Raw genomic sequence first — 55339 nt, 5'->3', positions numbered from 1 at the left:
GCGTCGACCGCGACCTCGGGCACCGGGAAGATCGCCGTGATCAGCTTGGCGACCCACTCGATGAGCTCGCCGTCGCCGAGCGGCTCGCCGTCTCGCACCGGGAACGGCACGAGGATGACGTCGTTCTGCGCGAAGTGCCGGGCACCCGGGTAGAGCCGCTCGAGGCGAACGCGTCGCGAGTCGGGGATCGCCGCGGGCGCGATGCGGAGCTTCGAACCCGTTGCGATGACCTCGGAGAGACCCGCGAGCTGCGCCCGCCGGCGAAGCCGCGAGATCGCGATGAGGTGCTTGACGGCGTCGGGCGGCGATCCGTAGCGGTCGACGAGCTCGTCGAGCACCGCGTCGATCTGGCCCTCCTTCGCCGCTGGACCGCTCGCGGCCGAGAGCTTCTGGTACGCCTCGAGCCGGAGCCGCTCACTGTCGACGTATTCCTCGGGGATGTGCGCGTCGACGGGAAGCTCGAGCCGCAGCTCGGTCTGCCCTTCGGCGACGTCGCCGCGGAACGCGGACACGGCTTCGCCGATCATGCGCAGGTAGAGGTCGAACCCGACGCCCGCGATGTGCCCGGCCTGCTCGGCTCCGAGGAGGTTGCCCGCGCCGCGGATCTCGAGGTCTTTCAGCGCCACCTGGATGCCGCTGCCGAGCTCGTTGTTCGCAGCGATGGTCGAGAGCCGGTCGTGCGCGGTCTCGGAGAGGGGCTTCTGCGGGTCCCACAGGAAGTACGCGTACGCGCGCTCGCGGCCACGACCGACGCGGCCGCGCAACTGGTGCAGCTGCGAGAGCCCGTACTTGTCGGCGCGGTCGATGATGATCGTGTTCGCGTTGGTGATGTCGAGGCCGGTCTCGATGATGGTCGTCGAGACGAGCACGTCGAACTTGCGCTCCCAGAAGTCGACGACGATCTGCTCGAGCACGTGCTCGTTGAGCTGGCCGTGGGCCACGGCGATGCGCGCCTCGGGCACGAGCTCGGCGAGCTGCGCCGCGACCCGGTTGATCGACGACACACGGTTGTGCACGAAGAAGATCTGGCCCTCGCGCAGCATCTCGCGGCGGATCGCCGCGGCGACCTGCTGCTCGGAATACGGCCCGACGAACGTGAGGATCGGATGCCGGTCTTCGGGCGGGGTCGCGAGGGTCGACATCTCACGGATGCCGGTGACGGCCATCTCGAGCGTGCGCGGGATCGGCGTCGCGCTCATGGCCAGGATGTCGACGTTGGTCTTCAGCTTCTTCAGCGCGTCTTTGTGTTCGACGCCGAAGCGCTGCTCTTCGTCGACGATGAGCAGGCCCACGTCTTTGAACTTGATCTGCTCGGTGAGGAGCCGATGCGTGCCGATCACGAGGTCGATCGTGCCGTCGGCGAGCCCGGCGATCGTCTCGCGTGCCTCCTTGTCGGTCTGGAAGCGCGAGAGTGCCCGCACGTGCACGGGGAATCCGGCGAAGCGCTCGGTGAACGTCTCGAAGTGCTGCTTCACGAGCAGCGTCGTCGGCACGAGCATCGCCACTTGCTTGCCGTCTTGGATGGCCTTGAAGGCGGCCCGCACGGCGACCTCGGTCTTGCCGAATCCGACGTCGCCCGCGAGGAGGCGGTCCATGGGGATGGGCCGCTCCATGTCGGCCTTCACCTCGTCGATCGTCTGCACCTGGTCGGGCGTCTCGGTGTAGGGGAACGCCTCTTCCAGCTCGTGCTGCCAGGGAGTGTCGGGGCCGAACGCGTGGCCCTTCGCGGCCATGCGCGCCGAATAGAGCTTCACGAGCTCGACGGCGATCTCGCGCACGGCCTTGCGGGCTCGGCCCTTCGCCTGCGACCAGTCACTGCCGCCCATCTTCGAGAGCGACGGCGCCTCGCCGCCGACGTAGCGGCTGAGCAGGTCGAGCTGGTCGGTGGGCACGTAGAGCTTGTCGCCGGCCTGTCCGCGCTTGGACGGCGCGTACTCGATCACGAGGTACTCGCGCACCGCGGTGGGTGCCTGCTGGATCCCGGCGGTGCGGCTGGGGCCGGTGGGCCGACTGCCGGTTGCGACTTCGCGCTGCACCATCACGACGAACCGGCCGATGCCGTGGGTCTGGTGCACGACGTAGTCGCCGGCCTTCAGCTGCAGGGGGTCGACGACGTTGCGCCTCCGGCTCGCGAGCTTCTTGCCCTGCCGCGCGTCGTACCCTGCTGCGCGACCGTAGAACTCGGCCTCGGCGATCAAGCCGAGCTTGGCCTCGGGCACCTCGAAGCCGCGCGCCGCGTCGGCCTGCACGAGGAACGCGACGCCGGGTTCGAGCACGGCCGGCACCTCGTCGACGATGCGTGCCGCGAGACCCTGTTCGGCGAGCACGTCGCGTGCACGCTCCACCAGTCCGTGACCGGCGGATGCCACGACGAGGCTCCACCCTTCGCGGAGACGCTCTGCGGCGTGATCGACGGCCCCGGCGACGTTGCCCTGGAAGCTCGGCACGGCGTTCGCGGCGAGGCGGATGTAGGAGGCATCCGCGATGGCACCGCCGCCCGACGCGCCTGACGCGCTCGACCCGCTCGAGCCGCTCACGACCTCGGCCGCGTCGCCCAGGTCGAACCCGCTGAACGTCCACCACACGCGTCGCGGATCGGGCTCGCCCGGCGCGCTGAAGAGCGCCGCCTCGCGCAAGGCGCGCATCGTGAGGAAATCGCCCGCGGCGAGATCGATCGGCGCCTCGGCACCCGCGGTCGCGGCGCTCCACGCGGCGGCCAGGAACTCACGGTTCGTCTCGCCGAGGCTCACTGCGCGGCCGGCCACCCGCTCGGGGGCGAGCACGGCGACCGCAGCCCCCTCGGGCAGGTAGCGCGTGAGCGGCACGAGCCGGTCGAGGAGTGCCGGCGCAAGGGACTCCATGCCCTCGACGGGGATGCCCTCGGCGACCTTCTCGAGCAACCCGGAGAGGCTCGGGAACTCGTGCACCATCTCTCGCGCGCGCTGGCGCACCGCTGGCGTGAGCAGGAGCTCGCGACTCGGTGAGAGCTCGACCCGCTCGATCGGCTCGGGCAGCGAACGCTGGTCGGCGACCGAGAACGAGCGGAGCTCCTCGACCTCGTCGCCGAAGAACTCGACGCGCACCGGGTGGTCGGCCGTGGGCGGGAACACGTCGAGGATGCCGCCGCGCACCGCGAACTCGCCGCGCCTGGCCACCATGTCGACTCGGGAATATGCGAGGTCGACGAGCTTCGACGAGATCTCGGCGAGGTCGTAGCCGCGCCCGCCCGCGACGAGTTCGACGGGAGCGAGTTCGGCCAGGTTGTCGGCGAGGGGCTGCAATGCGGACCGGACCGAGGCGACGATGACGAGCGGATGCCGCGACGCGGCCTGCTGCCACTCGTGCATGCGCCGCAGCGCATGGAGTCGCCGGCCCACCGTCTCGGCGCTCGGGCTCAGCCGCTCGTGCGGCAGCGTCTCCCACGCGGGGAACTCGAGGATCTCGGCGTCGCCGAGGTAGGGCGCGATCGAGGCGCGCACCGACTCGCCCTCTCGGCTCGTCGCCGTGACCACGAGCAGCGACGGCGGCAGCCCCGCCTCGGCACGCCGGCGGAGCAGGCCTGCCAGCAGCGGCGCGTCGAGTCCGTCGGGAGCTGAGAAGTCGGCGTTCCTCGTGGCCTGCGCGAGCGCGCCGTCGATCGTGGAGGCGCGGGAGAGCGCCGTGAGCAAGCCATCGAGTGTCACCGCACGAGTCTACGCGCGGCATCCGACGCTCCGGCCGGGCCGTTGCACAGATGACCGTGCACAGATGACCGTCGGCGCGTGCCGATACGATGGGCGCCGCACGTAACACCAGGAGGCCCACCGACATGATCATCGCCGCCGCCGATGGATCGGCCCTCGGCAACCCGGGCCCGGCCGGTTGGGCCTGGTTCGTCGACGAGTCGCGCTGGGCGGCCGGTGGCTGGAAGCACGCCACGAACAACCAGGGCGAGCTGAAGGCCGTGCTCGAGCTCTTCCGCGCGACCGCGCACCTCGACGACGAGCTCCTCGTGCAGTGCGACAGCCAGTACGTGATCAACTCGGTGACCAAGTGGATGCCCGGCTGGAAGCGCAAGGGATGGCGCAAGGCCGACGGCAAGCCCGTCATGAACGTCGACCTCCTGCGCGAGCTCGACGAGGCGATCGCCGGTCGCCGGTACCGCTTCGAGTGGGTGAAGGGGCACATCGGCCATGAGCTGAACGAAGCGGCCGACCTCCGTGCTCGCGCGGTCGCCGAGGCCTACCAGCGCGGCCTCGAGATCCCGACCGGTCCGGGGTGGGGCGGTACTGCTCCGACGGATGCCGCTGCGCCCGAGCCGCAGGTCGAGCCCCTTCTTCCCGACACCGACCTCGTGCCGCCGCCCGACGTCGTACCGCCGCTCGACGACGACCGCTCCCCCGGCGACGCGGCGCTCTTCGAGTTCGACGACCCGTCGGCCGACTGGCTGACGATGACCCTCGAGCTCACGACCGAGGAGCACACCCGCCTCGTCGAACGTGCCCGAGCTGCCGGCGTGCCGCCGGAGGAGTTCCTACGCGGCCTCATCTGAGCGGATGCCGCCCCGGCAACGCCGGGGCCAGGCTCAGGCCGGAGAGTGGAAGCGCTGCTGTGCCGCGACGAGGCCGTCGCTCACGACCGCCTCGACGGCGTCGGCGGCATCCGAGAGCAGGTTCGGCAACATGCCCCGCTCGGTGCCGGAGAAGTCCTTCAGCACGAAGTCGGCGGCGTCCTGCCGGCCGGGAGGCCGGCCGATGCCGACCCGCACCCGCGTGAAGTCGCCGGAGTCGAGGGCCTTCGCGATGTCGCGCAGGCCGTTGTGGCCGCCATGCCCGCCGCCGTGCTTCAGGCGCACGGTGTCGAAGGGGATGTCGAGCTCGTCGTGTACGACGATGAGCCGGCTCGGGGCGAGCGAATAGAACTTGAGGAGCGCCGAGACCGGCCCTCCCGAGGTGTTCATGTAGCCGTTGGGCTTCGCGATGACGAGCTTCGGGCCGCCGGGGCGCACGAATCCCTCGGCGACGCGCGCGGGCGTCTTGTGGGTCTTGAAGGCGGCGCCGAGGCGAGCGGCGAGCGCATCGGCGACCATCTCGCCCACATTGTGCCGATTGCCGGCGTACTGCGCGCCGGGATTGCCCAAGCCGACGACGAGCCACGTGTTCTCAGCCACGGCGTCGTCCTTCCGGCGGGGTCGCAGCAGGTCGAGAAAGCCCATGTCGCCTCCCTGCTGGTGGAAATGAGGTGGGGCCCGCGGCCCGCAGTCCGAGCGTACCCGGATGCGGCGCCGCAGGCCCCGTTCGTTCGGTGACTACTCGGACTCGGCCGGAGCCGCCTCGGCGGGCGCCTCTTCGGCTGCTGCCTCGGCGGCGGCCTCAGCGGCCTCCTCGCCGAGGTCGACCTTCTGCGGCTCGTGCACGAGCACGACGAGCGTCTCGGGGTCGCTGAGCAGCGTCGAGCCGCTGGGGAGCTCGACGTCCTTCGCGTGGATCTGCGCGCCGTCTTCGAGGCCCTCGATGCTCACGACGACGTTCTCGGGGATGTGCGTGGCCTCGGCCTCGATCAGGAGGGTCTTCGCGTCGAGGTCGGCGATCGTGCCGGGGTACGACTCGCCCGAGAGGTGCACAGGAACCTCGACCTGGACCTTCTCACCCTTGCGCACGACGATGAGGTCGAGGTGCTCGATGATCTGGCGCACCGGGTCCTTCTGCACGTCCTTCACGAGGGCGAGCTGGCTCTTGCCCTCGATCTGCAGGTCGAGCAGGGCGTTCGCCTTGCGGATGATGAGGCCGATCTGGTGCGCCGGAAGGGCGAGGTGGCGGGGGTCGGTGCCGTGCCCGTAGAGCACGGCCGGGATCTTGCCGGAGGCGCGGAGCTTGCGGGCCGCGCCCTTGCCGAAGGACTCGCGCGCGTCGGCGACGACCTTGTTGTCTTCATCCATGGTGATTCTCCTTGCGGGCTCTCGGCCCAGATCATGTGTCTGTTGTTTCGACTCGAACGCGCGCACTCGAGGTGCGCTGTAGCGTGAGGAAAGCCCTGAAGCCCGCTTCACCGCGTCGATCACGGATGCCGCGATCAGGACGAACCCGATCGCACGGCATCCCTCGCCGAAGTTCAACGGCCGAGTCTACCAGCTGTCGCGCTTGGGGCTCACGGGCCGGCTCTCCCCACCCCCACGGTCACCAAAGGTCATCCGGACGCCGGGATCTGCGCAGTGTCGTTACGCTTGATCCGAATCCCGACAAAAACTATGGAAGCGTCGCGCCCACGGGGCGATGCGAGGAGGAAAGATGGCGGACAGCCGGGCAGCAGCGAACATCGGCGTCGTCGGAATGGCGGTCATGGGGTCCAACCTCGCCCGCAATCTGGCGAGTCGCGAGGGCAACACGGTCGCCGTGTTCAACCGCTCTCCCGAGCGCACGCGCACCCTCGTGGGCGAGCACCCCGAGGCCGGGTTCGTCGCCACCGAGAGCTACGACGAGTTCGTCGCCTCGCTCGCCAAGCCGCGCACCGCGGTCATCATGGTGCAGGCCGGCAAGGGCACCGACGCCGTGATCTCCGAGCTCGTCTCCCGTTTCGAGCCGGGCGACATCATCGTCGACGGCGGCAACGCGAACTTCCTCGACACGATCCGCCGCGAGAAAGAGATCAGCCCGAGCGGCATCCACTTCGTCGGCGCCGGCATCTCGGGCGGCGAAGAGGGCGCACTGAAGGGCCCGAGCATCATGCCCGGCGGCAGCGCCGAGTCCTACGAGACCCTCGGCCCGATCCTCTCCTCGATCGCGGCGATCGCCGAGGGCGAGCCGTGCGTCACGCACGTCGGCACCGACGGTGCCGGCCACTTCGTGAAGATGGTGCACAACGGCATCGAGTACGCCGACATGCAGCTCATCGCCGAGGCCTACGACCTCATCCGCCAGGGCACCGGCAAGTCCCCCGCCGAGATCGCCGACATCTTCGCCGAGTGGAACACCGGCGAGCTCGAGAGCTACCTCATCGAGATCACGGCCGAAGTGCTCCGGCAGACGGATGCCGCGACCGGCCAGCCCCTCGTCGACGTCATCCTCGACCAGGCCGGCGCCAAGGGCACCGGCGCGTGGACCGTGCAGAACGCCCTCGACCTCGGCGTGCCGGTATCGGGCATCGCCGAAGCGGTCTTCGCCCGCAGCCTCTCGTCGCGACCCGCCCAGCGTGCGGCCGCACGCGACCTCCCGGGCCCCTCGGGCGACTGGCGTCCCGACGACGAAGACGCATTCGTCGAAGATGTGCGCCGGGCGCTCTACGCGTCGAAGATCATCGCCTACTCGCAGGGCTTCGACGAGATCGTCGCCGGCGCCGAGCAGTTCGGCTGGGAGATCAAGAAGGGCGACATCGCGAAGATCTGGCGCGCCGGCTGCATCATCCGCGCCCGGTTCCTCAACCGCATCGCCGACGCCTACAGCGACGACCCCGAGCTCGTGGTCCTCGTGTCGGCCCCCTACTTCCGCGACGCCGTCGCCGGCACGCAAGACAGCTGGCGGCGTGTCGTCGCCGCGGCAGCCTACGCCGGCATCCCGACGCCCGCGTTCTCGTCGTCGCTCGCGTACTACGACGGCCTGCGTGCACCGCGACTTCCCGCGGCACTCGTGCAGGGCCAGCGCGACTTCTTCGGCGCCCACACCTACAAGCGCGTCGACAAGCCCGGCGTGTTCCACACGCTCTGGTCGGGCGACCGCACCGAGATCGAGACGTCGCCCTCCTCGCACTGACGAGGGCGCGCTGACGCAGGTGCTCATGACCACCCCGCCACGTGGCACGCCGGTCGGCGTCGCCGCCGCGCTCCTCGCGAGCGTCGGCGGCGGCGGCACGGCGTTTCTCGGAGGCGCGTCATGAGCGACCGCCACCACGAGCTCGACGGCGATCCGTTCGACGACGACCGGCCGGTGTTCGGCGAGCGTCGGCGGCGTGCGCTCCGCGTGGTCGTGCTCATCGCCGTCGGGGCGCTCGTGCTGCCCATCGTGCTCTCCATCTACGGCGTCGCGCGCGCGGCGGCCGACCGGGCCTGTGCCCAGTACGTCGCCGCGTACGACGCCGATGCCCTCGGATCCCGCGTCTCCTTCGAGCTGTTCGCCCGCGGCGGTCCCGGCTGGCAGTGCTTCGCCACCGCGGGCCACGGCAACGACGCGCACATCGCGAACCTCGGCCTGCTGCCGAGCGCGCCGCGCTTCCAGATCATCGACGAGCGCGAGAGCTGAGGCCAGTCCAGCCCCCAGTCAGTCGGCGGATGCCGCCGGCTCGTCGGGCAGGAAGACCCGCTTGTACTTGCGCCCGTCGGGAAGCTCCACCGTCTCGGCGTGCAGCAGCCCGCGGTTGACCCGCTGGTAGATCGCCTGCGGCGTCACGCCGAGTCGTTTCGCGGCTTCAGCGACGCCGAGCCCGGGCAACTCGGTCGGCGCGCTCGACGGACGATCGCGCTTGCGGCGACGGCTGGCCTCCTGGCGTGCCGCGATCGCGTCGTCGTCGCCGGCCCAGCGGTACTTCGCGGCCGAGGGGCTGAGCCCCGCGGCATCCGCGATCTCCTCCCAGGCCTCGCCCGCGTCGAGCGCCTCACGCACGGCGTTGAGCGATGCCGGGTCGGCCTCGAGAGCGGTGATGAGCGAGCGGATGCCGCGGAGCCGCTCGAGCGGCGTGACCCGCGTCGCCTCGTCGCCACCGCCGTCGCCCAGCGCGTCGAGCGCGACCAACTCGGCGAGGGCCCGGGCCGACTCGGCTGACAGGAATGGCATCGCGGCCCCGTTCATGCGTTGAGCAGGGCGTTGCGCACCTGGCGGCGCAGCACCTTGCCGATGAGCGAGCGCGGCAGGTCGTCGACCTGCACGACGCGCTTGGGCACCTTGTAGGCGGTGAGCTCGTCGCGCGCGAGAGCGCGGATGGACGCCTCGTCGAGCGTCGCGCCGTCGCGCAGCACGACGACGGCCACGACCTGCTCGCCGGAGTGGTCGTCGGGGAGCCCGACCACCGCAACGTCTTCGACGTCGGGATGGCGGCGGATCGCCTCTTCGACCTCGCTCGGAGCCACGTTGAAGCCGCCCGTGATGATGAGCTCCTTGATGCGATCGACGACGCGCACGAAGCCCGCCTCGTCGACCGTGACGATATCGCCAGTGCGGAACCATCTGGCGCCGCCGTCGGTCGCCGGCACGAACACCGCCTCGGTCTCCTCGGGCTTCAGCCAGTACCCCGAGAACACCTGCGGGCCGCGCACGATGAGCTCGCCCTCGGCGCCGGGCTCGCGATCGACCGTGGGGTCGTCAGGATCGACGACACGGATCTCGGTGCTCGGGAGCGGCACCCCCACGCTCCCGATCTTGCGGTTGGCGGCGATCGGGTTGGCCATGAGCACCGGGGAGGTCTCGGAGAGCCCGTAGCCCTCGACGAGGACTCCTCCGGTCGCGGCCTCCCACGGCTCGACGACCTCGGTCGAGAGCGGCATCGCGCCCGAGATCGCGATCCGGATGCCGGCGAGCGACACGCCCTTGGCCGCTGCGGCCTTGGTGAGCCGGTCGTAGATCGGCGGCACCGCGGGAAAGAAGGTCGGCGGTCGCCGCTTCACGACCTTCAGCACGAGGTCGGGATCGAACCTCGGGAAGAGCACGAGCCGCGAGCCCATGCTCGTCGCGAACGCGAGGCAGAGGGTGAGCCCGTAGGCGTGGAACATCGGCAGCACCCCGTAGACGACCGAGGTGCCGCGCTCGATCGCCGGCACCCACGCCCGAGCCTGCGCGGCGTTCGCGCACAGGTTCGCGTGGGTGAGGATGGCGCCCTTCGGGCGCCCGGTGGTGCCGCTCGTGTACTGGATGAGCGCGACGTCGTCGACGCCCGGCGTGGGCACCTCGGCGCCGACGCGGGCTGAGGCGACGAGCTCGTGCCACGGTGTCGTGCCGCGCACCTTCGTGGTGAGGGCGGCACGCGACTCCCGCGCCTTCGCCACGGGCAGCCGCAGTGCCACACGCGTGAGGAGGGGCATCGCCCGGGTCACGTCGACCGACACGATCGAGCTGACCGCGACATCCGCTGGGAAGTCCTGGATCGTCTCGACGACCTTGTTCCACGCGATCACGACGCGCGCACCGTGGTCTTCGAACTGGTGGCGCAACTCGCGCGGCGTGTAGAGCGGGTTGTGCTCCACGACGATCGCGCCGAGGCGCAGCACTGCGTAGAACGCCACCACGTGCTGCGGGCAGTTCGGCAGCACGATCGCGACCGGGTCGCCGTGCTTCACGCCGAGGCGACGGAGGCCCTCGGCGGCCCGCTCGACCTGCTCGCCGAGCTCGGCGTACGTCGTGGTGCGGCCGAAGAACTCGAGCGCGACGTGGTCGCCATACTGCTCGACCGAAGCGTGAAGCAAGTCGTAGAGCGACCCCTCCTGCGGCTCGATATCGGTGGGCACTCCCTCGGCGTAGCTCGAGACCCAGGGGCGCGGCGTCGTGACGGGCATCAGGCCGCGCCGTCGAACATGCTCGTCACCGACCCGTCTTCGAACACCTCGTGGATCGCGCGGGCGAGCAGCGGCGCGATCGGCAGGACCGTGAGCCGATCCCAGCGCTTCTCCATGGGAACCGGCAGGGTGTCGGTCACGACGACGTGGTCGATGGCAGCGCTCTGCAGGATCTCTGCCGCCGGGCTGGAGAACACCGCATGCGTCGCGGCGACGACGACGCCGATGGCACCGTTCGCCTTCAGCGCCTCGGCGGCCTTGACGATCGTGCGCCCCGTGTCGATGAGGTCGTCGACGAGCAGACACACGCGGCCCTCGACGTCGCCGACGATCTCGTGCACCGAGACCTGGTTCGGCACGAGCGGGTCGCGGCGCTTGTGGATGATGGCGAGCGGCGCGCCGAGCTTGTCGCTCCAGATGTCGGCGACGCGAACGCGGCCCATGTCGGGCGAGACGACCGCGAGGGTCGAGGTGTCGAGCTTCTCCTTGAAGTACTCGAGCAGCACCGGCATCGCGAAGAGGTGGTCGACCGGGCCGTCGAAGAAGCCCTGGATCTGGGCGGCGTGCAGGTCGATCGACATGATGCGGTCGGCGCCGGCCGCCTTGAAGAGGTCGGCGACGAGTCGTGCCGAGATCGGCTCGCGGCCGCGGCCCTTCTTGTCTTGCCGGGCGTACGGATAGAACGGGGCGACGACCGTGATGCGCTTCGCGGACGCACGCTTCAGGGCATCGATCATGATGAGCTGCTCCATGAGCCACTCGTTGATCGGTGCCGTGTGGGACTGGATCACGAATGCGTCGGAGCCGCGCACGCTCTCGTCGTAGCGGGCGTAGATCTCACCGTTGGCGAAGGTGCGCGCATCGGTCGGGACCAGGTCTGCACCGAGCTCTTCCGCGATCTGCTCGGCGAGTTCGGGGTGCGCCCGCCCCGAGACGAGCACGAGCCGTTTCGATCCGGTGGTCTCGATTGCAGCCATATGGTCTGTCCTCTCCACCCGCCTCGGCCGGTGCGTTCAGTCGGCGGCGGGGCCGGAGGCCTCTCCGGCTGCCGTGGCCGCCTGGGCGGACGCGGTGCCGGGTCGGTGCTTCTCGACCCATCCCTCGATGTTGCGCTGCGGAGCCACGTTCACGGCGAGCGCGCCGGCGGGGATGTCTTTTCGGACGACGGTGCCGGCGCCTGTGTAGGCTCCGTCGCCAATCCTAACGGGCGCGACGAAGACGCCGTGCGACCCGGTGCGCACCTGTGAGCCGATCTCGGAGCTGTGCTTGTTCACGCCGTCGTAGTTCGCGAAGATCGAGCCGGCGCCGATGTTCGAACCCTCGCCGATGGTCGCGTCGCCGACGTACGAGAGGTGCGGCACCTTGCTGCCCTCGCCGATCTTGGCGTTCTTCGTCTCGACGAACGTGCCGATCTTGCCGTCGGCGCCGAGCACCGTGCCCGCACGAAGATACGCGAAGGGGCCGACGGATGCCCCGGCGCCGATCACCGAGAGCGTGGCGTCGGTGCGCTTCACCGTGGCGTTCTCGCCGATCTCGCAATCGACGAGCGTCGTGTCGGGACCGATGACGGCGCCGGAGGCGATGACCGTGGCGCCCTTCAGCTGGGTGCCCGGGCGGATCGTGACGTCGGGTTCGATGCGCACCGCGAGATCGATCCACGTGGTGGCCGGGTCGTCGATCGTGACGCCGTTCAACTGCCAGCCGCGCACGATGAGGGCGTTCAGCCGGGCGGCCGTCTCGGACAGCTGGGCGCGGTCGTTGATGCCCGCGACGAGCCACGGCTCGGAGACGGGCACGGCTTCCACCTCGGACCCGGCCGAGCGCAAGAGGCCGATGACGTCGGTGAGGTACTTCTCGCCTTGCGAGTTCTCGGTCGTGAGGTTCGCGAGCTGGTCGCGCAGCGCGCTCGCGCCGAAGGCGTAGATGCCGGCGTTGATCTCATCGATCGCTCGCTCGTCGTCGGAGGCGTCCTTCTGCTCGACGATGCGGTCGAACGCCCCCGCCGTGTCGCGCACGACTCGCCCGTAGCCCGACGGGTCGTCGTAGACGGCCGAGAGCACGGATGCCGCAGCGGCTCGCGAGCGGTGGCGCTCGAGGAATCGCGTGAGCGTCTCTGCGTCGAGGAGCGGCACGTCGCCGTTCAGCACGAGCACCTCGCCCGCGAAGTCAGCGGGCAGCGCCGCCATCGCCTGCTCGACCGCCCGCCCGGTGCCGGGAATCTCGTCTTGATCGACGATCGCGGCGCCGGGGAACTCGGCCTCGACGGCCTCGGCGACCCGGTCGCGTTCGTGACGCACCACGGCCACCACGTGCGCGGCGTCGAGCGCCCGCGCCGTCGCGAGCACGTGCGCGACGATCGGCGCGCCGGCGAGCGGATGCAGCAACTTCGGTGTCGCGGACTTCATGCGCGTGCCCTGGCCGGCCGCCAGGATGATGATGGCGAGATTGTGATCCATGCTCCGCCACCAGGATTCGAACCTGGACCGAACAGCTCCAAAGGCTGCCGTGCTGCCGTTACACTATGGCGGATCGCGCGGGGCCTGTGGCGATCGCGCGACAACCAGTCTGCCATGAGCAAGTGAGTGCTCAGGGGCATCCGTCCCCCTGACCGCGTGAGTTGCGGCTCGGGAGATGCGCCTCGCGGGATAATGGGCGGATGACGGATGCAGACGAAGTCGACCGAATCGTCGGCGACTGGGAACGGGAGCGGCCCGATCTCGACTTCGCTCCGCTGCAGGTGCTCTCGCGAGTCGCGAGGCTCGCGAAGCACCTCGACCGGGCACGCCGCCAGGCATTCACGCGATCCGAACTCGAGTCGTCGGAGTTCGACGTGCTCTCCGCGCTTCGCCGCGCCGGCACGCCTTACCGGCTCTCCCCCAAGCAATTGCTGCAGCAGACCCTCGTCTCGAGCGGCACCATGACGAACCGCATCGATCGGCTCGTCGAGCGCGGACTCGTCACCCGGCAGACGGACCCGAACGACGGCCGCGGCATCCTCGTCGAGATGAGCCCCGCAGGCCTTACGAGAGTGGACGCCGCGATCACGCGCCTCGTCGATGCCGAGGCTGAACTGCTCGAGAGCCTGCCCGCGTCCGAGCAGAAGCGCCTCGCGGGGTTGCTCCGGAAGTTGAGCCTCGGGTTCGACTGAGCACCGGCACGCATCGGCGTCAGGATGCATCGCGTATTCGGATTTCTCTTCGATTCTTGTCCACCATTTTCTGGACAGATATCGAATCCCCGTTCGATCTCCGATAGACTAGCCACATGCGCTACGGCTCGAATGGCTGGTCAACCGGCCATTCCGAGCGCCCCGACGAATCGCCGATACGCGATGATCGGTCGCCCTATGCGATCGCTCAGGATGGCCTCTTCGAGCTGATCGAGGCGTCGGTGCAGGCGCAGCGTGTCGAGGCGATGAACGCGGCCATGCGCGTCGACCTGATCTTCCTCACCGTGATGTTCGCGCTGCGCAGCGAAGAGGCGTTCGTCGCGGCGAGCGTCACGCCCGAGCGTCGCCGCGAGATGGCGTATCGCAGTGTCACAGCTGAACTGGCGACGGCGTTGCACGTGCCCCAGAGCACGATGGAGCGCCAGGTCTCAGAGGCGTGGGCGCTCGCGACCGAGCTCCCGGCCACACTCGGGGCGATGCGCAACGGGCAGATCAGTCCTCGGCATGCTGCAGTCATCGTCGAGGAGACGGCCGACCTCGGCGGCGACCCCGCTCTGCGCGCCAAGCTCGACGAACAACTCGCCGTGACCGCCGCCACGGTCACGGCCGCGACCCTGCGCCGCAAGGCCCGCTCGCTGCGCGAAGACCTCCGCGTGGCATCCATCGCCGAACGGCATCGGGCTGCCCGTGCGAAGCGACGCATCGAACTCGAGCCGGCTCGTGACGGCATGGCGTGGCTGCATGCACTCCTGCCTGCGCCCGACGCGTTGCTCATCAAAGACCGGCTCGACCGGGTGGCGCTCGCCGCGCGAGGCGACGGCGGTGGCATCACCGATCAATTGCGAGACGACCAGCTCAGTGCCGATCACCTGCGGGCCGATGCGGCGCGCGACCTGCTGCTCCACGGCACCCTGCCAGAGAGCTCCGGTTTCGCGGCGACCATGGCCGGCGTCCGCCCGACCGTGCATGTCACGGTGCCGGTGTTCACGCTCATGGGCGCTGGCGAGGCACCCGGCCTGCTCGACGGGTATGGTCCGATCGACGCCGACACCACTCGTCGACTCGCCGCGGCAGCGCCGTCGTTCACCCGCATCCTCACCGACCCGGTGTCGGGCACCGTGCTCGATGTCGACCGCACGAGATACCGGCCCCCGGCCGACCTGAAGCGCTGGCTCGAGGTACGCGATGGAACCTGCCGATTCCCCGGCTGCAACCGACGCGCCGCCCGCTGCGAGGTCGACCACACCATCGACTGGCAGCACGACGGACACACTGCATTCGACAACCTTGCACACCTCTGCAGTCTTCATCATCACCTCAAGCACGAGACATCCTGGTCCGTTCAGCACCTCGCCGATGGCGTGATGGAGTGGCGGTCGCCGACCGGTCGCGTCCACGTCTCGCACCCCCGTCGTCGCATCCCGCGCGACGCCGACTCGCTCGGACCTCCCGCGCGCGAGACTGGCGGACGACGACGCGGGATGCAGCGCTCGAGCTCATCACCACCCCCGGAATCAGCATCGGCATCGGCACCAGCACCAAGGCAGGCACCACGGCCGGAACCGCCGCCGTTCTAGTTCGCGCAGGCAACGCAGTGGTGCGTGAGCTCGTGCGGTCACGCGTAGTCGTCAGGTGCGAACCAGCGGACGCCATGATCATGGACGATAAGCTGCGCTCGCACGGCGAGTCCGACGGCGCGACACGCTTCAGACAGTTCCCGCGCCCATTCACGGTCGGCCGGGGTCGATTCGGCGTCGCCCGGTCGTTCCCAGGCGAAGATCAGTTGTGCGGCACCGACCTCGTCGACGATGTCGGCGAGCCGATTCGCCAGCAACTGCGCCGCCGTGCCTTCGTCGCCGCAAGGCTCGTCGGGACGATCGGGGTAGCCGGCCATCGGCATGATGAGCGGCAACTGCACGTCGTCCTCGTCGAGGTAGAGCGTCCACCATTGGCGGCGGATCGCGCCCTGCAGCAGCTCGGCGACCCGCCGCTGCACCGCGCGGTCGGTCGTGAGTGGGAGGCGCTTCGCATCGTTGGCATCGAGTCGAGTCATCCTGCGATGCTCGCGCTCGGGCGATCGGCAGCGGCATCCGCAAACTGGAATGTGGAGCGGCGGCCGACCAGCGCCCTTGTGGAGGACGACCTAACTTACCGCCGCAGCACCTTTCGGGCGAGCCAGTTGCCGAAGAACTGCACGCCCTGCACGAAGACGACGATCAGCAGCACCGCGGCCCACGTGACCACGGGCTCGAACTGGCGATAGCCGTAGACGAGCGCGAAGTTTCCGAGTCCTCCACCGCCGATGACTCCGGCGACTGCCGTCATGTCGACGATCGCGACCATCACGAACGTGTACCCGAGGATGAGCGGACCGAGCGCTTCGGGGATGACGACGGTGCGCAGGATGCGGAACGGCCCGGCACCCATCGCCTTCGCCGCCTCGATCACGCCGGGTGAGACGGTGAGCAGGTTCTGCTCGACGATCCGCCCGATCGCGAACGATGCCGCAAGCGAGAGGGCGAAGATGAGCGCGTTGTTGCCGATGCCGGTACCGATCACGAACCGCGAGAGCGGCTGCACCGCGGCGATGAAGATGATGAAGGGGATCGGCCTGAAGAAGTTGATGACGACGTTCAGGGTGTTGAACACCGCACGATTCTCGAGCAGGCTCCCGGCGCGGGTCGTGTACAGCGCGAGGCCGAGGGCGAGGCCCGCGAGTCCGCCGATCAACAGCGTGAACGACACCATGTAGAGCGTCTCGACGGTGGCGACCCAGAATTCGCTCCCGAGTTCGAACAGGCGATCCATCACGCCACCTCCGTCACGTCGACGCGAGCGGCGATCTGCGCGAGCGCTGCGTCGATCGCGGCATCCGAACCCCTGATCGCGAGGGTGAGGTGCCCGAAGGCGCGCCCCTGGATGTCGTTGATTCCGCCGAACACGAGCTCGAACTCGAGGCCGGCCGCAGCGAGCTCGACGAAGACCGCGGCCTGCGAGGCATCGCCGTCGCGGAACGAGATCGTCACGATGCGGCCCTCGTGCCGCTCGCGCAGCACCGCCAGCTCGGCGGGCGACGGGATGCCCTTGACGACCGTCGAGACGAATCGCTGCGACGACGGGTTCTGCGGGTTGGAGAAGACCTCGAACACGTCGCCGTTCTCGACGACGCGACCGCCGTCCATGACCGCGACCTTCGTGGCGATCGACTGGATCACGTCCATCTCATGCGTGATCACGATCATCGTGATGCCGAACTCACGATTCACGCGCTTCAGGAGCGCGAGCACCTCTTGCGTCGTCTCGGGGTCGAGGGCGCTCGTCGCCTCGTCGGCGAGCAGGAGCTGCGGCGAGGTCGCGAGCGCACGCGCGATGCCGACGCGCTGCTTCTGGCCGCCCGAGAGTTGGTCGGGATAGCTTCTCGCCTTGTCGGTGAGGCCGACGAACTCCAGCAGCTCGTCGACCCGCGCTGCGATCTCCGCCTTCGGCCGGCCTGCGACCGTGAGCGGGTACGCGACGTTCTTCCACACCGTCTTCGAGTTGAAGAGGTTGAACTGCTGGAAGATCATGCCGATTCGGAGCCGGATGCCGCGGAGCTGACGCTCGGGAATGGCCGTGATCTCGGTGCCGTCGACGATGATGCTGCCGGAGGTCGCAGGCTCGAGCGCGTTCACGAGCCGCACGAGCGTCGACTTCCCGGCACCCGAGTACCCGATGATGCCGTAGACGTCACCGGCTTCGATATCGAGGGTCACGTCGTCGACGGCGACGATCGCCTCAGCGTTCCTCTCGGGTGACGGATACGTCTTCGTGACGTTCCGCAGGGCGACGAGCGCCATGGGGTCCTCCCTAACCCTTGGCCGCCTTCGTGTCGGCCTCGACCTTGGTGAGCGAGTCGACGAGATCGGCCACGGGCGTCTGCACCGGCACAGCGGTGTCGCCCGAGTCCTCGACGAGGGCCGCCTGCACCGCGGCGTCGGACTGGAAGATCTCGACGAGCTTCAGGTAGGTCTCGTTGTCCTTGTCTTCGGCGCGGGTGGCGAAGACGTTGACGTAGGGCAGCGCGTTCGGGTCGCTCGGGTCGTCTTGCGCGATCGCGTCGGCGAAGCTGAGGCCGGCGTCCTCGACGAAGTCGTTGTTGATGACGGCCGCAGCGAGATCGGGAAGCGACGTGGGCGTGAGCGACGCCTCGAGTGCGGTGACCTTGACCTTCGATGCGGACTCGTCGATGTCGGCGAGGTCGGAGAAGATCGTTCCGCCGCTCTTCAGCTCGATGAGCCCGGCCGACTGCAGCACGAGGAGCGCACGGGCCTGGTTCGACGCATCGTTCGGCACGGCGACCGTCTCGCCCTTCGGGATGTCCTTCACCGAGTCGTACTTCGTCGAGTAGAGGCCGAGCGGGTAGATCGCGGTCGACCCGATGGGGGTGAGGTCTTCACCGCTCGACACGTTGTAATCGGCGAGGTACACGATGTGCTGGAACTGGTTGAGGTCGAGCTCACCCTCGGTCGTCGCGGGGTTCGGCTGCGCGTAGTCCGAGAAGTCGACGACCTCGATCGTGATGCCCTCGTCGGCGGCCGCCTCCTCGAATGCGGCCCACTGCGAGTCGCCGGCTCCGACGACGCCGATCTTCACGACGTCGTTCGCGGCGTCGCCGCCGCCCGAGGCCGGGCTCGCGCACGCGGCGAGGCCGACGAGGAGCGGCACTGCGGCGAGTGCGGTGATGAGCTTGGTGCGGTGTGACATGTGGTTCCCCTTCGCGTTCGGCGCGCCGCGATCGAGTGCTGATGGCGTGATTCAGGCATGGCTCCGCCACGGTTGGTAACGGTGGGGGCTTCGATGCCGCGAGCGCGGGCGCACTTCCACGATAGGCGAATGATCTTCGCACTCGTGACCGCGTGGTCATGTCTCGTCACAGTTCCTGCGTCAGGGCGACACGGAAGTGACGGATGCTTCGAGCCGATCAGCCTTCGAGCGACTCCGAGACCTCGAGCCACCGCGTCTCGAGGTCGGCGACGGATGCCTCGAGCGCGCGCAGCTCGTCGCCGAGCACCCCGAGCCCGACATAGTCGCCCTGATCGTGACGCGCGAGCCGCTCGTGCACCGCGGCGATCTCGGCCTGCATGCGATCGAGCTTGCGGTCGATCGACGAGAGCTCCTTCTCGGCGACTCGTCGCTCGGCCCCAGCGAGCACGCGGGTGCCGACCGCCGTGGCGGCCGAGCCCGACCCGGCCGCGGCCGAAGCCGTCGCCGTCGCCGTCGTCGGTGACTCGATCCGGCCGGCCGACGCGATCGCCGATCGCGCGGCATTCGTCGATCTCCGCAGCTCGAGGTACTGGTCGACCCCGCGCGGCAGGTCGCGGAGGTGCCCGTCGAGGATCGCGAACTGCCGATCGGTCACGCGCTCGATGAGGTACCGGTCGTGGCTCACGACGAGGAGCGTGCCCGGCCAGGAGTCGAGCAGGTCCTCGATCGCGGCGAGCATGTCGGTGTCGAGGTCGTTCGTCGGCTCGTCGAGGATCAGCACGTTGGGCTCGTCGAGCAGGATGAGCAGCAACTGCAGCCGACGCTTCTGCCCGCCCGAGAGGTTCTTCACGGGCGTCGAGAGGTGGGCGTTCGTGAACCCGAGGCGCTCGAGGAGCTGCGCGGGGCTCATCTCCTTGTCGCCGACCTGGTAGCTCGTTCGCTGCTCGGCGATCACCGCGCTCACGCGCTGTTCGGTGTACTCGGCGAGCTCGGCGAGCTCTTGGCTGAGCGTCGCGATGCGCACCGTCTTGCCGCGCTTCACGCGGCCCGTCGTCGGCTGAACGGCGCCGGTGACGAGGCCGAGCAGCGTCGACTTGCCGGCTCCGTTGACGCCGAGGATGCCGGTGCGCTCGCCGGGCGCGATGCGCCACTCGAGTTCGTGCAGCACGGTGCGGGTGGCCGGTGCGCCGGGTGCGGCATCCGTCACGGGGTACTCGACCGAGACGTCGAGCAGGTCGACGACGTCTTTGCCGAGTCGAGACACCGCGAGCCGGTTGAGCTCCACGGGATTGCGTGCCGGCGGCTCGTTCTCGATGAGCTCGTTCGCCGCCTCGATGCGGAACTTCGGCTTCGACGTGCGCGCCGGCGCCCCGCGACGCAGCCAGGCGAGCTCCTTGCGCATGAGGTTCTGCCGTTTGGACTCGGATGCCGCGGCCATCCGGTCTCGTTCGACGCGCTGCAGCACGTACGCCGCGTAGCCGCCCTCGAACGGCTCGACGATGCCGTCGTGCACCTCCCACGTGCCGGTGCACACCTCGTCGAGGAACCACCGGTCGTGGGTCACGACCACGAGCGCGCCGGAATCCGTCGACCAGCGCGACTTCAGGTGACCCGCGAGCCACGCGATGCCCTCGACGTCGAGGTGGTTCGTCGGCTCGTCGAGGAACACGACGTCCCAGTCGCCGACGAGGAGCGCGGCGAGTCCGACCCGGCGTCGCTGCCCGCCCGAGAGGCTGCCGACCTGCGCGTGCCACGGGACATCCGTGAGCAGGCCCGCGATGACGTCGCGCACCTTCGCGTCGCCGGCCCACACGTGCTCCTCGATGCCGCCGACGACCGACTCGGCGACCGTCTTGCCCGGGTCGACGATGTCGGCCTGGTCGAGCATGCCGATGCGGATGCCGCGACGGCGCGTGACCCGCCCGCCGTCGGGTTCGAGCCGGTCTGCGAGGAGCTTCAGCAGCGTGGACTTGCCGTCGCCGTTGCGGCCGACGACGCCGATGCGGTCGCCCTCGTCGATGCCGAGGGTGACCTCGTCGAAGACGATCCGCGTCGGGAACTCGAGGTGCAGGCGCTCGGCGCCGAGGAGGTGTGCCATGTCCCTCCGAGCCTAATCGCCATGACCTGTGCGTTCCCGCATGTGGCGAGGGATGCATCAGGGCCGGGAGGGAAACGCGCGGGCGAACGCGAGCACGGGGCGACGGTCGGCGCCGTCGTCGGGGATCTCGCGCCGCCGCCAGCCCAGAAGGAGCTCCTCGAGCTGGCGACCGAGCTCCGTTAGCTCGTCGGCGCTCAGGCGCAACCAGGTGTGCGCCGAGACGGCGGCGTCGTCCCACGGAGGCTCCGCCGACCCCAGGAACGCGCGGGCGTGTTCGACCTGACGTCCGAGCATGACGGCCTCAGCCGCGGTCGCCGCGGACTCGGCGGCCGGCCGGTCACGGAACTGCCCGGCGGACCACCGCATCCCGCGGCTGACGAGCTTCCATCGACGCTCGCGGCGGTCGGCCGGATCCTGGGGCGCGCGCTCGACGAGTCCGGCATCGGTGAGCACCCGCAGATGGTGCGACACGCTGCCGGTGGCAACGCCGAGTGACGATGCCAGCGCTCCCGTCGTGGACGGCCCGTCGACGGCCAGCGCGTCCATGAGCCGCGCCCGGTCGGGATGCGCGAGCGCCGCCAGCGCGCGCACCTCGTCGATGGTACGTACGTCTCCGGGTCCGCCATCCTGCATGTCGTCAGTCTAGCGATATTCGCAAGCACATTTGCGCAAATCCGCTTGCGTAGATATCGTCGCGACATGACCACCACTGATATGGCCTACGCGGTCCTCGGGCGAACCGGCATGACGGTGTCGCGGTTCGCGCTGGGCACCATGATGTTCGGAGCTGCCGGCAATCCCGACCACGACGACTGCGTGCGGATCATCCACGCCGCACTCGACCGCGGCATCAACTTCGTCGACACCGCGGACATGTACTCCGGCGGCGAGTCCGAGGTCATCGTCGGGAAGGCGCTGCGCGGTCGGCGCGACGACGTGATCCTCGCGACCAAGGGCCATTTCGCACTCGAGCCGGGCCTCAACCGGAGCGGCAACTCCCGCCGCCACCTGGTGCGCGCCGTCGACGCCAGCCTGACCCGCCTCGGTACGGACTGGATCGACCTCTACCAGGTGCACCGGCCCGACTCGGACACCGACCTCGAGGAGACCCTCGGGGTGCTCACCGAACTCGTGCGGGCGGGGAAGATCCGGGCGTTCGGGTGCTCGACGTTCCCCGCCCACGAGATCGTCGAGTCGCAGCGGGTCGCCGAGGCGCGCGGCCTGATGCGGTTCCGCACCGAGCAGCCGCCGTACAACATCCTGGCGCGCGGCGCGGAGCGCGACGTGCTCCCGGTCGCGGAGCGCTGGGGAATGGGGGTGCTGACCTGGAGCCCGCTCGCATTCGGGTTCCTCACCGGTCGATACCGGCAGGGCGCGATCCCAGCCGAACGCGAGGGTCGCGCGGCGCTCCGGCCTGCCTGGTTCGATCCCGCCGATCCCACGACGACGCGCAAGCTCGACGCCGTCGAGCGGCTGATCCCCATCGCCGACGGCCTCGGCACGTCGTTGCCTGCGCTGGCTGCCGCGTTCCCACTCGCCCACCGTGCGGTCACCTCGGTCATCCTGGGGCCGCGAACCATGCCGCAACTCGAATCGCTGCTCGAGGCGCTCGGCGTCGAGCTCGACGAGGTCGTGCTCGACCGGATCGACGAGATCGTGCTTCCGGGCACCGATGTGTACGCCCCCAACGCCGCCTTCGACGTTCCCCGCCTCGCCGACCCACGCCGCCGACGGCGCGTCGGACCACTGCGCTGAGCGGGAGCCCGACCGAGGCTCAGTGCATGATGCGCGCGCCGTGCACCGGACCGTGCACGCGCACCGCGTTCAGCCTGGCCGCCGAGAGCGCGACCTGGAGTTCGAGCGCCGCATCGGTGCTGTCGGCGAGGAACGCGACCGTGGGCCCCGATCCCGAGACGATGCCTGCGAGCGCCCCGTTCGACTCTCCGAGTTCGAGGATTCCGCCGAGGCCCGGCGCGACGTCGAGGGCGGCCGCTTGGAGGTCGTTGTGCAGTGCGTCGGCGAGGCGGCGCGCGTCGCCCGCCCGGAGCGCCTGCAGCACGGCGACGTCGACGACCGGTGAGATACCGCGAGGGGCCGACTCGGGCCGCTCCTCGCGACGCCGGTCGAGCTCACGGTATACACCGGGCGTCGAGAGCCCGAACTCGGCGAGCGCGAGCACCCAGTGGAACTGGCCCGTCGCGAGCGCGGGGCTCAACCGGTCGCCGCGTCCGGTGCCGACGGCGGTGCCGCCCGTGAGGGCGAACGGCACGTCGGCGCCGAGCTTCGCCGCGAGGGCGTGCAGCTCCTCTTTCGAGAGGGCGGTGCCCCAGAGCGCGTCGCACGCGACGAGGGTGGCCGCGGCATCCGCGGACCCTCCGCCCATGCCGCCCGCGATGGGGACGTGCTTGTCGATCTCGAGGTGCACGCCGCCCGGCACGCCCGCCGTGCGCGCGAGGAGTTTCGCGGCCTTGATCGCGAGGTTGGAGCTGTCGACGGGGAGTCCCGACGTGTCGATGCTGCCGCCGAACGAGACGCTGAACTCGTCGTCGGGCCACGCGCGAACGTCTTCGTAGAGCGACACCGCCTGGTAGGCGGTGGCGACGTCGTGGTAGCCGTCGGCCTGCAGCGCGCCGACGCGCATGAACAGGTTGATCTTGCCGGGCGCACGAACGTGGACTGCCTCGTCCGTCGCCGCGATCGTCATGGCTCCACGCTAGCCCACGGCCACCGCGCAACCCGGGTCATCCGACCGCTTGCAACCAGCCGCGCATGCGTGACTTGACGTCGGCGAGTCGCGAGCCGTCGGGCATCCTCCCCCACGTGAGTCCGATGGAGGCCTTGCCGCCGGCACCGGAGCTCGAGCTGGCGAGCACGAACTCGCCGCCGTCGAGCGGGAACCTGGCGGTCGGATGCTTCGCGTCGAGGTTGAGGCCGAGCGGTTCGGTGTCGAGCTCACGCGACACGACCTCGACGAGCGCCCGCAGCGCCTCGGTCTTCTCGAGCGGCACGGTGCGGCTGACACTCGCCTCGAACGTGCCGTCTTGACGCTGCCCCGGCTCGCGGATGCCGCGCGCCTGCTCGTAGCCGACCGTCACCCCTTGCGACCACCACGGGTCGACGTCGTGCTCCCGCACGAGCCAGGTGGCGATCGCCTGGTGCTTCCACTCGGCGGCACCAGCTTGATCGAGCAGCGCGAACCACTCCTCGCGGTCTTTCCCGGTCGCCTCGCGCACCGCGTCGTCGCCGACGCCCTCGGCGTTGCTGCCAACGACCGGCTTCTTCACCATGCCTCAACGCTAGCCCCGCAGCGGGCGGCGCGGAAGGCGGCTCAGCCGGTGGCGTCAGCGGCGGCGGCGGCGCGCGCGATGCGGAGGAAGTCGGCGACGGTCAACTGCTCGCCGCGTTCCTGCGGGTCGACGCCGGCAGCCTCGAGCACCGCGGTCGCGGTCGCCGAGGTTCCGCCGAGCACCGACGAGAGCGACTGCCGGAGCATCTTGCGCCGCTGCTGGAAGGCGGCGTCGACGAGCGCGAAGGTGGCGACGCGTTCGGACTCGGTGCCCGGGACATCCGCTCGCTCGAAGCCGACGAGCACGGAATCGACGTTCGGCACCGGCCAGAACACCATGCGCGAGACCTGGCCGGCCGTGCGCCAGTTCCCGTACCAGGCGGCCTTCACGCTCGGGGCGCCGTAGACCTTCGAACCGGGGCCGGCCGCGAGCCGGTGCCCGACCTCGGACTGCACCATCACGATGCCCGACTGCAGCGAGTCGAAGTGCTCGAGCAGGTGCAGCAGCACGGGCACCGAGATGTTGTACGGCAGGTTCGCGACGAGCCGAACGGGCTCGCCGGGCAGTTCCGTGACGCGGAGCGCGTCTTGGGTGACGACCGTGAGCGGCTTGCCCGGCTGCATGATGCCGGCCGTGTGCGGCAGCTGGGCGGCGAGGCGCTTGTCGATCTCGACGGCGATGACGGATGCCCCTGCTTCGAGCAGCCCGAGCGTCAGCGACCCGAGCCCCGGCCCGATCTCGAGCACGGTCTCGCCGGCGCGCACGCCCGCCGTCTGCACGATGCGGCGCACCGTGTTGGCGTCGTGCACGAAGTTCTGTCCGAGCTTCTTGGTGGGCGTGACCTCGAGGAGCTCGGCGAGATCGCGGATCTCGGCTGGGCCCAGGAGGCGCGGCGACGCCTCGACGCCCTCGGCCTCATGCCGATGCGCGTTCACGCCGTCGTCCCAGCCGCGGGCTCGGCTTGCACGGGCTCAACTTGCACGGGGCTCATCTTGCCACGAGCCGTACACGCTCACGGTGTTCGCTGCCAGCTGTTCGCAGAATCCGCCGAGCTCGGCGCCGAGCACCTCGGCCATGAATCGCACCGTGTGCGGCACGAGGTAGGGCGCATTCGGCCGGCCGCGGAGCGGCACGGGGGTGAGGTACGGGGCATCCGTCTCGACGAGGATCCGGTCGCGCGGTGCGACCCGCAGCGCCTCGCGCAGGTTCTCGGCGTTCTTGAACGTGACATTGCCGGCGAAGGAGAGGTACCAGCCGGCATCGGCCGCGACCCGCGCAAGCTCCTCGCCGCCTGAGAAGCAGTGGAAGACGGTGCGCTCGGGCGCCCCGACCCGGCGGAGGGTCGCGACGACGTCGTCGTGCGCGTCGCGGTCGTGGATCTGCAGGGCGAGCCCGTGCCGCTTCGCGATGTCGATGTGCGCCTCGAACGAACGGAACTGCGCGCCTCGCCCGTCGTCGCCCGTGCGGTAGAAGTCGAGGCCGGTCTCGCCGATCGCCCGCACGCGTGGCCGTGCCGCGAGCTCGTCGATGACTGCGAGGGCGTCGTCGAGGGTCCGGGATGCCTCGAGCTCGGGCACCTCGTTCGGATGCAGGGCGACCGCGGCGAGGAGCCGCGGCTCGCGCGCGGCGACGTCGGCCGACCAGCGCGAGGTCGCGACATCCGTGCCGACCTGGACGGCACCGGCGATGCCGACGGATGCCGCGCGCTCGAGGTGCTCGTGCACGTCGAGCGGCAGCGCGCCGTCGGCGATCTCGAGGTGCGTGTGGTTGTCGTACACGGCGACGGGGAGCGGCTCGGGCGCGGGCGGATACGCCGCCGCGCGAGAGCCGTCGGACCGCGTGCGGAGGTGGTCGGGACCTGTCACTCCACGACTTCCACGCGTGGGAACAGCGCCTCGAGCGGGGTGACGCGCTCGCCGACGGTCCACTCGTGGGCGCGGTCGATGCGCTGCTCCTGCACGGTGCCGGGGCCGCCGAGCGCGGTCCACAGCTTCTCGGTGGCCTTCGGCAGCACGGGCGAGAGCAGCACCGCGAGCGTTCCGAGCCCGTGGTAGGCCGTGGCGAGCACGGTCTCGAGGCGATCGGCCTTCGCCGGGTCCTTCGCGAGGGTCCACGGCTCCTCGATCGTCAGGTAGCCGTTGAGCGCGTCGACGAGCTCCCAGGCGCTGCCGATCGCCTCGTGGATCGCGAGGCGATCGATGGCCGCCCACGAGGCATCCGTCGCCCGGCGCTCGACTGCCGCGATCTCGAGATCGGCTTCGGTGAGCGAGCCCGCCGCCGGCACGACCCCGTCGCGGTAGCGCGTGATCATCGCGACGACGCGCGAGGCGAGATTGCCGAAGCCGTTCGCAAGCTCCGCCTGGTAGCGCGCCGCGAGGTCTTCCCACGAGAACGAGCCGTCTTGGCCGAACGCGATGGCCCGGAGGAAGTAGTAGCGGAACGCGTCGGAGCCGAAGGTCTCGGTGATCTGCTCGGGCGCGATGCCCGTGAGCTTCGACTTCGACATCTTCTCGCCGCCGACGAGCAGCCAGCCGTGGCCGAAGACGCCCTTGGGCACGTCGAGCCCCGCGGCGAGCAGCATCGCCGGCCAGATCACGGCGTGGAAGCGCAGGATGTCTTTGCCGATCACGTGCTGGGCGGGCCAGCGGCGTGCGAACTCCTCGTCGTCCTGCCCGTAACCGACGGCGGTGATGTAGTTGAGCAGCGCGTCGAACCACACGTAGACGACGTGCGACTCGTCCCACGGCACCTTGACGCCCCAGTCGAACGTGGAGCGCGAGATCGAGAGGTCGGCGAGGCCCTGCTTCACGAACGCGACGGCCTCGTTGCGTGCGCTCTCGGGCTGCACGAAGTCGGGGCGGTCTTCGTAGAGGGCGAGGAGGTCGTCGGCGAACGCCGACATGCGGAAGAAGTAGTTCTTCTCGTGCAGGAGCTCGACGGGCTTCGAGTGGATGGCGCAGACGAGCTGCCCCTCGTACTCCCCCGTGCCCGGAACGAGCTCGGACTGCTGCTTGTACTCCTCACAGCCGACGCAGTAGTAGCCCTCGTACTCGCCCGTGTAGATGTGGCCGTCGTCGTAGAGCTTCTGCAGGAACTTCTGCACGTTCTGCTCGTGCCGGTCGTCGGTCGTGCGGATGAAGTCGTCGTTGGCGATGTCGACCGTCTGGAGCAGCGGCTTCCACGCCTCGGCGACGAGCTTGTCGGCCCACTCCTTCGGGGTGACGCCGTTCGCCGTCGCGGTGCGCAGGATCTTCTGGCCGTGCTCGTCGGTGCCCGTGAGCATCCACGTGTCGTCGCCCGCCTGGCGGTGCCAGCGTGCGAGCACGTCGGCGGCCACCTCGGTGTAGGCGTGCCCGATGTGCGGCACGTCATTCACGTAGAAAATGGGCGTGGTGATATAGAGCGAGGAGCCGTCGGCCATGCGCTCAATCCTATGGGCGAGCGGATGCCGGTGCCGCCGCGTTACGCGCCGCGCAGGCCTGCCCCGGGTCACTCGGTCACGGGCGCCTCGGACTCCTCGCTCTCGGCCCGCTCGCGGTGCTGACGTTCCTCACGTTCCTCGCGGTGCCGGCGGCGCACGCTGCCGTCGCCGATGGCGGGTGGCACGGCCTCCTCGACGTCCATGTGCTCGTGCGGAGTCGCCACGCCGAGCGTCACGTCCTGCTCCTTGATCGCCGGTTCCCGCACGCGCTGCCCGGGGTACTCGACGATCCGCAGCCCGAGCACGATCTTCCCCGGTGCCTCGCGCCGGTCGAGCGCCCGATACGCCTCGGCCACCTCGTCGAGCGGGAAGACGTCGGCGATCGGCAGGCGCACGCGGCGGTCTGCCACAAGCGTGGCGACGCGGCCGAGCGCGACGACATCGCCCGATGAGAGCTTCACGGCCTTCTCCCCCTCGACCGCGTCCCAATCGAGCACTGTCAGGATGCGCGAGCGCGGCACGCCGAGCGCGATCGCCTCGTGCGACTCACCGCCGAGGAAGTCGAGGAACGCCGTCACCGGTCCGGGCGTGAGGGCACGCACCCGCTCGGCGAGGTGTGGACCGTAGGCGGCCGGGATGACGCCGAACTGGCGCAGGAAGTCGAAGCGCATCTCGGCCGAGGTGCCGATCACCGTGGCGCCCCGCAAGCGAGCGAACTGCGCCGCGAGGCATCCGACTCCTCCGGCTGCTGCCGTCACGACGATCGTGTCGGTCGAATCGAGGCCGAGGCCCTCGACGGCCGCCCATGCCATCGTGCCCGCCGTGTGGAGCGAGCCGGCGACCTCCCACGAGAGCCCCGGCGGCTTCAGCATGAGCTGCGACTCGGGCACCGCGACGTGGGTCGCGTGTGCGCCGCGTTCGACGTATCCCATCACCTCGTCGCCGCGCGAGAACCGCCCGTTGCCCGGGCCCACGTCGATGACGACACCCGCGAGGTCGTGCCCTTGCGACGCGGGGAACTCGACCGGCCATCGATGCGGGTGATCACCACGCCTGATCGCGCTCTCGACGGGGTTCAACCCGGTCGCGAACACCTCGACGACCACTTCGCCCTCGCCCGGCTCAGGCACCGGCACTTCCACGATCTCGAGCACCTCTGGTCCGCCGAAGCGGGAGAACCTCACTGCGTGCGCCACATCGCACCTCCACGGTTGTGCGGTACTGCCATTCTCCCCCTGCCGGGCGGAGAACGACAGGAGGCCGGGTACTCTCTGCGGTCAGCGAGCCTTGCGCGCCTCGATCGCGGCATCGTAGAGCTCGCGCTTGCCCAGCCCGCTCTCGGCGGCGACGAGCGTGGCGGCATCCTTCAAGCGGGTTCCGGATGCCGCGAGCCCGAGCACTCGCTCGAGTGCATCCGCGGCATCGACGCGCTGCTCTCCTGCGCCGCCGACGACGATGCAGATCTCGCCCCGCACCCCGGCGGACGCCCATTCGGCGAGCTCGCCGAGCGGCCCGCGCTTCACCTCTTCGTGCAGCTTCGTGAGCTCACGGCACACGGCCGCCTGGCGGTCGGCGCCGAACGCCTCGGCGAGCGCGCCGAGGCTCGCGGCGAGGCGCGAGGGCCCCTCGAAGAAGACGAGCGTGCGCCGGTCGCCGGCGAGCTCGGCGAGGCGACGTGATCGCTCGCCGGCCTTGCGCGGCAGGAACCCCTCGAAGGCGAAGCGGTCGGTCGGCAGGCCCGACACCGCGAGCGCGGTGACGACCGCCGACGGACCCGGGATGACGGTGACCTCGACGCCCGCCGCGGCGGCCGCGGCGACGAGCGGGAAGCCCGGGTCGGAGACGGTCGGCATGCCCGCGTCGCTGAGCACGAGCAGATCGCGCTCGCGGGCGAGCTCGACGAGCTCGCCGGCCTTCTGCCGCTCGTTGTGCTCGTGCAACGCGATGAGACGCGGTCGGTTCGCGATGCCGAGTCCCATGAGGAGGCGCTGCGTGACCCTCGTGTCTTCTGAGGCGACGAGGGTGGCCGTCTCGAGCGCCTCACGCAATCGCGCCGACGCGTCGCCGAGGTTGCCGATGGGCGTCGCGGCGAGAATGATCATGCTCCCAGTGTGTCGCACTGACGCGGATAGGGTTGGGCGCATGGGTGTGGAGCCGGGCGCCGCAGCGGTGGGCGAGGAGCGCGGAACACGGCTCGACGCCTGGTGGGCGCGCACACTCTCGACGCCCGGCAGGCGCGCGCTCTGGTACTGGGGCGGGCCCCTTCTCGTCACGCTCATCGCCGCGGTGCTGCGGTTCTGGAACCTCGGGCATCCGCAGGCGATCGTCTTCGACGAGACCTACTACGTGAAAGACGCCTGGACCCTCCTGCAGAACGGCTACGAGTCGAGCTGGCCCGAGGGCGCCGACGCCGACTTCGCGAACGGCGACACGGGCATCTTCTCGGACGATCCGACGTACGTGGTGCATCCGCCGCTCGGCAAGTGGATGATCTCGCTCGGCATGGCCGCCTTCGGCGCGGGCGACGCGTTCTGGTGGCGGGCGACGACCGCACTCGCCGGCACGATCGCGGTGTTCCTCATCGCGATCGTCGCGCGCCGCCTGTTCTCCTCGACGGTGCTCGCCGTGATCGCCGGACTCCTCTTCGCCGTCGACGGCAATGCGATCGTGATGTCACGGGTGGCGCTCCTCGACAACTGGCTCATGCTCTTCACGCTGCTCGGGTTCTGGTTCGTGCTGCTCGACCGTGAGCAGGCTCGCCGGCTCCTCGAGTCGCGGCTCGACACTGCGCGCGAGCGCGGCCACGACCCGGCCTACGGGCCGGCGCTCTGGGCGCGGCCATGGCTGCTCGCCGCGGCCCTCGCGCTCGGCGCTGCATGCGCCGTCAAGTGGTCGGGCCTCTACTTCGTCGCCGCCTTCGGCCTCTACCTCGTGGTGGTCGACGCGCTCGCCCGCCGCCGCGCCGGTGTGCCGTTCTGGCTCACCGCGGCCGTGCTCAAGCAAGCGCCGATCACCTTCGTGATGCTCGTGCCCGTGGCCGCGGCGGCGTACCTCGCGTCGTGGACCGGCTGGCTCGTCACCGACGGCGGCTACTACCGGCACTGGGCCGCGGAGGCCGGACATGCCGCGACGGGCCTGTTCTCATGGGTGCCGCTCGCGCTGCAGAGCCTCTGGCACTACCACGAGGCGGCGTACACCTACCACGTCGGCGTGCAGCAGTCGCATCCATGGCAGGCCAATCCGCTCACGTGGCTGCTCATGGTCCGCCCGACGAACATGTACTTCGCCTCCACCGACGACGGGTCGGGCGGATGCGGCGCCGACACGTGCTGGGAATCGGTCATGGGCATCGGCAACCCGCTCGTCTGGTGGGCGGCGGCCGCGGCATCCGTGTACCTCGTCTACCGGCTCGCGCGCTATCGAGAATGGCAGGCCGGCGCCATTCTGCTCGGGCTCGCGGCCGGGTACCTGCCGTGGCTGATGTACCTGAACCGCACGGTCTTCCAGTTCTACTCGATCGTGTTCGAGCCCTACACGGTGCTCGCGCTCGTCTTCGTGATCGGCCTCGTGCTCGGCCGGGCCGACGATCCTCAGTGGCGGCGGCAACGCGGCCTCGCGATCGTCGGCATCTTCCTCGGCTTCGTCGTGCTCGTCTCGGCGTTCTTCCTGCCGCTCTGGACCGGCATGCCGATCACGCCCGAGTTCCGGCAGCTGCACTTCTGGCTGCCGACCTGGGGGTAGCGCGCTCCCCCGGCGGCGCGAAGGCCGTCCACTAGCGTTGGGGCATGCGCGCACGGATGCCGGGGCTGCTGTTGGCAGCATCCGCCGCGATCATCGCCTGGCTCGTTCACCTGGCCCTGCCCTTCGTGCCGCTCCTCACGGCGGCCGTGGTGCTCGGCATCCTCGTCGCGCAGATTCCCGCCGTGCGACCGGCGCTCGTCGGCGTGCTCGCCCCGGGCCTCGAGGTCGCGAGCCGGCACCTGCTGCGCCTCGGCATCGTGCTGCTCGGACTGAAGCTCAGCCTCGTCGACATCGCCGCGCTCGGGTGGGTGTCGATCCTCACGACGATCGCCGTCGTGGTGCTCACGTTCGTCGGCACGATCGGCCTCGGCCGTGCGCTCGGCCTGCCCGGTCACCAGCCCGTGCTCGTCGCGAGCGGATTCTCGATCTGCGGCGCCTCCGCGATCGGCGCCATGGCTGCGGCCCTGCGTGCTCGCGACGAGGAGCAAGCGGTGCCGGTGGCCCTCGTCACGCTGTGCGGCACGCTCGCGATCGCGGTGCTGCCCGCGCTGTGGAATCCCCTCGGCCTCTCGCAGACCGGATTCGGGCACTGGGTCGGTGCGGGGGTGCACGATGTCGGGCAGGTCGTCGCGACCGCGCAGGTCGCGGGCACCACGGCACTCGCGGTGGCCGTCGTCGTGAAGCTCACCCGTGTGCTCATGCTCGCCCCGATGGTCGCGATCACGGTCGCGATCGAGCGACGGCGGCCGACGGATGCCACTGCAGTGCGCACCGCGCTCGTGCCGCTCTTCGTGGCGGGCTTCCTCGCCGCGGTGCTGCTCAACACGTTCGTGCCACTGCCCGACTGGGCGCTCACGGGCGCCGACTGGGCGCAGACCGCCCTGCTCGCGATGGCACTCTTCGCCCTCGGCGCCTCGATCCGGTTCGCCGAACTCGCCCGCACGGGGTGGCGCGCACTTGTCGTGGGCCTCACGTCGTGGGCGCTCGTCGCCGGGCTCGCCTACGGGGCGGTGCTGCTCGGCTGAGCGCGCCACGCGCCCTTCAGACCTCGACGACGACCTTGCCGCGAACCGCGCCCGACTCGAGTCGCTCGACGGCGTCGGCCGTGCGCCCGAGCGGGAACACCTCGTCGACCACCGGCTGCACCGCGCCCGATTCGATGTGGCGCGCGAGCTCGGCGAGGTCGTCGCCGTTCCTGGTGGCGGCGAGCGGGCGGAGCCGCTGCGAGACGAACGGTGAGACGACGGATGCCGCGGCGATGCGCCCGAGCGGCCCGAGCACCCGGCCGCCGCCGCCCGCTGAGAGCACGAGCGTGCCCCGCGGAGTGAGCGCGCGGCGGAGGCTCGAGAGGGGATGGTTCGCGACGAGGTCGAAGATCACGTCGTACCGGTGCGCCGCCGTGAAGTCCTCGGCGGCGTAGTCGATCACGTGGTCGGCGCCGATCGCGCGGACGTGCTCGGCCTTCGCCGCGCTGCAGACGCCCGTCACCTCGGCGCCCATGGACTTGGCGAGCTGCACGACGAATCCGCCGACGCCGCCCGAGGCGCCGTTCACGAGCACGTGCTGCCCGGGCTTCACACCGGCGAGGCGCAAGCCCTGCAGGGCGGTCGAGCCCGAGACCGGAACGGCCGCGGCGTGCACGGCGTCGACGTTCCCGGGGCGGAGCGCGACGAAGCGCTCGGGCACCGCGACGAGCTCCGCCCAGCCGCCCTGGTCGGACTCGCCATAGACGGGGTCGCCGACACGGAAACGCGTGACCTTCTCGCCGACGGCCTCGACGACGCCCGCGACATCCCTGCCGAGGACCTGCTGTTTCGGACGCCGAAGACCCGACACCGTGCGAACGATGCGCGGCTCGCCGCGAAGGAGGAACACGTCGCCCACGCTCACGGCGACCGCCTGCACGCGGATGAGCACCTCGTCGGCGGCCGGCACGGGCGCGGCGACCTCGGCGAGCGAGAGCAGCTCTGGACCGCCGTACTCACTCCGGACGACCGCCCTCATGACGCGGCCGCCCCTCGGCGCTGCGGCATCCGCCGACCCGCGGTGGTCACCGCGACGACGACGCTGCCGGTCTTGTGACCCGTGTCGACGCGCCGGTGGGCGTCGACGATGTCGTCGAACGGCACGACCCGGTCGATGACCGGCGTGAGGGCGCCCGCCTCCAGGAGCTCGACGAGGAGCGCGAAGTCGGCGGCCTTCGCCTGCGCCCCGCGCAGGCCCGTGAAGAGGATGCCCGCCCGGCGACCCCGACTGAACCACCGCGTGAACGGCGCCTGCAGCATGATCGCGAGCGACGGCACGGTCGTGAGGTACACGCCCGTCGGCGTGAGCGCCTTGCGCGACTGCCCGAACGAGCGCTTGCCGACGGCGTCGAACACGACGTCGTACGCGTCGCGCGCGTCGGTGAAGTCGTCACGGGTGTAGTCGATCACCCGATCGGCGCCGATCGAGCGCACGAGCGACTCGTTCGACCCGCTGCAGACGCCGACGACGGTGGCCCCGAAGTGCTTCGCGAGCTGCACCGCCGCAGAGCCCACGGTTCCGGATGCCCCGTTCACGAGCACGGTCTGCCCGGGTCGCACCTTCGCGCCGTCGCGGAGGAAGGGCAGCGCGGTGAGGAACCCGTCGACCAGCGCGACGGCCTCGGCCTGGTCGACCTGGTCGGGCACGTGCACGATGGCGCCGTGCTCGGGAACCTTCACGAACTCTGCGTGGGCTCCGAGAAGCGGCGCGACCGTGCCGAACACGCGGTCGCCGGCGGCGAAGCGGGTCACGCTGCCGCCGACCCGTTCGACCACCCCGGCGAAGTCGGTGCCGAGCACCGGATGCTTCGGCCGCGTGAGCCCGAAGAAGAGTCGTGCGAATCGGGGCGTGCCCCAGCGGCCCGCGCTGTCGGAGGCGCCGACGACCGTGGCATCGACGCGCACGAGCACGTCGGTGTCGCCGATCCCGGGTACGCCTGCTTCGACGATGCGCACCACGTCGGGCCCGCCGTACTGCTCGTACACTGCTGTTCTCATGACGCCGTCTCCTCGGTCTCGGGGTACTGGAACACTGCATCGAGCGGGACCCCGAAGACCCGGGCGATCTGGAATGCCATCTCGAGCGAGGGCGAGTACCGCCCCTGCTCGATCGCGATGACGGTCTGGCGGGTGACGCCGATCCGCTCCGCGAGCTCGGCCTGGGTCATCTCGCCGTGGCGGAACCGCAGGGACCGGATGTCGTTCGTCACCTGCGTGGGCTTCACCATGCGGGCACGCCCTTCCGGTAGACGACCACCTTCGTCACGCTCGAGAGGATCGCCGAGAGCACGAAGGCGAGGTAGATGGCGTTCGCGATCCAGAAGTATCCCGCTTCGAACATCGCGAGCACGAGGGCGCCGAGCGCGCCGATCACGAGGAAGGCGTTGCCGACGCGCTCGCCGAGCCGGTCGATCTCCTTGTCGCGCACGTCGCCGCGCGTGCTGCCGCTCGGCACCACGATCTCGACGAGGATGCGCAGCACGATCGCCCCGACGATCGAGCCGCCGATCGTCCAGAGCACGGCCGGCACGTAGTCGATCTCGCCGACCGGCGTGCCGTTCAGCAGTTGGGGCAGCACGAGGGCGAGGTAGACGCCGTACCCTGCGACGGAGACCACGAGGAAGACCCACGTGCCCTTCTCTTCGTATGACATCTCGTCCTCCAGTGATGCGTTCGTTCGTGATGATGCGGATGATTCGGATGATGCGGATGATGCGGATGATTCGGATGATTCGGCGACTCGTCGGTTCATGCGGAGACGCGCGTCGCGGCATCCGTGGGGCCGGCCTGCGCCATCGACGCCTGGCGGCGCGCACTGCGAGCCGAGCGGATGCCGCCGACGAGCAGCCACACGATGAGCAGGACCTCGCCGATGAAGGTGAACTGCGCGATGCCCCCGCTCCACTCCGGCACGATGAGCGGAAGCGTGCCGTCGAAGACGTAGCCGACCGCGGCGATCACGACGAAGGCCCCGACGATCGCGGCGAACGCGCCGCCGTGCCGGAGCAGCAGCCACGCGACGACGGCCAGGTGCGCGCCGAAGATGATGAGGGCGCCGCTCCAGATGCTGTCGAACTCGGCGAGGCGTTGCAACGCGAGTTCGTCGCGAGTCTCAACCGGCAGCGCCTCGGTGGCACCCACGCCGGCGGCGAGTCGCTGCGCATCGACGAGCAGGCCGATCGCCGCCGCGAAGACGGCGGAGTAGGTGATCCGCAACGCCGCGGCGAGCGCAGCGGTTGCGGGCTGCGCCGGCCTGAAGACGCCCCAGAGCGCCCAGGCCACGATCACATCGAGCACGACGATGCCGACGAGCGCCACGAGGGCAGCGCCGAAGCCTCCGCCCGAAGCCCGGATGGCCTCTCCGACGCCCCCGCCGGCGGCCGCCTCGGAGCCGGTCGCGGCGGTGAGGATCGCCTCGATCGCGCCGATGCCCGGGAACGCCAGCACCACCATCGCGATGAGTGCCCCCGCCGCTGCGAACCACATTCCGTTGCCCGGATTCGTGCGGTATTCCAGTGACATGTCGGCTCCTCAGTCAGGCCATTCGATGTCAAGAACTCTTGACATCGATCAATGTAAAGGAATCTGCACACCGCGTCAAGTATTTTTTACATTGCGGGATGTGGCGAGCGAGCGCCGTGCGTGTCTCGGAAGCTGCTCGCGTCAGCCGCCGAGGCCGGTCGGCGACGCAGGGTGTTCTGGGATCGCCCGATCGGCGGCGAAGAGCTCGGGTGCCGGCTCGGTGCCGTCGGCGAGGTCGGCGAGAATGCGCCCGACGACGGGCGTGAACTTGAACCCGTGGCCCGAGAACCCTGCGCCCACCACGATCGGGCCGATGCGGTCGAGCACGAAATTCTCGTCAGGCGTCGTCGTGTAGGTGCAGCTGATGGGGGCGACCGCATCGGCGTCGACGCCCGGCAGCCAGTCGCGGGCGTACTGCTGCAGTGCCGCGAGCTGCTCGGGCTCGGCCGCGAAGTCGCGCTCGTCGGGATCGACGACCGGTCCGACGCCGTGCCAGCCCGCCTTGACTCCCTCGCCGGGAGTGAGCATGCCGTAGACGGGCGAGCGCCAGTAGTCGTAGCCCGCGTCGGCCGCACCCGGGAAGTGGTTGAAGCTCGGCCACGCTGCCGTCTCGTCTCGCACGGCGAAGTGCGCCGGTTGCTCTTGCGTGACCACGAGCGGGGGCAGGTTCACGCCGCGGAGGAGCTTCGAGGTCCACGCGCCGGCGGTGACCACGGCGGTGCGGGCCTCGAACACCTCGGCGACGCCGGCATCGGTGACGGATGCCACGCGCACGCGCCCGTCGTCGAGCACGTCGATGCGCGTGGCCTGGGTGCGATGCCGCACGTCGGCTCCGGCGGCCGCCGCCGTGGCGTGGAGCGCCCGCACCGTGGCATCCGCGTTCACCCGGCCCGCTTGCTCGTTGAAGAGCACTCGCGTGTCGAAGCGGATGCCCGACCAGCGCTCGGCCGCCTCCTCGACCCCCAGGAACTCGGCGGCGATGCCCGCTGCGGTGAGCGCGTCGTGCACGTCGTCGAAGGCGCCGCTCGGGCCATGGTTCGCGACGCCGACGAGGTCGAGCAGCGAAGCGCCGCTCTCGGCCTCGAGCTCGCGCCAGAGCGGCAGGGCTTCGACGAGGAGCTGCACGTAGGTCGGGTCGGAGTAGGCGACGTTGAAGTTGCGCGACGCACCGTGCGACGCTCCCAGGCGATGGCCCGGCTCGTAGCGTTCCAGCACGACGACCTCGCGCCCGCGCCGCGCGAGCTGCCACGCCGTGGCGGCGCCCATGGCGCCGGCGCCCACCACGATCGTCTCGACCCGGGTCACCATGACGTCACGCCTCAGGTCGCACGCCGAGCACCTCGGTGAAGTGCTCGACCACGGGGAACGGCTCGTAGAAGTGGTGGAGCAGCTCGCGCCACCGGCCGTACTCGGGCGAGCCGCGGAACCCGACCGAGTGCGCCTCGACGCTCTCCCAGTGCACGAGCAGGAGGTACTCGTTCGGCGTCTCGACCGACCGCGAGAGGCGCAGGTCGATGAAGCCGGGCATCCCGGCGATGATCGGCTTCGCCTCCGCGAACGCGGCTTCGAAGTCGGCCTCGCGGCCGGGCTTCACGGGCAGGATCGCATGTTCGAGGATCACGCCTCTCAGCGTATCGACGTCGATGCGACATCATGAGGGAATGGACTTCGACGACACCGCCGCCCTCCTCGTGATCGACGTGCAGCTGGGATTCGACGACCCCTCGTGGGGCGCGCGCGACAATCCCGACGCCGAGGCGAACATCGGTCGCCTCATCGCCGCGTGGTCGGATGCCTCGCGCCCGATCGTGCTCGTGCGCCACGACTCGATCGCCGAGGGCTCACCGCTCGACGCGGGCTCCCCCGGCAACGCATTCAAAGACGTCGTCGCGGATGCCCCGCACGAGCTCCTCGTCACGAAGCAGACCAACTCCGCGTTCTACGGCGAGCCCGACCTGCACGGATGGCTCGGTGCCCGCGGCATCCGTCAGCTCGTGATCGCCGGCATCCAGACGAACATGTGCGTCGAGACCACCGCCCGGATGGCCGGCAACCTCGGCTACGACGTCACCGTGCCGCTCGACGCGACCCACACGTTCGACCTCGAGGGGCCCGGCGGCATCCGGCTCACCGCCGCCGAACTCGCCCGGGCGACCGCCGTGAACCTCTCGGGCGGCGAATTCGCGCGCGTCGTCACGACCGACGAGGTCCTCGACGCGGCACGTGGCTGAGCCGACTGCGGCTTCCGGGCGCGACACGCCGACGCGGCATCCGTTGCCCTGCGTTACGTCCCGAAGCGGATGCCCAGGCGGGCCGCAGTAGCGTGAGGGCCATGGCAGACCGCGAATACGGCTTCAAGACCCGCGCCATTCATGCGGGCAACATCCCCGACCAGGTGACGGGCGCACGCGCGCTCCCGATCTACCAGTCGAGTGCATTCGTCTTCGACGACACCGCGGATGCCGCGGCCCGGTTCGCGCTGCAGAAGTACGGCAACATCTACTCGCGCCTCGCCAACCCGACGGTGGCGAGCTTCGAGGAGCGCGTCGCGAGCCTCGAGGGCGGGCTCGGCGCCGTGGCAACGGCCAGCGGACTGTCGGCGCAGTACATCACGTTCGCGAGCCTCGCCGGCAGCGGCGACCACATCGTGGCGAGCGCGAACCTCTACGGCGGCTCGATCACCCAGCTCGACGTCACGCTCCGCCGCTTCGGCATCGAGACGACCTTCGTGCAGAGCGCGAACGCCGAGGACTACGCCGCCGCGATCACCCCGAACACGAAGGCACTCTTCGTCGAGACGATCGCGAACCCGTCGGGCGAGATCGCCGACCTCGAGGCCCTCGCCGACGTCGCGCACGCCCACGGCATCCCGTTCATCGTCGACTCGACGATCCCCACGCCCTACCTCAGCCGGCCCATCGAGTGGGGCGCCGACATCGTGACGCACTCCGCCACGAAGTTCCTCGGCGGGCACGGCACGACCCTCGGCGGCGTCGTCGTCGAGTCGGGCACCTTCCACTGGCACTCCGAGAAGTTCCCGCTCTTCGGCCAGCCCGTGCCGAGCTACGGCGGCCTGCAGTGGTCGGGCAACTTCGGCGAGTACGCGTTCCTCACCCGGCTCCGCGCCGAGCAGTTGCGCGACATCGGCCCGGCGCTCGCACCGCACTCGGCGTTCCTCCTCGCGCAGGGCGTCGAGACGCTGCCGTATCGCATCCAGGCGCACCTCGACAACGCACGTGCGGTCGCCGAATGGCTCGAGGCCGACCCGCGCATCGAGCGAGTGTTCTGGGCGGGCCTGCCGGGGCATCCGCACTTCGATCGTGCGCAGAAGTACCTGCCGAAGGGCCCTGGCTCGGTGTTCAGCTTCGAGGTCAAGGGCGGCCGCGCCGCCGGCCAGGCCCTCATCGAGTCGGTGAACCTCGCGAGCCACCTCGCGAACATCGGCGACGCGAAGACGCTCATCATCCACCCGGCCTCGACGACCCACGCACAGCTCACCGAGCAGCAGCTCCTCGATGCCGGCGTGCTTCCCGGGGTTGTGCGCCTGTCGGTCGGCATCGAGGATGTTGAGGACATCATCGACGACCTCGACCAGGCACTCACCATTGCGACGAAGGGAGCAGCCCGATGACGACGGCTGTCGGCACCACCCTCACGAACGAGCTCGCGGATGCCGCGGCATCCGAAGATCTCGAGACCGTACGCCTTGTCAACGGCCTCTCGTGCGAGCTGCCCGCGAACTCGCCGCTCGCCAAGCTCCTGCACTCGCAACGCACGTGGACCGGCCCCGATGCGAAGGCTCGCCTCGCGATCCTCCGCGCGGCGAAGTCGGTCGCGATCGTCGGCGCCTCGCCGAACCCCTCGCGTTCGAGCTTCTTCGTCGGCACGTACCTGCAGCAGTCGAGCGACTACCGCTTGTACTTCGTCAACCCGAACGCGACCGAGATCCTCGGCCAGCCCGCCTACCCCGATCTCGCGAGCCTGCCCGAGGTGCCCGACATCGTCGTGGTCTTCCGCCGCGGCAGCGACATCCCGAGCGTTGTCGACGACGTCGTCTCGATCGGCGCGAAGACCATCTGGGTGCAGCTCGGCATCTGGAACGAGCAGGCCGCCTACGACGGCGAGGCCAAGGGACTCACGGTCGTCATGGACCGCTGCATCAAGGTCGAGCACGCCCGCTTCCACGGTGGCCTGCACCTGCTGGGCTTCGACACCGGGCAGATCACGGCGCGCAAGACGCTGCGCTGAGCTGAGGCACGTCGCGCCGGCGCGGCACTATCCGACGCGGCGCATCGCCTTCTCCCGGCGCTTCGCGACGCTCGATCCCGACTCGCGGCGCGCCATCCGGCGCAGCACGATCGGCGCGAGCACGAGCCCGGCGACCGCCCAGGCACCGAGCACCGCCGCAGTCTCCAGCTGGCGCCACGACTCCCCGATCTCGATGACTGCAGCCTCATCGGGAAGGAACGCCGACCGCATGCCGAGGCCGAGCCAGTAGATCGGGAACACCTGGGCGATGCTCTGCAACCACGCCGGCAAGGCCGTGATCGGGGCGAAGATGCCCGAGATGGCGATCAACCCGATGACCGGGAGCGAGAGGTAGCCGGCGCCCCGCGGGCTCGAGATCAGCGATCCGAGCATCGCACCGACGGTCTGGGTCGCGACGAGCCCGAGCAGGAGCACCCAGGCGAAGGTGAGCCACGACCGCCAGCTGTCGACGGTGAGACCGTCGACGAGGAAGACCCCGGGAATCAGCAGGATCGCGAGGTACACGAGCACGGTCGCCGAGATCTGCACGAGCTTTCCGAGGAGGTAGGCCGGAATCCCGTTCGGGGTCGCCTTCGCGCGCAGGAGCGTGCCGTCCTCGCGGTCGGCGGCGAGCTGCTGCACCACGAGGAGCATTCCGAGGGCGACGAACATGCCGAGCACACCCGGCAGCATGACGCTGCCCAGGGTGAGTCCGCCCGCTCCTACAGTTCGATCACGGAGGAAGTACACGGCCACGAGTGTGGCGATCGGCCAGAGCAATTGGCCGAACAATGCTGCTCCGGTGAATGCCTGGCGGAGCTCGATGAAGCCGCGACGGAAACCGGCCCGGACTGCGGCGGGCGCTGCGAGCGTCATCGGGATGCCTCTTCCAGTTCGATCTCGGTCGGCGGTGTCGTCGCGAGTTCGGCCTCGCGCACGAGCGTCAGATACGTGTCCTCGAGTGACGCACGCCGGATTTCGAGCTCGCTGATCCCGTGCCCTTCACTCATGAAGAGCTCGCGCACGAACGCGGTGGAGTCGGGAACCGAACGAGCGTGGTGCGCTCCGTCCTGAACCCAGCGGACCTCGTCGTGGCCGACGATCTGTCGGGAGAGCTGCTCGGAAGTGCCGTCGGCGATGATCCGCCCGTCGACGAGGATGATGATCCGGTCGGCGAGGTTCTCCGCTTCGTCGAGGTCGTGCGTCGTGATCAGGATCGTCGCGCCGAGGTCGTCGGAGATCTGCCGCACCAGGCCGTGGAAGTCGCGTCGCGCCTTCGGGTCGAGCCCCGTCGTCGGCTCGTCGAGGAACACCAGGTCGGGCCGGCCGACGAGACCGATCGCCACGTCGAGTCGGCGCCGCTGGCCCCCGGAGAGCTTGCCCACGGGCCTGTGCGCCTGTTCGGCGAGCCCGACTGCGGCGAGGAGGTCGTCGATCCGCCACGGGCGAGGGATCGAGGGAGCGGAATAGCTCTCGTAGAGCGAGCCCTGGTAGGCGAGCAGCTCACGCACTCGCCACTTCGCATGATCGCGCCACGACTGCAGCACCACGCCGATTCGGGCACGCCACTGTTCGTTGCCCTGAGCCGGGTCGAGCCCCAGCACTTCGACGCGCCCGGCGGATCGCATCCGGAACCCCTCGAGCACCTCGATCGTGCTGGTCTTGCCGGCGCCGTTCGGGCCGAGGAGGGCGAGCACCTCGCCTCGGCGCGCACTGAACGACACGTCGTGCAGCACATCGGTCGACCCATAACGCATTCGCAGTCCCTCGACCTCGATCGCGTCCCGCTCGTTCGTCGTCATCGTCTCGTCTCGTCCCGTCTCGTGTCTCGAGTTCGTCCGGCTCTGCCGATGTCAGAGCTGTTCGAGCCGGGTGATGAGTGCGGCGCGGTCGACGCCCGCATAGGCCAGCGCACGGGGCACGGTGCCGAGGTCGGCGCGGAGCACCCCGATGAGGCTGTCGGCGATGGCGAGTCGCTCGCGCTCGGCACGGCTCCGGTCGCGGCGCGCCGTGAAGTTGCCGCGCTTCAGCGCCTCACGGATCGACGCTCCCCAAGCGGGGCGCGAGTTGCCGGTGGCTCGCAACCGCTCCTCGGCGACGGGTTCGACGCCCGCGGAGCGGAGCGCGTGCTCGCGCTCGCCACGGAGCGCCCCCTCGACTCCGGCGTAGTCGAGTCCGGCGTCGGCGAGGATGCCTGCCGCGACATCCCCGCTCGCGGCGATCGAGAGCAGCAGGTGTTCGGCCTCGACCTTGGTCGCGCCGCGCCGTGCAGCCTCGTCGATGGCGCGAATGATGACGGCCTTCAAGCTCACGCCGAGATCTTCGTGCAGTTGCTCAGGCATTGCGCCTCCTCAGTTCGATGCCCGCGGATTCCAGACGCCGCAAGTGCTTCTTGTGCACCGCCTGCCGGGTGACGCCGAGTGCCTCGGCGACCTGGCTCCAACTCCAGCCGGCGCGCATCGCGCGCTCGACGGCGGCGTCTTCGAGACGGTCGGCGAGTTCGCGCAACGCGACGACGGCTGCGAGGTCGTCTGCTTCGGCTCCGGTCGGCTCTGGGATGTGCGGGGTCATATAAGCAACATAAGTTGCCTAGTGCCATTTGTCAACTTGAGTTGCTTGACTCGGCCGGCCGGAGCAGGCCAAGGATCGGGAATCGGCATCTTGACCCGCGCGATCGTCCGAGATGTGATCGAGGTGTGCCGCCCACTCTCGAGTTCTCCGCCGATCCGTCTCGCCTCGACCGAGACCGCGTGCACGTCTGGCTCGCCGAGGAGTCGTACTGGGCGACCGGCCGCACGCGCGAAACGCACGATGCCGCGATCGACGGTTCCCGCAACTACGGCGTCTACGACACGGACACCGGTGAACAGCTCGCCTATGCCCGCGTCATCACCGACGGTGTGACGTTCGCCTGGCTCTGCGACGTGTTCGTCGCGAACGAGGCACGTGGACGCGGCATCGGCATCGCCCTCATCGAGGGCGTCATCGACGAGCTCGCCCCGCTCGACCTGAAACGCATCGCGCTCACGACCGCCGACGCCCACGGTCTCTACGAGAGATTCGGCTTCAGGTCACTCGACCAGCCCGAACAGTGGATGGCCCGCATGGGCGCCGCGACCCGCTGACCGCACACAGAAAAGGATCAGGCGGCACTGGTCTTCGACGCGGCACCCGTCGCCGCGTCCGTCGCGTCGTCCGACTCGCGCCCATACGCGAGCATGAGGAAGCTCGAGCCGTCGGAGCGCGTGAAGTGGTACTCGCGCTCGTGGAGTCGCTCGAACCCCAGCCGGTCGTAGAGTCGCTGCGCGGAGACCATCTCAGGGCCGGTGTTCAGCACGACGCGGCGCACGCCGCGGAGGCGGCCGAGCAGCAGCACGTGATCGACGAGCAGCGCGCCGATGCCGCGCCGCCGCGCCTCGGCTGCGACGCCGAGGAACCGGAAGTCGAGCTCGCCCCCGCGCGCGAGCGGGGAGATCGCCCCACCGGGGCGGGGAGTCGAGACGGTGCCGAGGAGCGCGCCGCTCGCGGCATCCGTCGCCACCCAGACCTGGTGGTCGCGGGCTCGCTCGCCGACCGCCGCGATCGACGCGCGATAGTCGTCGGTCAACGTGAAGTCGACGGCATAGGCGGATTCGACGAGCTCGGAGACGAACTCGGCCTCGTCGTCGCGCATGAGCCGCACCCGAACATCGTCGCGCTGCTGGAGCGCATACCGGTAGACGAGGGCCTCGACCTCGACCGACGACACAGCGGCCTCACGCGCGGGCACGCGGTCGAACCCCAACCGCTCGTACAGCGCCTGGGCGCGCGTGTTCGCCGCGCCGGTGTCGAGCACGAGCGCGTCGGCACCCCACTCGAGCGCCGCTTCGAGGCTCGCCCGCATGAGGGCCTCGCCGAGGCCGGCGCCCTGGGTGGCGGGATCGACGGCGAGCAAGCGGATCTCGGCCTCGCCGGGCACCGCGACTCTCGAGTACGGCGTCGCAGCACGTAGCACGCTCGCTGTGCCCGTCACCCGGCCGTCGTCGTCGACACTGACGAGCACGGCTCCGGATGCCGCCCTGCCGGCGGTGTCGCGTTCGAAGTAACGCCGCTCGGCGCTCTTCGGCAGGTGGCCGTAGGGCCCGGCGGCGAAGGCGCGCTCGATGAGCTCGGCTTCGACGGTCGACTCGTGCGGCAGGATGTGGCGGATTTCGGGCAAGGGGCGACGTGATGATGCATTCATGGGGATCGCTTCCAGCCTAGATGCGCTCGCGTCCGACCGTCTCGACGCTCGCGGCGCACGATTCTGCGATGGGACGCCGGATGCGTGCGCCTGCTGGGTCGTAGCCTTGGGAGCGTGACAGCGTTCGTCTCAGCCCTCGATCTCTTCTCGATCGGGATCGGCCCCTCGAGTTCGCACACCGTGGGCCCGATGCGGGCGGCGCGGGCCTTCGCCGAGCACCTCGACGACACCGGTCTCCTCGACCGCGTGAGCCGCGTCACGTGCTCGCTCTACGGCTCGCTCGGCGCCACGGGGCTCGGCCACGGCACGCCCGACGCGGTGGTCGCAGGCCTCGCTGGGCTCCGGCCCGACGAGTGCGATCCCGATGAGGTACGCGGCGCTTGGTCCCGACTCGGCGACGACGGTGCCGAGGTTCGCCTCGCCGGCCGGCATCCCATCACCGTGGCGCAGCACGACGTCAGCCTCGAACCGCGCACTCGCCTGCCCGGGCATCCGAACGCGATGACGCTGCAGGCGTGGAGCGCCGACGATGCGCTCCCGCTCGCCGAGGAGACGTACTACTCCGTCGGAGGCGGCTTCATCCGCCGCGAGGGCGATGCCCCGCACGAGTCGGAGGCACTGCGGCATCCGCTGCCCTACTCCAATGCCGCCGAACTGCTCGAGCTCTGCGACGAGCACGGCGTCTCGTTCTGCGACATCGCCCGCTCGAACGAGATCGCGGTGCACGGCGAAGCCGGTATCGACGCAGGTCTCGACGCGATCTGGGCCGCGATGGCGCTGTGCGTCTCGCGCGGGCTCGCGACCGACGGCACGCTGCCCGGCGGCCTCCGCGTGAAGCGGCGTGCGCCCGAGGTGCGACGCCGGCTCGAGGAATACGACCGCGACGAGCACGCCAGTGCCAGCCACCACCGCGACACGTCGACCGAGTGGCTGCACGCCTTCGCCCTCGCCGTCAACGAGGAGAACGCCTCGGGGGGTCGGGTCGTGACGGCGCCGACGAATGGCGCGGCGGGCATCATTCCGGCCGTCGGGCACTACTACCTGCGATTCGTCCCGGGAGCGGATGCCGCCGGCATCCGCCGCTTCCTCCTCACGGCGGCGGCGATCGCCTCGCTCGTGAAGAAGAACGCCTCGATCTCGGGCTCAGAGGGCGGATGCCAGGCCGAGGTCGGCTCGGCGTGCGCCATGGCGGCCGGGGCGTTGTGCGCCGTGCTCGGCGGCACCCCACGCCAGATCGAGAACGCCGCCGAGATCGCCATGGAGCATCACCTCGGCCTCACGTGCGACCCCGTCGGCGGCCTCGTGCAGGTGCCGTGCATCGAGCGCAACGCGATCGCCGCGTCCACGGCCGTCTCGGCGGCTCGGCTCGCGCTGCACGGCGACGGCACGCACCTCGTCTCGCTCGACACCGTCATCGAGACGATGCGCCAGACCGGGCTCGACATGATGACGAAGTACAAGGAGACGAGCGAGGGTGGCCTCGCGGTGAACGTCATCGAGTGCTGAGCGCTGCATTGCAGCAGGGGTGCCCCCCGGTCGGGGACGGTCCGGAGCCTCGCGCTGACCCCTCGTCATCTGCCATGGTGTGCAGATGAACACCGCCCCCGCCCCCAATCTCGACTCCCTTCTCGGTGCCGGCTTCGTCGGACTCATCATCGGCATCGTCGTCTACCTCGGCGTCCTCGCACTCTCGCTCTGGATCGGCTACCTGATCATGAAAGCCGCGGTTCGCAACGGACTCCGCGAGCACACCGTGTGGCTCGAGAGTCGCCGCGGACAGTTGCGCTGACGCACCGAACCCGTTCACCGACGGCATTCACACCGTCTGGGCGGGTTACGGCCTGTTGCGCCGTCGGGCGCGCGATCCACAGCTCCCGGCTAGCGTGGCGCCATGACCGCTCTCGAACCCGGCTCCGCGCTCGTCTCGCCCCAATGGCTCGCCGACCACCTCGAACACCCGGCACTCGTCGTCGTCGACGCGACCGTGCTCGGAGTCGAGACCGACGCCGGGTTCCGCTGGCTGAGCGGCCTCGACGAGTACCTCATCGAAGGCCATGTGCCGGGCGCGGTGTTCGCCGACCTGCTCGAGGAGTTCTCCGACCCGGCGGCCGGCCTGACGTTCGCCCGGCCCGATGCCGCCCAGCTCGAGGCCGCGGCTCGAGGGGCGGGCATCGACGATGACGTCACCGTCGTCGTCTACGATTCCGCGATCGGGCAATGGGCCGCTCGGCTCTGGTGGCTGCTCCGCTCAGCCGGTGTCGAACGGGTCGCCGTACTCGACGGCGGCCTCGCCAGGTGGCGGGCCGAGGGCCGCCCCGTCGACGACGGGTACCAGCAGCCCCGCGCCGCCGGCCGCTTGACGCTCGACGAGCGCCCCGAACGCTGGGCCGACAAGGCCGAGGTCGAGCAGGTCGTCGCGGGCGAATCGGATGCCGCGCTCATCTGCGCCCTGCCCGCGAGCGAGTTCCGTGGCGAGACGGGCCGACGGCCGCGACGCGGTCACATCCCGCGGAGCGTCAGCGTGCCCGTGTCGACGCTCGTCGACCGCGAGTCGCGCGCATTCCTGCGGGGCGACGCGCTCGGCGAGCGGCTGCAGGGCGTCGAGACCGCGGCATCCGAGCGACCTCGAACGATCGTGTACTGCGGTGCCGGCATCGCCGCCGCCGGCGCAGCACTCGCACTGCACCTGGCCGGCCACGAGGACATCGCGATCTACGACGGCTCCCTCGAGGAGTGGGCGGCCGACGACGACGCTCCCCTCGTCACCCTCGCGGGCTGAAGGCCGGCGCCTCGCTCGGTAATGCAGAGACGGACGGGCAGTCATCGGTGTCCCGCCCGATGACCGCCCGCCCGAGTCCAGCGCGCCGGCTCAGCAGGCGCAGGTGATCGCGCCGTCGGTGACGGCTCCGCCCGCGAGCCCTGCAGGAGTCACGTTCGTGAGCGCGTCGGGCGCGAGTTGCGCGGGGCCGTCGGCGGTGTCGTAGGCGAAGCCCTCGCGCGCCCAGTACTCGAAGCCGCCGAGCATCTCCTTCACGGGGTGTCCGAGGAGCGCGAACTCGAGCGCAGCGCGCGTGCCGCCGTTGCATGCAGGGCCCCAGCAGTAGACGACGACGGGCGTGCCCGAAGGGATCCGCTCGGATGCCTCGGCGGCGATGCGGCGCCAGGGCAGGTGGATCGCTCCCGGCACATGCCCCTGGGCCCACGACTCATCACTTCGTGCGTCGACGAGCACGAAACCCGGTTCTGCCTCGGCGAGCCCGGCGGCGACGTCGGAGACGTCGGACTCGAAGCCGAGCCGGCCGCGGAAGTGTGCGACGGCGTCGCTCTGTGAGGCGACGTGCTCGAAGAGGGCGGATGCGGCGAGGGTGGTGGTCTGGGTCATGTCTCCACCCTTGCAGTGCGACCGCCGCGGCCACCCGTGAAATCGCGCCGCCGTGCCGCGAAATTCCGCCAGCGTCGCACCCGGATGCCGCGTCCGGTCGGGCGCGGGCTCTCCTAGGCCGGCGCGAAGAACGCGGTGGCCGCGGCGCCGAGCGCGGCGAGGTCGTCGACGTGGGCGAGCTCGCGGGCGGAGTGCATCGAGAGCAGGGGCACGCCCACGTCGACGGTGCGGATGCCGAGCCGCGTCGCGCTGAGCGGCCCGATCGTGGAGCCGCACGGGATCGCGTTGTTGGAGACGAACGGCTGCGTCGGCACGCCCGCCTGCTCGCATACCCGCGCCCAGAGTGCCGCACCCACGGCGTCGCTCGCGTAACGCTGGTTGGCGTTGAGCTTCAGGAGCGGGCCGCCGCCGAGCACGGGCCGATTGGCGGGATCATGGCGTTCGGGGTAGTTCGGGTGCACCGCATGGCCCGCATCCGAGGAGAGCAGCCATGAGTCCGCGAACGCTCGGCGGCGCTCGGTCGGGTCGGCCCCGAGGCCGGCCGACACGCGGGCGAGCACATCCTCGAGGAACGGGCCGCTTGCGCCCGACCGCGACTCCGATCCGAGTTCCTCGTGGTCGAACGCGGCGAGCACGCTGAGGTGCGGGGCGGCATCCGACCCGGCGGCGGATGCCTCGAGCAGCGCGACGAGGCCTGCATACACCGAGCTCAGGTTGTCCATGCGGCCCGCCGCGAAGAACACCTCGTCGAGCCCGAAGCGCGCCGGCGGCTGAGTGTCGGCGAGGAGCAGGTCCCAGCCGGCGATGTCGTCGACGGCGACGCCCGACTCGGCGAATCCCCGTGCCAGCAGCTCGGCGCCCGGCGCATCCGCCGCTGCACCCCAGATGGGCTGCGTGTGGAGTTGCTTGTCGAGCTTCAGTCCGTCGTTCACGCCGCGATCGAGATGGATCGCGAGTTGCGGGATGCGCAGCATCGGCCCGGAGCGCACGAGGTGCTCGACCCCGTCGCGGGTGACGACTCGCCCCGCGACCTCGAGTTCGCGGTCGAGCCAGGAGTTCAGCAACGGTCCGCCGTAGACCTCGACGCCCGCACGCAGGAGGCCTGCTCCCTCGGACGTCGGGTTCGGCTTCAGCTTGAACGACGGCGAGTCGGTGTGGGCGCCGACAATCCGGAACGGCGTCGTTGCGGTCGCCCCCTCTGGCTGCACCCAGGCGATGACGGCGCCATCGCGTACGACCACGCGCCGACCAGTTCCCGCCGGCCAGTCGTCGCGCTCGTCGAGCCGTTCGAAGCCGGCCTCCTCGAGCCGTCGCGCCACCTCTTCGGCCGCGTGGTACGACGATGGCGCGGCGCCGATGAACCGGGCGAAGTCGGAGACGTAGGCGTCGGTGTCGGTGCTGGCGTTGGTGTCGGTCTCGCTGTGGGGTGCGGGCATCCTCCCATCCAACACCCCGAGGCGGTCGAGGGCGAGTCTGCGCGCCGCTCGGCCGATCAGGCGAAGCGCACGACGGCCTGCAGGCGCGAGCGCACCTCCATGACCTCGGTGCCTCCGAGGTGCGCCGAGCCCGGCAATCCCTCGCGCACGGCGCTCGCGAGCCGAGACCGCTGCACGAGGGCGACGACGGCGCCACGGATGCTGCCGCCGACCTCGAGCGGCTCCTCGGCGTGGTCGTCGGGCACGACCACGATGAGCGCGGTCGGCTTCACGCGGGCCGCCCGGCCGATTGCCTTCGCGCGAGCCGCGAGGGCACGGATCGGCCGCTCGCCGTCGAGCGCCTCGCCGACGAGCTCGTTGCGGCGGAGCGTCACGGGGCCGCCCCAGTCCTCGGACTGGATCGCGAACAGGCCCGTCGGCCCGAGCACGAGGTGATCGAGTTTCGGGGGCTGCCCGGGGCCCGCGGCATCCGTCGCCACGTCATGCCAGACCGTGTAGGCGATGCCGAGGGTCGCGAGCGAGCGAGCGGTCGCCTCTTCGGCGAGGGCGTCAGCGAGCACGTGACGGATGTCGCGAGGCGCGCCGCGCACGAGCGCCGGGTCGTACGGATCCTCGAGCTGCACCCCCCGGCCCGCCCACTCGCGGATGAGCCCGAGGTATCGCTCGCGAGAGAGCCCTCCGGGGTGACCGTAGGAGCGCGAGAGCGGGCGCGAGTCGCGGCGGGCCTTCGGTGCGGCCGGCGCCCAGGCCTCACGGGTCGGCGCCGGTGCACCGCCGCGGGATCCCCGGTCGAACGCGGCTCGCGCCTCGGGCGTGCCGACGAGCTCCCATGCGCGCTGCACCGCGTCGAAGCGTGCGGTGTCGCCGCCGGTGTCGGGGTGCGCGCTGCGGAGCGCTCGCCGGTAGGCGAGGCGGAGTGCGGCGGCATCCGCGTCGGATGGCACGCCGAGCACCTCGTATGGTGAGGCGGAGAGCGGACTGTCGGGCATGGGCTCGCTTTCGAATGTGCGTCCACGAGAATACCCCGCTCAGCTCGGTGATCGCCGTGCCGTGCCGTTCACACGGATGCCGCGCCGCCACGTCATTCGGCCGGCAGCAGCAGGATCCCGTCGTCGATGAGCCCGCGCACGGCGGGCAGCAGCTCGGCCGCGAGCTCCGACTCGTCGACGTCGAGCAGTTGCGCGACCGCGTCGATGATCGCGCCGACGGGGAGCTCGCCGTCGCACGCGCCCACGAGCGCGGCGAGGCCGGTGTCGAGCCCGATCGTGCGTCCGAAGCCGCCGCCCTGGCGCAGCAGCATCGCGGTCGGATGCTCGTCGCCGGGCCAGAAATGGCGCTCCTCGGTGACGTCGCCGGCCACGGTGAGCCGCAGCGCGGCGACCTCCTCGTCGCCGAGCGCCGCCTGGCGGTCGTGCGCGTCGAGGCACGCGGCGAAGTGCACCCCGAGCGGAGCATCATCGTTCCCCAGCGCGCCGTGCCGGCGCTCGAGGCGCGCCAGCGGGGCGACGGAACGGGCGGCGGCCGGGCGTCGCAGCAGCACGTACCCGAACCCGATCTCGCGCACCCCGCGCGCGTCGAAGTCGTCGAGCCATGCCTCGTAGAGCCGGTCGAAGTCGGGGGTGCCCGGCCGCGTGCCGCCGTCGCGGATCCAGGTCTCGGCGTACTCGGTGATGCGTTGCCGCTCGCGTTCCACGATCCAGTGGTCGAGCCCGCCGGCCCACTCGCGCACACGCTCGAGTCCGTCATCCGTGGCCCGATACTCCCAGTTGCCGAGCAGCTGCGCAACACCGCCCGGCTCGAGGTGCGCGGCCGCGTCACGGACGACGGCTTCGACGAGCGCGTCACCCACCATTCCGCCGTCGCGGTACTCGTACTCGGGAACGCCGACGACTCGCGGCGTGATCACGAACGGCGGGTTCGACACGATCCGGTCGAACCGCTCACCCGCAACGGGCTCGAAGAGGCTGCCGTGGCGGAACTCGACGCCGTCGATGCCGTTGAGCTCGACGTTGAGACCGGCAAGACGGAGGGCCCGTTCCGAGATGTCGGTCGCCACGACGTGAGCGGAGAACCGCGTGGCGTGCATCGCCTGGATCCCGCACCCGGTGCCGAGGTCGAGCACTCGCGCCGCGGGAGTCGGCAGCATCAGGCCGCTGAGCGTCATCGACGCACCGCCAACGCCGAGCACGTGGTGCTCGCCGAGGGCATGGCCGAGCGCGAGCTCGCCCAGGTCGGAGAGGATCCACCACTCGACCGTGCCGACCGCATCGGTGAACGTGTACGGCCTGAGGTCGAGTGCAGCGCGAACGGATGCCGCGTCGAGCGCAGTCGCGGCATCGCCGACCGGGTCGGCAGCACCGGCGGGCGCGAGCAGCCCGAGCTCCGTGGCACCATCCACGCCGAGCGCCGGCAACGCGTGCTCGGCCTCGGAGCGCGGCACGTCGAATCCGAGCACGAACAGCTCGGCGAGCGTCGCGAGGTCGGCGGAGGCACCGTGCTCGGCCCGGCGCGCATCGAGCACGCGGCGTGCCGGCACTCGCTCGCCGCGATGCAGCGCCGCCGCGGCATCCGCTCCCCACAGCTCTTCGAGCGAGCCGACCGTGAACTTCGCGCGGGTGAGGTCGGAGCGGAGTCGCGGCAGCAGGTCGGTCGTGCGTGCTGCGCTCGGCCGGATGCCACGTTCGGTGCTCATCCGTCCATTCAAGCGCACGAGACATCGTCACCCAGCCGTCACCTGCCGTACACGTCGGACCGGCGCGTGTAACCCCTTCGTCATACGGTGCACGTAGCGTTGGTTACGATCGAGACAGCGAGGGGAGGTCGCGGATGGCTGAGGCATCGACACTCGAGCTGCTGCGACAGCATGCGCGAGACGAACTCTCAGCGCTCATCGAACTGCGCTGCCGTCTCGGCGAAGATCCCTGGGTGTTCCTGCCCGAGCTGCCGTCGGTCGACGAGCAGGTCGTCGCGACACTCCGCGAGGAGCGACTGCACTCCGAGCGATGGAGCCCGGCACGGGCACGCGCCTATCACCCTGCCGCGCGCGAGGGCGAGGCCGCCCGCTTCGAATACGACCTGCTGCGCGAGATCGCGCTCGAGCACCCCGAGTTGAGCTCGGCGGTCTGGTCGGTGCTCGACCGCGTACCCGCCTGGTAGCACTCTGAGGCCGGGCCGGCTCAGCTCAGTCCACGTCGCTTCAGGCCCCGACCACCGGCACGAGCTGCCGCCGTTGCACGCGCATCCACGTGATGAAGCCGAAGATCGTGAACGCCCCATAGAACAGGTAGAGCAGGGCCGAGGCGTAATAGCCGGCGCTCACGAGCAACGGCACCCCGACGATGTCGACGGCGACCCAGATGAGCCAGAACTCGGTCCACCCTTTCGCCATCCCCCACGTCGCGAGCAGTGAGCCCATGAAGATCCACGCGTCGGCCCAGACGGGCTCGAACGAGCCGAGGGCCTGGAACACCGGCGTGAGCACGAGGGTGCCGCCGATGAGTGCCGCACCGAGCAGGATCCGGGTGCGGCCGCTCGCCCAGCGCGGATCGACGGCGTTCGCGCTCACGTGGCGGTGCTGCGACCAGCGAATCCAGCCGAAGACCGACACGGCGATGAACATGAGCTGCCGGCCGGCCTGCCCCAGCAGGTTCACGGGATTCGGGGTGTCGAAGACGGCGCCGAGGAACACCGTGAAGAGCAGGGCGTTGCCCACGATCCCCACGGGCCACGCCCAGACCTTGCGGCGCAATCCGCCGAGCGCGCTCGCGAGGCCGAACAGGTTTCCGACGATCTCCCGCCACAGGATCATCTGGTCGCCGATCACGAGCTCCGCGTCGAAGAGCCACTCGATCGGGTTCATCGGGCCATGGTTTCGACTCGGCGTCGGGAGCGCCGCATCACGAGCACAGCCACGAGGCGCCAGCCGAGGAGGAACACGGCCAGGGTGATCGCGGCGACGAGCACGAACGCGAACTGCACGCCCTGCCCAGACGCGACCCGGAGGAGCAGCCCGGCGCCGAGGGTGACGGCCCAGATCACGGCTCCTGTCGGCCAGACGGCGAGCGGATGCCGCCACGCGAGGCTCACCAGCCAACCGGCGACGAGGCCCACCATGAACGGCCACGCCGTGCTGCCGATGCCCGCCATGTCCAGCGACTCATGATGGCTCGTGCGCCCGATCGTCACGAACACGTGCACGAGCACGAGGTCGAGGAGCGCCGCCATCACGATCGTTCCCATACGGGGGCGCCTTCGTTCACTCATGCTCCCATCGTAAGGACCACGAGGCGAGACACGCCGTCCGGCGACGCTCACGGTGTCGCCGCAAGCGATTCGAGCGCGTCAGGGTCATCCACCGGCATCGCGCACACGAAGGCGCGACAGCGATAGGCGGCCGGCGCGCCGCCGTGCGCGGTGCGGCCCTCGAACAGCTCGAAGCCGGCATCGGCGAAGGCGCGCGCCTGCGACTCGGTGACGATGGTCGAGACGGATGCCTCGTGCCGCCGCGTCGCCGCGATGACCGCCGCCTCTGGCTCGCCAGCCTCGTCCGACGGGTCGGGCACGACGGTGACGAGTTGCACGATCGGAACCGCGAGCCGGGCCATGAGGCCGAGCGCACCGCCGAAGGCGATGGGCCGCGAGAGCGCGATTCCGGCTACAGCCCGCATCGCCGCTTCAGCGGCTTCGCGGTAGTGATCGCCGGCACCGAGCAGGTAGAGCTTCCACGCGGCATCCGCGCACGCGGTGACTCCCGATGGCGTGACTCCTTCCGCCGGGTCGGCCGGCATCGTGAGGCCGCGCGCGGCGAGCACGGGGTCGGCGCCGCCTGGCGCGGCGAACGGAACGCTCCCGGGGTTCGGCGCACGATCGGCTGCCGCGATGGCATCATCGAGGAGCTCCCGGGCCTTGACGGCGAAGACGACCTCGCCCGTCGCCACCGAGAGCTCCAACAGTCCGTTGACGAGCATCCCGGTGTCTTCGAGGGTCGCCGTCGCGGCCGAGGCGACGCCGCCGAGCGACGCTCGCACGAGACGACCCTCGACCGGCAGGTGATGCTCGAGGAGGAAGTCCGCCGCGCGCCGTGCCGCGTCGAGGGCAACGGCGTCGTCGAACGCGAACGCGGTCCGCGCGAGAGATTCGATCGCGAGGCCGTTCCAGCCCGTGAGCACCTTCTCGTCGAGCGCCGGCGGATCGAGTCCGGCGCGCCCCGCGGCGTCCCGCTGGTAGTACCCGCCCTCGCTCCGCACGCCGTCGATGGTGCTCTCCGAGTCCTGCGCGCTCGCGAATGCGCCGCCGGGGAGCTGCATGCGCTCAGTCAGGAAGGCGACAAGCCCTCGCGCGAGCGAGGCAGCCCACTGCGCCTCGGGATCCCGCTGCGCGATCCGTGCGGCGACGCCGAGCAACTGGGCATTGTCGGTGAGCATCCGCTCGTAGTGAGGATCGCTCCAGTCCGCTCGGGTCGCGTAGCGGAAGAACCCGCCTTCGACGGCGTCGCGCAACGGCGACGCTCCCATGAGCTTGAGCGTGCGTGCGGCGAGCTCGCGCGCTCGAGGCCCGGCGTCGACGAGGAAACCGAGAACCGGCGCGACCGGGAACTTCGGCGCGGTGCCGAATCCACCATGGACCCGGTCCTCATCGGCCGCCAGGAACTCGACCGCATCCTGGAGTTGATCGGTCGAGGGGAGCTCGCCTTCAGTCTCGGCCCCGGATGCCTCGGCCAGCGCATCGGCGACGGCGACGGCCGTCTCGTCGAGCTGCTCGCGGCGCTCGCGCCAGGCTTCGTCGACGGCGGCGAGCACCTGGGAGAACGACGGGATGCCGCGCATCGCCTGCGGCGGAAAGTACGTGCCGGCGTAGAACGTGCGCCCCTCTGGCGTGGCGAAGACGGTGAGCGGCCATCCGAGCTCCCGAGTGAACGCGGAAGCGGCGGCGAGGTAGCTCGAGTCCACCTCGGGATGCTCCTCGCGGTCGACCTTGATCGCGACGAACCGCTCGTTCAGCATTCGGGCGACGACGTCGTCGCTGAAGCTCTCGCGCGCCATGACATGGCACCAATGGCACGTCGCGTAGCCGATGGACACGAGCACGGGAACGTCGCGTTCGCGGGCGGCAGCGAATGCGGCCTCACCCCACGGATACCAGTCCACAGGATTCGAGGCGTGGGCCCGCAGGTACGGACTCATGGCATCGGCGAGACGGTTCCCCATCTGTTCAGCGTACGTGGGGTATGCGGCAGCAGGGGGAAGAACCCTTAAACCAAAGAGGGCCGCCCAACCTTGGGCGGCCCTCTTCGAAATAATGTCCGGCGGTGTCCTACTCTCCCACAGGGTCGCCCCTGCAGTACCATCGGCGCTGCGAGTCTTAGCTTCCGGGTTCGGAATGTGTCCGGGCGTTTCCCTCGCGCTATGGCCGCCGAAACTCTAGCCACACCCACTGCCAACGTGGTGGTGGGGTGTGTGGTCTCGGTGACCCGCCCGACAACCGGGAAACGACCGGGGTCGTTGTCAGGTTGTGGGCAGGGTGGTGCTGTGTTGAGTTATGTTGTGGTCTGTTTCCGTCTGAAGGGAACCACAGAGTGGACGCGAGCAATCTT

55 protein-coding genes, 1 tRNA gene and 1 rRNA gene (1 of these 57 cut by a window edge) are annotated in these 55339 nt (G+C 70.3%); 16 read left to right on the top strand and 41 right to left on the bottom strand.

All coding sequences use genetic code 11. From position 1 onward, the window contains the following. Positions 1–3683, bottom strand: partial view of a transcription-repair coupling factor gene (mfd, locus tag ESP51_RS08990; RefSeq protein WP_129520570.1) — the 5' portion only. It extends 16 nt beyond the left edge of the window; only the first 3683 of its 3699 coding nucleotides appear in the window; the start codon lies at positions 3681–3683; its stop codon lies off the left edge, out of view. A gap of 125 nt (positions 3684–3808) precedes the next feature. Between mfd and ESP51_RS21245 the strand changes: the two genes are divergently transcribed. Then, a complete protein-coding gene (locus ESP51_RS21245) occupies positions 3809–4531 on the top strand; it encodes a ribonuclease H family protein (protein ID WP_129520569.1) in 723 nt (240 codons plus the stop codon). A 33-nt stretch (positions 4532–4564) separates the two neighbouring features. On the opposite strand, the gene pth is transcribed toward ESP51_RS21245, so the two are convergent. Then, positions 4565–5194 carry an aminoacyl-tRNA hydrolase gene (gene pth / locus ESP51_RS08980; protein ID WP_129520568.1) on the bottom strand — a complete coding sequence of 210 codons (630 nt, stop codon included), beginning with the start codon at positions 5192–5194 and terminating at the stop codon, positions 4565–4567. Between the two features lie 93 nt (positions 5195–5287). Continuing rightward, positions 5288–5917 carry a 50S ribosomal protein L25/general stress protein Ctc gene (locus tag ESP51_RS08975; protein WP_129520567.1) on the bottom strand — a complete coding sequence of 210 codons (630 nt, stop codon included), beginning with the start codon at positions 5915–5917 and terminating at the stop codon, positions 5288–5290. Between the two features lie 349 nt (positions 5918–6266). Between ESP51_RS08975 and gndA the strand changes: the two genes are divergently transcribed. Both gndA and ESP51_RS08965 read left to right on the top strand, forming a co-directional pair. Continuing rightward, complete coding sequence (gndA, locus tag ESP51_RS08970; protein ID WP_129520566.1) at positions 6267–7724, top strand: NADP-dependent phosphogluconate dehydrogenase; 1458 nt, start codon at positions 6267–6269, stop codon at positions 7722–7724. A 120-nt stretch (positions 7725–7844) separates the two neighbouring features. Next, positions 7845–8210 (top strand): hypothetical protein, encoded by a 366-nt coding sequence (locus tag ESP51_RS08965; protein WP_129520565.1) that lies wholly within the window; start codon positions 7845–7847, stop codon positions 8208–8210. 18 nt (positions 8211–8228) lie between these two features. Here ESP51_RS08965 and ESP51_RS08960 read toward each other — a convergent pair whose 3' ends face one another. The 5 genes from ESP51_RS08960 to ESP51_RS08940 form a co-directional block, all read right to left on the bottom strand. Further along, positions 8229–8741: a hypothetical protein gene (locus ESP51_RS08960; protein WP_129520564.1), complete on the bottom strand. Its 513-nt coding sequence runs from the start codon at positions 8739–8741 to the stop codon at positions 8229–8231. An 11-nt stretch (positions 8742–8752) separates the two neighbouring features. Next, positions 8753–10453 (bottom strand): long-chain-fatty-acid--CoA ligase, encoded by a 1701-nt coding sequence (locus ESP51_RS08955; protein ID WP_129520563.1) that lies wholly within the window; start codon positions 10451–10453, stop codon positions 8753–8755. Beyond that, positions 10453–11430 (bottom strand): ribose-phosphate diphosphokinase, encoded by a 978-nt coding sequence (locus tag ESP51_RS08950; protein ID WP_129520562.1) that lies wholly within the window; start codon positions 11428–11430, stop codon positions 10453–10455. Before ESP51_RS08950 ends, ESP51_RS08955 begins: the two co-directional genes overlap by 1 nt. 36 nt (positions 11431–11466) lie before the next feature. Further along, positions 11467–12909: a bifunctional UDP-N-acetylglucosamine diphosphorylase/glucosamine-1-phosphate N-acetyltransferase GlmU gene (glmU, locus tag ESP51_RS08945; RefSeq protein WP_129520561.1), complete on the bottom strand. Its 1443-nt coding sequence runs from the start codon at positions 12907–12909 to the stop codon at positions 11467–11469. A 1-nt stretch (position 12910) separates the two neighbouring features. Beyond that, a tRNA-Gln gene (locus ESP51_RS08940) sits at positions 12911–12982 on the bottom strand. Between the two features lie 127 nt (positions 12983–13109). On the opposite strand from ESP51_RS08940, the gene ESP51_RS08935 reads away from it, so the two are divergent. After that, the gene (locus ESP51_RS08935) at positions 13110–13601 is read left to right on the top strand and encodes a MarR family winged helix-turn-helix transcriptional regulator (RefSeq protein ID WP_129520560.1); all 492 of its coding nucleotides are present in this window, start codon (positions 13110–13112) and stop codon (positions 13599–13601) included. Between the two features lie 116 nt (positions 13602–13717). Then, positions 13718–15199 carry an HNH endonuclease signature motif containing protein gene (locus ESP51_RS08930; protein WP_129520559.1) on the top strand — a complete coding sequence of 494 codons (1482 nt, stop codon included), beginning with the start codon at positions 13718–13720 and terminating at the stop codon, positions 15197–15199. A 38-nt stretch (positions 15200–15237) separates the two neighbouring features. Here ESP51_RS08930 and ESP51_RS08925 read toward each other — a convergent pair whose 3' ends face one another. The 6 genes from ESP51_RS08925 to ESP51_RS08900 all read right to left on the bottom strand — a co-directional run bounded on the left by ESP51_RS08925 (position 15238) and on the right by ESP51_RS08900 (position 21096). Further along, the gene (locus tag ESP51_RS08925) at positions 15238–15675 is read right to left on the bottom strand and encodes a hypothetical protein (protein ID WP_129520558.1); all 438 of its coding nucleotides are present in this window, start codon (positions 15673–15675) and stop codon (positions 15238–15240) included. Between the two features lie 95 nt (positions 15676–15770). Further along, positions 15771–16430: a methionine ABC transporter permease gene (locus ESP51_RS08920; RefSeq protein WP_129520557.1), complete on the bottom strand. Its 660-nt coding sequence runs from the start codon at positions 16428–16430 to the stop codon at positions 15771–15773. Next, positions 16430–17458 carry a methionine ABC transporter ATP-binding protein gene (locus tag ESP51_RS08915; RefSeq protein ID WP_129520556.1) on the bottom strand — a complete coding sequence of 343 codons (1029 nt, stop codon included), beginning with the start codon at positions 17456–17458 and terminating at the stop codon, positions 16430–16432. Before ESP51_RS08915 ends, ESP51_RS08920 begins: the two co-directional genes overlap by 1 nt. 10 nt (positions 17459–17468) lie before the next feature. Further along, positions 17469–18365: a MetQ/NlpA family ABC transporter substrate-binding protein gene (locus ESP51_RS08910; RefSeq protein ID WP_129520555.1), complete on the bottom strand. Its 897-nt coding sequence runs from the start codon at positions 18363–18365 to the stop codon at positions 17469–17471. A 217-nt stretch (positions 18366–18582) separates the two neighbouring features. Beyond that, positions 18583–20463 (bottom strand): ABC-F family ATP-binding cassette domain-containing protein, encoded by a 1881-nt coding sequence (locus tag ESP51_RS08905; RefSeq protein WP_129520554.1) that lies wholly within the window; start codon positions 20461–20463, stop codon positions 18583–18585. A gap of 57 nt (positions 20464–20520) precedes the next feature. Next, entirely contained in the window at positions 20521–21096 is a 576-nt protein-coding gene (locus ESP51_RS08900) for a helix-turn-helix domain-containing protein (protein ID WP_129520553.1), read from the bottom strand. 66 nt (positions 21097–21162) lie between these two features. Here ESP51_RS08900 and ESP51_RS08895 point away from each other — a divergent pair, with 66 nt between their 5' ends. Beyond that, on the top strand, positions 21163–22218 hold the full coding sequence (locus ESP51_RS08895) for an aldo/keto reductase (protein ID WP_206737255.1): 1056 nt from the start codon (positions 21163–21165) through the stop codon (positions 22216–22218). Between the two features lie 19 nt (positions 22219–22237). On the opposite strand, the gene ESP51_RS08890 is transcribed toward ESP51_RS08895, so the two are convergent. From ESP51_RS08890 to rsmI, 7 genes are all read right to left on the bottom strand, one after another. Beyond that, entirely contained in the window at positions 22238–23167 is a 930-nt protein-coding gene (locus tag ESP51_RS08890; RefSeq protein ID WP_129520552.1) for a 4-(cytidine 5'-diphospho)-2-C-methyl-D-erythritol kinase, read from the bottom strand. Between the two features lie 37 nt (positions 23168–23204). Then, complete coding sequence (locus tag ESP51_RS08885; RefSeq protein WP_129520551.1) at positions 23205–23750, bottom strand: DUF4287 domain-containing protein; 546 nt, start codon at positions 23748–23750, stop codon at positions 23205–23207. Between the two features lie 41 nt (positions 23751–23791). Next, on the bottom strand, positions 23792–24685 hold the full coding sequence (gene rsmA, locus ESP51_RS08880) for a 16S rRNA (adenine(1518)-N(6)/adenine(1519)-N(6))-dimethyltransferase RsmA (RefSeq protein ID WP_129520550.1): 894 nt from the start codon (positions 24683–24685) through the stop codon (positions 23792–23794). Between the two features lie 36 nt (positions 24686–24721). Then, complete coding sequence (locus ESP51_RS08875) at positions 24722–25615, bottom strand: TatD family hydrolase (protein ID WP_129520549.1); 894 nt, start codon at positions 25613–25615, stop codon at positions 24722–24724. Continuing rightward, the gene (gene metG, locus ESP51_RS08870) at positions 25612–27171 is read right to left on the bottom strand and encodes a methionine--tRNA ligase (protein WP_129520548.1); all 1560 of its coding nucleotides are present in this window, start codon (positions 27169–27171) and stop codon (positions 25612–25614) included. The genes ESP51_RS08875 and metG overlap by 4 nt, the downstream gene beginning before the upstream one ends. A gap of 68 nt (positions 27172–27239) precedes the next feature. Beyond that, positions 27240–28355 (bottom strand): NADP-dependent oxidoreductase, encoded by a 1116-nt coding sequence (locus ESP51_RS08865; protein ID WP_129520547.1) that lies wholly within the window; start codon positions 28353–28355, stop codon positions 27240–27242. A 93-nt stretch (positions 28356–28448) separates the two neighbouring features. After that, positions 28449–29273: a 16S rRNA (cytidine(1402)-2'-O)-methyltransferase gene (gene rsmI / locus ESP51_RS08860; protein ID WP_129520546.1), complete on the bottom strand. Its 825-nt coding sequence runs from the start codon at positions 29271–29273 to the stop codon at positions 28449–28451. Between the two features lie 40 nt (positions 29274–29313). Between rsmI and ESP51_RS08855 the strand changes: the two genes are divergently transcribed. Together ESP51_RS08855 and ESP51_RS08850 are read left to right on the top strand one after the other, a co-directional pair. Then, complete coding sequence (locus tag ESP51_RS08855) at positions 29314–30912, top strand: dolichyl-phosphate-mannose--protein mannosyltransferase (RefSeq protein ID WP_129520545.1); 1599 nt, start codon at positions 29314–29316, stop codon at positions 30910–30912. A gap of 44 nt (positions 30913–30956) precedes the next feature. Beyond that, entirely contained in the window at positions 30957–31937 is a 981-nt protein-coding gene (locus ESP51_RS08850) for a YeiH family protein (RefSeq protein WP_129520544.1), read from the top strand. 16 nt (positions 31938–31953) lie between these two features. Here the strand turns inward: ESP51_RS08850 and ESP51_RS08845 are convergent, their stop codons facing one another. From ESP51_RS08845 to ESP51_RS08815, 7 genes are all read right to left on the bottom strand, one after another. Beyond that, a complete protein-coding gene (locus tag ESP51_RS08845; protein WP_129520543.1) occupies positions 31954–32916 on the bottom strand; it encodes an NAD(P)-dependent alcohol dehydrogenase in 963 nt (320 codons plus the stop codon). Further along, entirely contained in the window at positions 32913–33935 is a 1023-nt protein-coding gene (locus ESP51_RS08840) for an NAD(P)-dependent alcohol dehydrogenase (protein ID WP_129520542.1), read from the bottom strand. Before ESP51_RS08840 ends, ESP51_RS08845 begins: the two co-directional genes overlap by 4 nt. Further along, a complete protein-coding gene (locus ESP51_RS08835; RefSeq protein WP_129520541.1) occupies positions 33932–34165 on the bottom strand; it encodes a helix-turn-helix transcriptional regulator in 234 nt (77 codons plus the stop codon). Before ESP51_RS08835 ends, ESP51_RS08840 begins: the two co-directional genes overlap by 4 nt. After that, complete coding sequence (locus tag ESP51_RS08830) at positions 34159–34590, bottom strand: hypothetical protein (protein WP_129520540.1); 432 nt, start codon at positions 34588–34590, stop codon at positions 34159–34161. Before ESP51_RS08830 ends, ESP51_RS08835 begins: the two co-directional genes overlap by 7 nt. Positions 34591–34685: 95 nt before the next feature. Beyond that, the gene (locus ESP51_RS08825; protein WP_129520539.1) at positions 34686–35459 is read right to left on the bottom strand and encodes a DUF4386 domain-containing protein; all 774 of its coding nucleotides are present in this window, start codon (positions 35457–35459) and stop codon (positions 34686–34688) included. Between the two features lie 141 nt (positions 35460–35600). Beyond that, the gene (locus ESP51_RS08820; protein ID WP_129520538.1) at positions 35601–36767 is read right to left on the bottom strand and encodes an FAD-dependent oxidoreductase; all 1167 of its coding nucleotides are present in this window, start codon (positions 36765–36767) and stop codon (positions 35601–35603) included. 4 nt (positions 36768–36771) lie between these two features. After that, entirely contained in the window at positions 36772–37080 is a 309-nt protein-coding gene (locus ESP51_RS08815; protein ID WP_129520537.1) for an antibiotic biosynthesis monooxygenase family protein, read from the bottom strand. 40 nt (positions 37081–37120) lie between these two features. Between ESP51_RS08815 and ESP51_RS08810 the strand changes: the two genes are divergently transcribed. The 3 genes from ESP51_RS08810 (at position 37121) to ESP51_RS08800 (ending at position 39707) form a co-directional block, all read left to right on the top strand. Then, positions 37121–37690, top strand: coding sequence for a cysteine hydrolase family protein (locus ESP51_RS08810; protein WP_129520536.1), 570 nt, complete (start codon positions 37121–37123; stop codon positions 37688–37690). A 101-nt stretch (positions 37691–37791) separates the two neighbouring features. Then, the gene (locus ESP51_RS08805) at positions 37792–39090 is read left to right on the top strand and encodes an O-acetylhomoserine aminocarboxypropyltransferase/cysteine synthase family protein (protein WP_129520535.1); all 1299 of its coding nucleotides are present in this window, start codon (positions 37792–37794) and stop codon (positions 39088–39090) included. Beyond that, entirely contained in the window at positions 39087–39707 is a 621-nt protein-coding gene (locus ESP51_RS08800) for a CoA-binding protein (RefSeq protein ID WP_129520534.1), read from the top strand. Before ESP51_RS08805 ends, ESP51_RS08800 begins: the two co-directional genes overlap by 4 nt. Before the next feature lie 27 nt (positions 39708–39734). On the opposite strand, the gene ESP51_RS08795 is transcribed toward ESP51_RS08800, so the two are convergent. From ESP51_RS08795 to ESP51_RS08780, 4 genes are read right to left on the bottom strand one after another with little or no spacing between them, the layout of a single operon-like run. Then, the gene (locus ESP51_RS08795; protein ID WP_129520533.1) at positions 39735–40583 is read right to left on the bottom strand and encodes an ABC transporter permease; all 849 of its coding nucleotides are present in this window, start codon (positions 40581–40583) and stop codon (positions 39735–39737) included. After that, positions 40580–41509 (bottom strand): ABC transporter ATP-binding protein, encoded by a 930-nt coding sequence (locus ESP51_RS08790; protein ID WP_129520532.1) that lies wholly within the window; start codon positions 41507–41509, stop codon positions 40580–40582. The genes ESP51_RS08795 and ESP51_RS08790 overlap by 4 nt, the downstream gene beginning before the upstream one ends. A 51-nt stretch (positions 41510–41560) precedes the next feature. After that, positions 41561–42049 carry a Clp protease N-terminal domain-containing protein gene (locus ESP51_RS08785; RefSeq protein WP_129520531.1) on the bottom strand — a complete coding sequence of 163 codons (489 nt, stop codon included), beginning with the start codon at positions 42047–42049 and terminating at the stop codon, positions 41561–41563. Then, positions 42042–42278: a helix-turn-helix domain-containing protein gene (locus tag ESP51_RS08780; protein WP_129520530.1), complete on the bottom strand. Its 237-nt coding sequence runs from the start codon at positions 42276–42278 to the stop codon at positions 42042–42044. Before ESP51_RS08780 ends, ESP51_RS08785 begins: the two co-directional genes overlap by 8 nt. 125 nt (positions 42279–42403) lie before the next feature. On the opposite strand from ESP51_RS08780, the gene ESP51_RS08775 reads away from it, so the two are divergent. Continuing rightward, on the top strand, positions 42404–42832 hold the full coding sequence (locus ESP51_RS08775) for a GNAT family N-acetyltransferase (protein ID WP_129520529.1): 429 nt from the start codon (positions 42404–42406) through the stop codon (positions 42830–42832). A 17-nt stretch (positions 42833–42849) separates the two neighbouring features. Here ESP51_RS08775 and ESP51_RS08770 read toward each other — a convergent pair whose 3' ends face one another. Further along, entirely contained in the window at positions 42850–43905 is a 1056-nt protein-coding gene (locus ESP51_RS08770) for a GNAT family N-acetyltransferase (RefSeq protein ID WP_164990468.1), read from the bottom strand. Positions 43906–44043: 138 nt separating this feature from the next. Between ESP51_RS08770 and ESP51_RS08765 the strand changes: the two genes are divergently transcribed. From ESP51_RS08765 to ESP51_RS08755, 3 genes are all read left to right on the top strand, one after another. Next, the gene (locus ESP51_RS08765; RefSeq protein WP_129520527.1) at positions 44044–45435 is read left to right on the top strand and encodes an L-serine ammonia-lyase; all 1392 of its coding nucleotides are present in this window, start codon (positions 44044–44046) and stop codon (positions 45433–45435) included. A gap of 85 nt (positions 45436–45520) precedes the next feature. Continuing rightward, positions 45521–45718: a hypothetical protein gene (locus tag ESP51_RS08760; protein WP_129520526.1), complete on the top strand. Its 198-nt coding sequence runs from the start codon at positions 45521–45523 to the stop codon at positions 45716–45718. A gap of 102 nt (positions 45719–45820) precedes the next feature. Next, positions 45821–46708, top strand: coding sequence for a sulfurtransferase (locus tag ESP51_RS08755; protein ID WP_129520525.1), 888 nt, complete (start codon positions 45821–45823; stop codon positions 46706–46708). A gap of 90 nt (positions 46709–46798) precedes the next feature. Here ESP51_RS08755 and ESP51_RS08750 read toward each other — a convergent pair whose 3' ends face one another. The 4 genes from ESP51_RS08750 to ESP51_RS08735 form a co-directional block, all read right to left on the bottom strand. After that, positions 46799–47311: a rhodanese-like domain-containing protein gene (locus ESP51_RS08750; RefSeq protein WP_129520524.1), complete on the bottom strand. Its 513-nt coding sequence runs from the start codon at positions 47309–47311 to the stop codon at positions 46799–46801. Between the two features lie 113 nt (positions 47312–47424). Then, complete coding sequence (locus tag ESP51_RS08745; protein WP_129520523.1) at positions 47425–48747, bottom strand: M18 family aminopeptidase; 1323 nt, start codon at positions 48745–48747, stop codon at positions 47425–47427. 56 nt (positions 48748–48803) lie between these two features. Then, positions 48804–49736 (bottom strand): DnaJ domain-containing protein, encoded by a 933-nt coding sequence (locus ESP51_RS08740; protein ID WP_129520522.1) that lies wholly within the window; start codon positions 49734–49736, stop codon positions 48804–48806. 92 nt (positions 49737–49828) lie between these two features. Continuing rightward, positions 49829–51439 (bottom strand): DUF7059 domain-containing protein, encoded by a 1611-nt coding sequence (locus ESP51_RS08735; protein WP_129520521.1) that lies wholly within the window; start codon positions 51437–51439, stop codon positions 49829–49831. Positions 51440–51573: 134 nt separating this feature from the next. Here ESP51_RS08735 and ESP51_RS08730 point away from each other — a divergent pair, with 134 nt between their 5' ends. After that, positions 51574–51903: a hypothetical protein gene (locus ESP51_RS08730; protein WP_129520520.1), complete on the top strand. Its 330-nt coding sequence runs from the start codon at positions 51574–51576 to the stop codon at positions 51901–51903. A 40-nt stretch (positions 51904–51943) separates the two neighbouring features. Here ESP51_RS08730 and pnuC read toward each other — a convergent pair whose 3' ends face one another. The 4 genes from pnuC to rrf form a co-directional block, all read right to left on the bottom strand. Next, on the bottom strand, positions 51944–52606 hold the full coding sequence (gene pnuC, locus ESP51_RS08725; RefSeq protein ID WP_129520519.1) for a nicotinamide riboside transporter PnuC: 663 nt from the start codon (positions 52604–52606) through the stop codon (positions 51944–51946). After that, positions 52603–53010, bottom strand: coding sequence for a DUF3054 domain-containing protein (locus ESP51_RS08720; RefSeq protein ID WP_241843074.1), 408 nt, complete (start codon positions 53008–53010; stop codon positions 52603–52605). The genes pnuC and ESP51_RS08720 overlap by 4 nt, the downstream gene beginning before the upstream one ends. A gap of 47 nt (positions 53011–53057) precedes the next feature. Further along, positions 53058–54953, bottom strand: coding sequence for a thioredoxin domain-containing protein (locus ESP51_RS08715; RefSeq protein ID WP_129520518.1), 1896 nt, complete (start codon positions 54951–54953; stop codon positions 53058–53060). A gap of 93 nt (positions 54954–55046) precedes the next feature. Next, positions 55047–55163, bottom strand: a 5S ribosomal RNA gene (gene rrf, locus ESP51_RS08710). Positions 55164–55339 lie beyond the last annotated feature (176 nt).

Origin of the sequence: Agromyces albus, from assembly GCF_004134825.1 — a bacterium.
In the GTDB taxonomy this organism is placed as follows: domain Bacteria; phylum Actinomycetota; class Actinomycetes; order Actinomycetales; family Microbacteriaceae; genus Agromyces; species Agromyces albus.
Note: the sequence above shows the minus strand (reverse complement) of the source record. Positions and strands in the feature narration are given on the sequence as shown.

Bases quoted from the DNA above. Each gene is read 5' to 3' on its own strand.
- ESP51_RS08805 (WP_129520535.1), top strand. From the start codon at position 37,792: ATGGCAGACCGCGAATACGGCTTCAAGACCCGCGCCATTCATGCGGGC.
- ESP51_RS08855 (WP_129520545.1), top strand. From the start codon at position 29,314: ATGGGTGTGGAGCCGGGCGCCGCAGCGGTGGGCGAGGAGCGCGGAACA.
- ESP51_RS08795 (WP_129520533.1), bottom strand. From the start codon at position 40,583: ATGACGCTCGCAGCGCCCGCCGCAGTCCGGGCCGGTTTCCGTCGCGGC.
- ESP51_RS08850 (WP_129520544.1), top strand. From the start codon at position 30,957: ATGCGCGCACGGATGCCGGGGCTGCTGTTGGCAGCATCCGCCGCGATC.
- ESP51_RS08735 (WP_129520521.1), bottom strand. From the start codon at position 51,439: ATGAGCACCGAACGTGGCATCCGGCCGAGCGCAGCACGCACGACCGAC.
- ESP51_RS08825 (WP_129520539.1), bottom strand. From the start codon at position 35,459: ATGTCACTGGAATACCGCACGAATCCGGGCAACGGAATGTGGTTCGCA.
- metG (WP_129520548.1), bottom strand. From the start codon at position 27,171: ATGGCCGACGGCTCCTCGCTCTATATCACCACGCCCATTTTCTACGTG.
- ESP51_RS08740 (WP_129520522.1), bottom strand. From the start codon at position 49,736: ATGCCCGACAGTCCGCTCTCCGCCTCACCATACGAGGTGCTCGGCGTG.
- ESP51_RS08955 (WP_129520563.1), bottom strand. From the start codon at position 10,453: ATGCCCGTCACGACGCCGCGCCCCTGGGTCTCGAGCTACGCCGAGGGA.
- ESP51_RS08925 (WP_129520558.1), bottom strand. From the start codon at position 15,675: ATGACTCGACTCGATGCCAACGATGCGAAGCGCCTCCCACTCACGACC.
- glmU (WP_129520561.1), bottom strand. From the start codon at position 12,909: ATGGATCACAATCTCGCCATCATCATCCTGGCGGCCGGCCAGGGCACG.
- ESP51_RS08900 (WP_129520553.1), bottom strand. From the start codon at position 21,096: ATGCAGGATGGCGGACCCGGAGACGTACGTACCATCGACGAGGTGCGC.
- ESP51_RS08910 (WP_129520555.1), bottom strand. From the start codon at position 18,365: ATGTCACACCGCACCAAGCTCATCACCGCACTCGCCGCAGTGCCGCTC.
- ESP51_RS08885 (WP_129520551.1), bottom strand. From the start codon at position 23,750: ATGGTGAAGAAGCCGGTCGTTGGCAGCAACGCCGAGGGCGTCGGCGAC.
- ESP51_RS08755 (WP_129520525.1), top strand. From the start codon at position 45,821: ATGACCGCTCTCGAACCCGGCTCCGCGCTCGTCTCGCCCCAATGGCTC.
- ESP51_RS08780 (WP_129520530.1), bottom strand. From the start codon at position 42,278: ATGACCCCGCACATCCCAGAGCCGACCGGAGCCGAAGCAGACGACCTC.
- ESP51_RS08840 (WP_129520542.1), bottom strand. From the start codon at position 33,935: ATGAGAACAGCAGTGTACGAGCAGTACGGCGGGCCCGACGTGGTGCGC.
- ESP51_RS08930 (WP_129520559.1), top strand. From the start codon at position 13,718: ATGCGCTACGGCTCGAATGGCTGGTCAACCGGCCATTCCGAGCGCCCC.
- ESP51_RS08935 (WP_129520560.1), top strand. From the start codon at position 13,110: ATGACGGATGCAGACGAAGTCGACCGAATCGTCGGCGACTGGGAACGG.
- ESP51_RS08950 (WP_129520562.1), bottom strand. From the start codon at position 11,430: ATGGCTGCAATCGAGACCACCGGATCGAAACGGCTCGTGCTCGTCTCG.
- ESP51_RS08895 (WP_206737255.1), top strand. From the start codon at position 21,163: ATGACCACCACTGATATGGCCTACGCGGTCCTCGGGCGAACCGGCATG.
- gndA (WP_129520566.1), top strand. From the start codon at position 6,267: ATGGCGGACAGCCGGGCAGCAGCGAACATCGGCGTCGTCGGAATGGCG.
- ESP51_RS08785 (WP_129520531.1), bottom strand. From the start codon at position 42,049: ATGCCTGAGCAACTGCACGAAGATCTCGGCGTGAGCTTGAAGGCCGTC.
- ESP51_RS08820 (WP_129520538.1), bottom strand. From the start codon at position 36,767: ATGGTGACCCGGGTCGAGACGATCGTGGTGGGCGCCGGCGCCATGGGC.
- ESP51_RS08890 (WP_129520552.1), bottom strand. From the start codon at position 23,167: ATGACGATCGCGGCGACGGACGAGGCAGTCCACGTTCGTGCGCCCGGC.
- ESP51_RS21245 (WP_129520569.1), top strand. From the start codon at position 3,809: ATGATCATCGCCGCCGCCGATGGATCGGCCCTCGGCAACCCGGGCCCG.
- ESP51_RS08960 (WP_129520564.1), bottom strand. From the start codon at position 8,741: ATGCCATTCCTGTCAGCCGAGTCGGCCCGGGCCCTCGCCGAGTTGGTC.
- ESP51_RS08790 (WP_129520532.1), bottom strand. From the start codon at position 41,509: ATGACGACGAACGAGCGGGACGCGATCGAGGTCGAGGGACTGCGAATG.
- ESP51_RS08920 (WP_129520557.1), bottom strand. From the start codon at position 16,430: ATGGATCGCCTGTTCGAACTCGGGAGCGAATTCTGGGTCGCCACCGTC.
- ESP51_RS08835 (WP_129520541.1), bottom strand. From the start codon at position 34,165: ATGGTGAAGCCCACGCAGGTGACGAACGACATCCGGTCCCTGCGGTTC.
- ESP51_RS08845 (WP_129520543.1), bottom strand. From the start codon at position 32,916: ATGAGGGCGGTCGTCCGGAGTGAGTACGGCGGTCCAGAGCTGCTCTCG.
- ESP51_RS08745 (WP_129520523.1), bottom strand. From the start codon at position 48,747: ATGCCCGCACCCCACAGCGAGACCGACACCAACGCCAGCACCGACACC.
- rsmI (WP_129520546.1), bottom strand. From the start codon at position 29,273: ATGATCATTCTCGCCGCGACGCCCATCGGCAACCTCGGCGACGCGTCG.
- ESP51_RS08810 (WP_129520536.1), top strand. From the start codon at position 37,121: ATGGACTTCGACGACACCGCCGCCCTCCTCGTGATCGACGTGCAGCTG.
- ESP51_RS08760 (WP_129520526.1), top strand. From the start codon at position 45,521: ATGAACACCGCCCCCGCCCCCAATCTCGACTCCCTTCTCGGTGCCGGC.
- ESP51_RS08915 (WP_129520556.1), bottom strand. From the start codon at position 17,458: ATGGCGCTCGTCGCCCTGCGGAACGTCACGAAGACGTATCCGTCACCC.
- pnuC (WP_129520519.1), bottom strand. From the start codon at position 52,606: ATGAACCCGATCGAGTGGCTCTTCGACGCGGAGCTCGTGATCGGCGAC.
- ESP51_RS08830 (WP_129520540.1), bottom strand. From the start codon at position 34,590: ATGTCATACGAAGAGAAGGGCACGTGGGTCTTCCTCGTGGTCTCCGTC.
- ESP51_RS08965 (WP_129520565.1), top strand. From the start codon at position 7,845: ATGAGCGACCGCCACCACGAGCTCGACGGCGATCCGTTCGACGACGAC.
- pth (WP_129520568.1), bottom strand. From the start codon at position 5,194: ATGGGCTTTCTCGACCTGCTGCGACCCCGCCGGAAGGACGACGCCGTG.
- ESP51_RS08905 (WP_129520554.1), bottom strand. From the start codon at position 20,463: ATGGCACACCTCCTCGGCGCCGAGCGCCTGCACCTCGAGTTCCCGACG.
- ESP51_RS08800 (WP_129520534.1), top strand. From the start codon at position 39,087: ATGACGACGGCTGTCGGCACCACCCTCACGAACGAGCTCGCGGATGCC.
- ESP51_RS08720 (WP_241843074.1), bottom strand. From the start codon at position 53,010: ATGAGTGAACGAAGGCGCCCCCGTATGGGAACGATCGTGATGGCGGCG.
- ESP51_RS08975 (WP_129520567.1), bottom strand. From the start codon at position 5,917: ATGGATGAAGACAACAAGGTCGTCGCCGACGCGCGCGAGTCCTTCGGC.
- ESP51_RS08750 (WP_129520524.1), bottom strand. From the start codon at position 47,311: ATGACCCAGACCACCACCCTCGCCGCATCCGCCCTCTTCGAGCACGTC.
- ESP51_RS08730 (WP_129520520.1), top strand. From the start codon at position 51,574: ATGGCTGAGGCATCGACACTCGAGCTGCTGCGACAGCATGCGCGAGAC.
- ESP51_RS08715 (WP_129520518.1), bottom strand. From the start codon at position 54,953: ATGGGGAACCGTCTCGCCGATGCCATGAGTCCGTACCTGCGGGCCCAC.